The sequence below is a fragment of the Ruegeria arenilitoris genome, from assembly GCF_013031355.1.
GTDB classification, from domain to species: Bacteria; Pseudomonadota; Alphaproteobacteria; order Rhodobacterales; family Rhodobacteraceae; genus Ruegeria; species Ruegeria arenilitoris_C.
In genome coordinates this window covers 516,155-573,825 of the sequence record NZ_WPZO01000002.1, presented here as the reverse complement: position 1 = coordinate 573,825, position 57,671 = coordinate 516,155, and the positions used below count along the sequence as shown (strand labels likewise).

The window sequence follows — 57,671 nt, the reverse complement described above, 5'->3', positions numbered from 1 at the left end:
CGCTCTTCGTGATTGCAGGCTCGTTGATGGGGGCCAGTGGCATTTCGGATCAATTGGTTCGGTTTGTGAACTCGTTTGTTGGCTCCATCAAAGGTGGGCTTGGTGCTGTCACCATCGTAACCTGTGCCTTGTTTGGCGCAATTGCCGGCAGCGGGTCTTCTGCGATTGCGGCCATCGGGTCGATGATGATCCCACGTATGGTCGAGGCGGGGTATCCGCGCTCATACGCCATTTCGCTTGTCGCCTGTTCCTCAGTTCTGGCCATTCTTATCCCTCCGAGCGTTGCGATGATCCTGTTCGCGATTACGAGCGGGCTATCGGTCGCCGCCTGTTTCCTGTCCACCATCATCCCCGGTGTGCTGATCATGGCGATCTATGTGATCATGAATGGATTTCAGGCACGCGGGTTCAAAGATCTTGAGGTCGAGCCCAAGGTTTCACTTCCGCAGCGCGCCGGAAAGATCTTCCGCGCAACCAAAGGTGCATTTTGGGCCTTGCTGATGCCGGGGATCATGCTGGGGGGGATCTATGGTGGGATTTTCACACCAACCGAAGCAGCCGCTGTTGCCCTGATCTACACGCTCCCTGCCGGGTTCATAATCTACAAGGGCCTGAATATTCGCACGACTACGGATGCGCTTGTCGAAGGCTCGCGCAACACTGGGGCCATCATGATGATGCTGTTTTTCCTGTTCATCATGAGCCGCGCAATGGTGCAGGAGAACATCCCGAAAGATATCGCGGACTTCATGCTTTCGATCTCGGACAACAAGATGGTCATTCTGTTGATGATCAACCTGTTGCTGTTGATGTTGGGCATGTTGGTTGACGATACGGCTGGTGCTGTTTTGGCGGCGATTGTTCTACTGCCTGTGACCAATGAGATTGGTATTCATCCGATCCACTTTGCGGCCATTGTCGGCACCAACCTGGGTCTGGGTAACGTCACGCCACCTTGCGCTCCACTCCTCTTTATGTCCGGGGCGATAGGGGGGCAGACAATTGACCAATATATCAAACCCACGCTGAAATTTATGCTGATTGGCCACCTGCCTGTGGTGCTGCTTGTGACTTACATTCCCGACATCGCGCTGTACCTGCCGCGCACCTTGATGGGGATACTGTAATCAGCGAGGCCCCGCGCAGACAGGCGCGGGGCCTTCTTATACGAAATCGACTGCGTAAAGGGGCAAGTCATGCCGCTCAAAGATATTCTCGTTGCATACAGCAATGGCAGCACATCGAAGACCGTACTCAACTTTGGTTTGTCGCTGGCTGATCAGGCCGGCGCAAAGATCACGGCAATTCACGTGACGCCGCCGGTTATGGAAGAAAACCAGATCCTGTCCTGGATGCCCGAGCAGCTTATGAAACAGGTACAGCGTGCCAATGAAGAGGCACCGATCAAAGCCAAAGAGGCACTCGACCTGCAGATCGGGACATTCAGAACTGTCAATTGGCGTGTAGAATCGGGGGACATTTCAGACAAGCTTGCCTCTCATTCCCGCCTGCATGATCTTTTGATTGTTGGCAAATACTCTGAGACAACCGAGGAATCCGGCACCCATGTTCGTTCGGAGCATGTCGTAACACGGTCAGGGCGACCGCTTATTGTCGTTCCACAGACGTGGAATTCGGAAGGGCCACTCAAAAAAGTGGTTGTCGCCTGGGATGGTGGCCTGACCGCGACACGAGCTCTTTGTGATCTGCTGCATCTGCTGCCGTTCATCGAACATTTAGATGTGGTGAGCGTGACCCAGGCAAGCGAAAACGCATCTCCCTTGAAAGAGCTGAAAGAGCATCTTTCGCAACACTGCCAAAACTTCAGTATTACCGCTTTGAAACCCCAAGGGACGACCGCCAGCCAAATATTGAAGTACTGCCGCGAAACGCAGACCGACATCCTGGCGGTCGGTAGCCGTGGAACCGCACGTTTGCGCAGTGGGCTGGTGCACGGTGGAACTGGGCGTACAATCCTTGATCGGTCTGAAATTCCGGTATTGGTTTCTCACTAGGCGTTTCAACCGTTCCGCCACGGAAGGGCGCTTCACCATGTAGGTGGGCATGGTAGTGAACAGTTTCACTGTTGCGATCTACCAGTGCCCGCCTTTCAATTAGTGCCCGAAAGCACGACAAATGATTGTTCGTTTGCGCCGAATGCCGTGGGACTTTGGGAAACAGGGCTACAGACGCACCATCTGCGCATGGCTCAGCCAGAGAAGATCAGACAAGTCAATGCTCGTACTTCGAGCGATGAATCACGCCGAAAAGCGGATATTAATGGGTTCCGAACCTAGTTTTCAAACGCCGCATCAAAACCCCAGATTTGTCGCAGATAACCTAAAGTCGTTTCAGACGCCTTTTTGTTCAAAGGCACACCATTGCGCACGGAGTGATTTAGCCTGAGGTGACGATCGCCCATCAAGTCCACGTCAACAATCTGAATATCGGGATCGTGTTCCGAAACGTCGAAACTGTGCGCCAGGGTGTCGCGCACCTGATGATAGCCGCGCTCGTCATGAATTGCGTCGACTGTGTAGAAAGGTTTCCCCTCGTCATCGGTCAGCGAAAACATGCGGAAACGGCGCATGACATTGGGGCTGAGGAACTGCTGAACGAAACTCTCGTCGCGATAGTTGGCCCATGCATCCTTCAATATTTCCCGCCACGCGCCGCTGCCCGCTATGTCCGGAAACCATTCCCGGTCCTCCTCGGTCGGGTCGGTGCAGATGCGCTGAATATCCTGCATCATCGCGAAACCCAGCGCATAAGGGTTGATCCCCATCGCATTCGGAGCGTCAAAATCGGGCTGCGTCAGCACGTTGGTATGGCTGTGCAAGATTTCGAGCATTGCGCCGTCCGTCAGAAGACCGGCGCTGTGCAACTGATTGGTGATGTAATAGTGGACGAAGCAGGCGCACCCTTCGTTCATCACTTTGGTCTGGCGCTGCGGGTAGAAATACTGCGCGATGTTGCGGACGATACGCAGAACTTCACGCTGCCAGGATTCCAGAACCGGGCTGTGACGTTCAACGAAATAGAGCAGATTTTCTTCCGGCAGCCCCATTTCGCGCTTTCGTTTTTGTGCCTCTTCATCGGTTTTGGATGATTGCGTGGGATGATCGAATGCATCCCACAGGTAATGTACTGCCCGCTCTTCTTCGATGCGCCGCTCACGCTGCCGGGTCCTCTCATCCACGAGCGACGAGTGGGGTGGACGCCGGTGCCGGAAAACGCTCGAGGGCATGAGCGCGTGGGCCGCGTCGAGTAAATGTTCAACCTCACGTTCACCGTGCTGTTCTTCGCATTGGGCAATAAAACCGCGCGCGTAGTCGAGGTAATCGAGAATACCCTGCGCATCACTCCACTGGCGAAACAGGTGATTATTCTTGAAGAAATGATTGTGCCCGAAGGCCGCATGGGCAATCACAAGAACCTGAAGCGCCATCGTGTTGTCTTCGAGACAGTACGAGATACAGGGATCGGAATTGATCACGATCTCATAGGCAAGACCGTTTGCGCCTTTGCTATAGGCTTTTTCTTCGTGAACGAACCGCTTCCCAAAAGACCAGTGGCGATACATGAGCGGCATCCCGGTCGACGAATAGGCGTCCAGCATTTGTTGATACGAGATGATTTCGATTTGGTTCGGATAGACGTCAAGTTCGAGTTCGTCGATCGCCACACGCTCAATCGCGTCATAGCTGCGGTGGATGGTATCAAAATCCCACTCTGCACTTTCAAACAGCGGTCGCTTGTCATTGGCCCAATCAGCCATTGGAAACTCCGTTCGTCTTGCGCGCAAACAGTTCGTGAAGGACCGGGTAGATGTCACTGGCGCGCGCGATCCGTTTCATGGCGAAATTCGGCCAGGCCTCTGCGACCTGCCGATACGAACGCCACAATTCCATGCCGTTATCTTCGCTGTTCATCAAGTTGGCTTCGGTCTCGTCGACGATTTCCGTGTAGGCGAAGTATTGGCAATACTTCATCAGTTCACTGTCCAGCAGGTCGGCGCACAGTTGCGAATCTCCACTGAAATTCTCACCATCTGACGCTTGTGCGGCATAAATATTCCACGATGAGGGCGGATAGCGGGCATCGATAATCTTTTTCATCTCGTTGAGTGCACTGCTCACCACCGTACCGCCGGTTTGGCGAGAGTGAAAAAAGGTATCCTCATCGACTTCCGCCGCGACCTGGGTGTGGCGGATAAAGACAAGTTCGATCTTGTCGTAGCGTTGCTTGAGGAAAAGATGCAGCAGGACGAAGAACTGCTTGGCAAGGCTCTTCTCGCGCTCGCCCATCGAGGCCGAAACGTCCATCAGACAGAACATCACCGCATTCGAGGCCGGCTCGGGACGCATCTCGAAATACTTGTAACGCACATCCAAGGGGTCAATGTAGGGAACGATCTGACGACGCCGTAGCAACTTGTCGAGCTCTTCGCGCAGCAACTTCGTTTCCGCTTTTTGCGCCGCATCTGGCTTTTCAAGTGCCTCCAGTTCTTCAACCTGGTCGGTAAGAGCCTGTATCGCGGCGTTTGTTGGGCGCCGCATTGCAAGCCGCCGACCGAACGCATTGCGCATCGTTCGCGAAACACTGAGATTGGCAGGCGTTCCCGCGGCGGTGTAGCCCATCCGATGCGGCTTGGAGACGGTAACCTCTTTCAGGCTGAGCTTGACCATGTCTGGCAGCTCAAGATCCTCGAAGAACATGGAAAGAAACTCGTCCCGTGACAGAACGAACATGAACTCGTCCTCGCCCTCCCCATCGGGCGCACCCTCACGTCCACCTTGCCCGGCCTGACCGGACGGAGGTTTCTTGAGCCGGTCCCCCGCCTTGAACTTTTTATTTCCGGTCAGAACCTGGTGTCTGGTTCCACCTTTGATGTCATGCTGAAAATGCGGTTCCCCGATCCCGTCTGACGGTACCGAGATGTTTTCCTGCTGGCCGACATCGGCGATCTTCCGGTTCCGGACACTTTCGTCAACCGCCTCTTTGACGGCAGAGCGAACCCGGCGCAGAAATCGCCTGCGGTTCCCAAGATTTTTATCTTTGGGGTTTAGCCTTCGGTCGATGAAATGGGCCATTTGAGCATAGACTCCTCATCCTGCCTTGTTGACCCGCATGTACCATTCAACCAAGCGCCTGACCTGTCGGCGCGTGTAGCCGCGACCGATCATGCGATCGATGAACTCGTTATGCTTGGCTTCAGTTTCCTTATCCCGCTTGGCACCAAAACTGATGACCGGCAGCAGATCCTGAATTTGACCGAACATGCGCTTTTCGATGACCCTTCTCAGCTTTTCATATTTGCGCCAGTCAGGGTTACGACCGCGGTTGTTGGCCCGCGCGCGCAGCACGAATTTGACCACTTCGTTCCGGAAATCCTTGGGGTTTGAAATTCCGGCCGGTTTTTCAATCTTTTCAAGCTCCTGTTCCAGAACGCTGCGGTTGAGGATCTGGCCGGTATCCGGATCCTTGAAGTCCTGATCTTCGATCCAGGCATCAGCAAACGCGATGTATCTGTCGAAAAGGTTCTGACCAAAGTCGGAATAGGATTCCAGATAAGCTTTCTGGATCTCATTACCGATGAATTCCGCGTAGCGTGGCGAAAGATCGTCCTTCATAAAAGACAGGTACCGGCCTTCAACCTCGTCGGGGAATTGTTCGCGTTTCACTGCCTGCTCAAGAACATAGAGCAGATGAACCGGATCAGCGCCGACTTCTTCGGTGTCGTGGTTGAAGGTCTCGGACAGCACCTTGAACGCAAAGCGCGTAGATGTGCCCGTCATCCCTTCGTCCACCCCGGCCGCATCCCGGTATTCCTGTACTGACCGCGCCTTGGGATCGGTATCCTTCAGGGTTTCCCCGTCATAGACGCGGAGCTTGGAGAATGTCGGCGAGTTTTCATGTTCTTTCAACCGTGTCAGAACGCTGAACTGGCTCAGGATGGACAGCGTCTCCGGTGCACATGGGGATTCGCCCAGACTGCTTTCCTCAAGCAACTTCTCGTAAATCCGGGTTTCATCCGAGGCACGTAGGCAATAAGGAACCTTGACCAGACTGATCCGATCCAGGAAGGCCTCGTTGTTCTTGTTGTTTTTGAACTGCTGCCATTCCGCTTCGTTCGAATGCGCTACGATGACACCCTGGAAGGGGAAGGCACCGATGTTCTCTGTGCCCGCGTAAGACCCCTCCTGCGTGGCGGTCAGCAGGGGATGCAGCACCTTGATCGGTGCCTTGAACATCTCGACGAATTCCATCAACCCCTGCGTGGTGCGGTTCAGAGCACCGGAATAGGAGTAAGCGTCCGGGTCGTTCTGGCTGAATTCCTCCAGCTTGCGTATGTCGAGCTTACCGACAAGCGAAGAAATGTCCTGGTTGTTTTCATCGCCCGGTTCAGTCTTCGCAACGCAAATCTGGCGCAGTTTCGACGGGTAGAGTTTGACAACCGAGAACCTTGAAATATCGCCGTCGAACTCTTGTAAACGCTTGACGGCCCAAGGTGAAATTAACCCGTTCAACAGCCGTTTGGGGATGTTGTACTTGTTCTCCAGCAAATCTCCCATCCGCGCGCGGTCAAAGAGGCCAAGCGGCGATTCAAAGATTGGACTGATCTCGTCACCTGCCCGCAGCACATAGATCGGCTGCCGCTCCATCAGGTTTTTGAGGATCTCGGCTAGCGTTGACTTGCCTCCGCCGACCGGACCCAGCAGATAGAGGATTTGCTTGCGTTCCTCGAGACCCTGGCTGGCGTGGCGGAAAAAGCCAACGATACGCTCGATGGTTTCCTCGACACCATATATGTCCTGGAAGGGTTCGTATCGCTTGATTGTTCGATTAAGAAATATGCGACTGAGCCGAGCCTCCTGGCTGGTATCGATAAGCTCTGGCTCGCCAATCGCGGCGACCATCCGCTCGGCTGCGGTAGCCCGCATAGTCGGGTCTTCACGACATTCCAGCAAGTAGTCCTGCAATGTCATTTCGATGAGCTTTGTCCGCCCATACTCTTCTGCAAACTGCTCGAAAATCTCCATCTCAATAATTCCTCTAGGTTTCGTACTCCTTCGTCCCAGCGCGCTAAGTTCATCCTAGTGTACCACAAATTTGGTCCGTAATTGTTTAATTTCTAATCACAATTTGTTTCCCGTCCGTTGCTCTGTTGAAATTAGTATTCTTTAAAGCCTGCAAAACCCGCCACTACGCGGCCTTTTTTGCGGCTTTGAGTGTGTCGACGTTCTACTCTCGATTTGGGTTTGCCCCGACCGATAGGCAGACGCCATATCCAGGCCTCCTGACAGTCCGGAAAACATGGATTGCACGTGAGTTGGCTGTAGACTCAGTCGAGACACATAGCGGTCAAAAGACTGCGATCAAACCGCTCATGCACTCGCATTGGGGGTACACATCAAAGTACGGAAGACACCATATTTTATCTGTAACTCAAGCAATAACCAGACATTCGCTTTAGCAAGTTGAGTGTCTGGTTTGTGCGCGATGTGCGCGTTCAACAGCCGCAAAACGTTGCACATGCGGCGAATGTTCAAAATACGGGCTGCGACCGCAGTAATCAAACGATCTATTCAAGATCGGCTTTGGGTCGTGATACGACCTGCAGAGCTCAGCTGTTGAACCAGATCGGAGCGTCGCGTTCGGACCAAGTTCTGTACTTACTCGTCACCCGCGAACAGCCTTCACTGTCAAGGAATTGATCCAGCCACGCCACTAAATTCGGCCACTCCTGTGTATCAAATCACGCGCAATCTATGTTCGCGAACTGACGAACAAAAGGTAGAAGCGCCAGATCGGCAAGGGTAGGGCGGCATTCAACAATTTGGCGAGACTTGTTGCTGTCTTCAGTTGAGACTTCTGCTTCAGCTCCACCGACCGCTGCGCAAATGGTGGCTGCGCCGAGCGCTGGCGCGGTCGCCTGTTGGGGGGCGTCCGAACTTCTATCGGTAAGCCGCAGAGAACTTTGATGCGCTGGAATAACCGCAGGCGGCGAGAGAAGCTTGCGTGCTGGCAGAGCGTTTCTATACTCAGGGGTGTTTCGATGTTGTCCCGCATCAGTGCAACCGCCGTCTGCAAGGCCATCGGAAGCGATTGCTGTAATTGCTGTTCGCCCAGCGGATCCTGTTGTTTGTTGCTGTCCGGCAGCCCGCCGTGCAGCACGGTGGGGCTACCTCATCCGCGATGCATTGACCCGAAATTGAATCCAAAAGGTCGAGCGCTAGGTCAATAGTCGCCAACCCGCCCGAGCTGGTCAAAAAATTGCCATTGGCTGTATAGCCTGCGGCGGTGACCTGCACTTTGGCGAACCTCTCGGCAAAGGGTGTCAAATAGTCGTAATGAACGGTCGCCTGCTTACCGTCCAGGAGCCCAAGGCCGCCGAGGATTAAGCCGCCTGAACGGATGCTGGCCAATCGGGTGCCACGCGACAGCCACCGGGTCAGCAGCGGACGGGGCCGGTCAGCAGGGTAATGGTGTGGCACCCCTCCGTCCAAAGTGACAATGGGGTCATCGCCGGAAAAGCCCCAGAGCGGCAGAAATCAAAGGATTTGCCCATGGATCGATTCAAGAACTAAGGTCCGAGCTCCAGTCGGAACAGAACATTGAGCTTGATCGGCTATTGCTACGATTCCCGGCAAAGTGGTTTTGAAAACAGGGCGGAAAGTGTGAATTCGCTGCTTCGCAGCGGGGACTTACTGAAACCGCCAAAGCGGACCTTCGACACCGGGATATCTGGTCGGTCCTGTTCCGGGGCAGTTCTTCAGGAACGACCGACACTCAGCGAGAGTTTCAAGCGCCCGCTATTTTTCACTTCCCTAAGTCAGCGCCAAGCCAAGTTGACTGCGTTACATGTATTGCGAACAATCGACAATTTAACAGCATGTCTTTGGCTTCTGAGGAAAGGGTGTTTTCACATGAACTATCGTTCGGTTGTTCATGCCCGCACTTAGACTAAGGTAGCATTGATGAAATCACCATCAATCAGCTATATACGATATCGATTTCCTCCTCAGATCATCGCTTACGAGGTGTGCGATCTGGTTGCTTACAAGATAGTTCACGTCGATTTTGTCGTTGTCGGTGCACTTGACCTTTAGAATTTCGTCGGCGTCGGTTCCCAGCATAGGCGGGACCATCAACAGGCTCGGCACGATACCCAGCGGACGGCCCTTTTGACGGGCATATCTCGTGTCCTTCGTCGTCTGTGAAAAGGGCAAGCCAACGGTCAGGATCAGAATTCGATCCAGACCTTGCCGCGCTCGATGTCGCGAAGGACGCCAGCCTTTGACCGCGCCCCGTCACCATCGGTCTTGATGACCGTTTCACCATCGATCAGATAACTATCTGTACCAATGTCAGCGTCGGCGGAGTCGTTGAACTGGAAGGTTTCGCGACGGACATTAACCTTTGCGTCCCCCATCAACAACTCACTCACTTGACCCAATAATCATTTCACCGACCAATGGCGCATCATACACACTGCGCCCGCTGACATTTGCGAAAACTAAAGAGTTTCCAGTTCCCAGGGGGCATGCCGCTAACTTCATCGCCTCGCTTGCGAGTTGAACATTTTGATAAACGGCACCAACCTCTTTGAGGACCAATGAATACGCCAATGCACCGTAGGCGGTGCGGGTGGTCGCCATGTCAGCAGATAGAAGAAGCAAAATTTGCGTGTGCGAAACACAGTTGGCTGACGCGGCGGCGTCTTTCAAAAACCTCTTGAGAGCAGGATTGAATTTGCTAACCCTTGTGAGGCCGTGACGTTTGCAATCATAGGCATAAAGCCCTGGCACCAAACCGTCGCAATGATTAACAACAAGAAACGCAGTCAATGGGTGTATACCACCACCACTGGGATAGGAGCGGCGACCATTCTCTTGGTAGAAGCATCGGAAAAGCAATTCGTTAAGCTGCGCAAGACTGATCGGAGTGCGACCTTGATCACGGCGACTTCTTCGACGGCGGGAAACCAGCATATGCGGCGGGTCGTTTGCAATAATATCCGCGATATCGGGATGCGGCAGCGCAATGTCCGGAACATGTTTGTCTGGGTGTTCAGAAACATTCGATTTCCCCGTTTTTCCGAGGTTATTTCTTGCGAAACCGAGGCGTGTTTGGCTGTGAAAAAGCGCTTCATGCACAGGCGGTTTAGGTTCCGCAGTGCCTTCCAGCAAATCGCACCACGCAAAGAGCTGCATCAAAGCCTCGAAAGCATGGGGTTCAAGACCCGGCACGCAATTTTGGGCCTGCGCCGCCTCAGCGCCTTCGGACAGCTTGAAAAGCAATGGGCCAAGCTGGGGGTCCAACAGATCCACGGTCGCCCAACTTCCCGGAGCCAGCGCTCTGAGCCCTTTTTGTTGGGGCTGCAAAAGTGTCTGTTGAGAAAGCCGAATAGTCGCATTCGGTTCGAATTTCGGAAGAGCGCTAACGGGGGCGCGTTGTGGCGCACAAACAGCGATAGGCTTAGCGTTCTGCATGACGAAACGACAGAGAAAGCCGCGCTGATCCAGACGCAACAAGAACGACGCACAGTTAACCTCTGCATCTGGACTTGGGCCGAGGCAAGCCGTCAGTTCCTCCTCACTCAAACAGCCTTGGGCGAGTTTCTTGGCAAGCGATATATGGGCATCATCGGTAACAGATATCGATTCAGTAGCGCTGTGCAATTTCGCAACTTCGTATGTCTCGTCGAGCATGACGTCAGGAGCCAACCCATATGCCCAAATATTTGGCTGGTTCATCACGAAAACCCTTGCAGGACGTTGAATTGACTTTGCCGCCCGGACCGGTCGGCACCCAACATGCGCGGCTCAATGCGAAGTTTTTTCACCGCAGCCCGTTCGACTTTCTTAGTCAGCTGGCGGATACGTATGGAAGCGTTTCGAGCTTTGATCTGGGCACCGGACCGATCATATTTGTAAATGATGCTGACCTTGCCCGGAACCTTTTTCGCTTCCACGAAGCAGATCTGCGCAAGCCTGATTTTTTGCGGGCCTCGAACACCGGGTATTGGTGCGACGGGCTGACAACGCTGGACGATCCTGAAATCTGGCGCCAGCGCCGCCAAATCTTGCTGCCACTCTTTCGTGCTGTGTTGCGTGAACCTCGACTTTTTCTGACGGGAGAACTCACGGAGTCGATCACTGCCCATTGGGCAAACAGAGAACCGATTGATCTTGCACATGAGGTTCGGTTGTTGACTGCCCGCATCGCGTTGCGCACAGTTTTGGATGCCGATCTTGAGGGTTGGGGAACTGCTCAGGAGCGCAGTGCCCTTGTGCCTTACCTTGAGGGCTATGGAGAGGACTTCACTGCGACCGCGGGCGGTACCGAAGGAGCGGTGCAAATGACGCGCCCTCGGGCACCCAGAAACATGGATGGGGTCCTGGCCATCATCCACGCTCGTTTTGAGGAATTTGTTGATCGAGGTGACGTTCTCTCGGCCTTGGTGAGGGCGCATCACATGGCTCCAGACGTTCTTTCCAAACAAGACGTCGTGGGGGAAATTGTTCAGATGCTTTTTGCGGGCCATCTAACTATGCCATTCGCTTTGACGCAGTTCTGGACCGACATTGCCGACTATGATCTGGACTGGCAACTGGTCGATGAGGCAGCACCCCTTGATGATTCCGAACGTTTCAGTAATGCGGCGCTTGGCACAAGCCGAACAATGGCGATTTTGCGAGAGTCGATGCGCATGACGCCCCCGGCACCAATTCTTTATCGTGAAGTGGCGCGCGGCTTTCGGATGGGTGACTACCAACTGGCTGAAGGGCAGGGAGTTTGGGTCTGCCCGGGTCTGCTGCATCGAGATCCTCGCTACTTTTCGCAGCCTTCTGAGTTTCAACCTGACCGCTTTGCCGCGGGTCGAATTCCGCCGCTTTCGGCCAAAGCGTATATGCCTTTCGGGGCCGGTCCAAGAGTTTGTATTGCAGCTGCTCAATCCTTGTCACAAATGGTAGTCATCATCCAAACAATAGCGCGCAGCTTTAGGTTGGAACCCGTTTCAGGAACACCCAATAGGTTCGAAGTCCGACGTCGGCCTGCCGCCCGAAACCAAACAAGTCCGTAATGTATGTGCTTTATTTGGGTTAACTCTTAGCAGAAAGGTCTCGTCACAACTTGATCGTGTCTTTTGCTTGTGTGACAAGGTTAACAAAAAGCAGCAAATCGTTACAAATGTGCAGACGGCAATCAACCAACGGAGGAAAATTCGATGACAGCACCGACGAATGAAGACTGGGGCAAAATGCATGCAAAAGCCTGGAAAGATCCGGAATTTCGGACGCTGCTCGAGCAAGACCCAACAGCCGCAGTAAAGGCATATGGCGAAGAAATCGGCAAGACTTTTTCAAAGATCGTGAATGTCGGAGACAAACCCGACGACGTGCACGATGATGATCTCCACGAGCATGATACTGCTGTTGCACCACCAGCCTGCTGCTGAAGGCAAGCGCTCTTATGTATGACAGTGCCATTGCGGCACCACGGTTCAAATCCAGCATCAAGGCAATCGTAGTTCCCGAAGAAGGCTTGTACTTGTTCAACGAGCAAGGTCACGACTGCCTGAAGTCTACTATTTTTTCCGATCTGGCACCTTTTCTGGACGGAAAGCAGTTGGTCGAGGATATCTTCGACCAACTGTGTCAGAGCTATGCTAGCGCCGACATTCTCTCTGCTCTGGACCTGCTCAAAAAGCGTGGATTTCTAGCCGAAGACAGTTCGGTGATGCCGCGCGACCAGCAGGCCTTTTGGGAGTTGGCGGGGGTGAACCCTGTTGAAGCGGCAGAGCGTGTGAAAAACACGCCGGTAGATGTTGTCTGCATCGGCCGAAATGGCGACAGTCTGCGCGTGCTTCTCGAAAAAAACGGGGTGCGCGTTGTTGATCGCGGCGAGCTGAGCGTTGTTGTAACCAATAACTATCTTGCCGCTGAATTGGACGCGTTGAACAAGCGGTTTGTTGCAGAAGGTCGGCCGTGGATATTGGTCAACCCAGGCGGTATTCAAAGCTGGCTAGGCCCTGCATTTCTTCCCGGTGAAACAGCGTGCTGGGAATGCCTTGCACATCGTCTGAGATGGCACCGCCGCGTCGAAACCCATATCGGCACACTTTCAGGTTTGACCGGCACCCGGCTCGCCCCAGAAGCCAATAATGACACTTCGCAGACCGCAGCCCTGGCAGAACTCGCTACTGAGTTGACACGTTGGATCGGTGTCGGCGGCCCGTCGGTGTTGGCTAACCGAGTAATCAGCACGGAACATCTGTCGATGGAACGGCAGGAGCACATTCTAACACGCCGGCCGCAATGCCCGGTATGCGGTGACAATTCCACCATGCTCGAAACACCACCTAAACCAAATCTAGAGCCGCGACCCAAAGTTCGTGGCTCGGATGGTGGGCATCGGTCCTGCCACACCAATGATGTGCAGGCTATTCTGGACCGAAATGTAAGCCCGATCACCGGTATTGTTGGCTCACTCGACCCGGGTGCTCGGGGTGGTTTTTCCGGCCAAGGGTCTTGGATCACGCCAACCTATTCCGCCGATCACAACTTTTCTGACGTGCATGACACCCGGTTTTTCCTGCGCGAAGGACTTCGGCGGCGATCAGGCGGAAAAGGTCGCAGCCCAGAGCAGGCTCGTATCAGTGCGGTGGCTGAATCCCTGGAACGCTACTGTGGCGTTTTTGACGGCACCGAGCCTCGGCGCCTTGCCCCGCTCAAGGACCTAGAAGCACCGGTCATTTTACCGAACGAATGCCAGGGCTACAGCGCTCAACAATATGCGGATCGTGCTGCGCTTAATTGCAAAGACCACAAAGCATACTGGGTGCCGGAGCCATTTGACCGGGAAGCCGAAATCGAATGGACACCGCTTTGGTCGCTGAGTGATGACACCATGCGATACCTGCCGACATCAATGTGCTATTTCGGCTATCAAGGCACCGGCTCCACCTATGGACGTGCGGATTCCAACGGCTGCGCCGCTGGCGGCACACTGGAAGAAGCTATTCTGCAGGGTTTGCTGGAGCTGATTGAAAGAGATGCGGTCGCGATTTGGTGGTACAACCGGCTAATCCGCCCTGGTGTCGATATAGCAAGTTCCAGCGACACATATGGGCGCGATTTATCGTTGCATTACAAGAAACTAAACAGAAGCCTGCGGGTGATAGACGTAACAAGCGACATTGGCATACCTACCTTTGCGGCCATTTCGGGCAGAATAGACAAGTCTGAAGAAGACATTATTTACGGGTTTGGCTGTCATCTCGATCCCGAGGTGGCTCTGTCGCGGGCACTTACGGAAATTAATCAATCTCTGGAAGCCGTTCCAAAAACAGGCGGTACGGCCGTCGACACGACTCATCTTGGCAGTTCCGAAGCGATAAGTTGGTGGCGAACAACACGCCTTTCCAAAGCCGATTATCTTGTGCCCGACACCAGGCAACCGATGCTAAAGCTGGATGAAAGCGAAAGTCTGGCAAGTGGCGACATTCTCTCGGATATCGAAGCCTGCGTATCGCGCTTAAAAGACAATGGCATTGATGTCTTTGTTCTCGACCAGACTCGGCCAGATGTGAATTTTCCAGTGGTGCGCGTTGTGGCTCCGGGCTTGCGCCATTTCTGGGCCCGGTTTGGCCCAGGGCGCCTTTATGACGTACCCGTGCGTCAGGGATGGCTTTCTACGCCAACCCGTGAGCAAGACCTGAACCCCCACGTGATACAATTTTGACTCATTGAGTGAGGAACCCCCAGATGACTAGCAGCTATTTCGACTATGCCCGTCCATTCGACATCATGATTGGAATGTGGACTGGTCATTCAATCGTTTATGACAACAAGGGGAAGTACCTCTACACCGGACCCAGTATCCTAACGATCGATTGGAAAGAAACCGGGAAAGTAATGCACTACAGGCAGGAAGACCTTGGAAGCCTGGACGAACTGATACAAGAGCACGAACATGGTAAGGCGCTTAAAGATCTGTTTGTGCTGCGTGAGTTTGAACTGCAAGTCGACGGCAAGTCCTGCGAGTCGATCACCGGTGACATCAAAGTCCACGGTGTCGAGAGTTCCCCCGGAACCTACCTGTTTCATTTGAACTTCCCGACCGGGGACTACTACAACAATCAGTATTTCCTCAATCCCAATCAGCGCCGGATAATCGGTCCATTCGTTCCCCGCGATGCAGAAGGAAGGACAGACGGTTTCCAATTTGTCGTCTCGCAAACCTTTGAGCGAATTTCCTACGACGTCCCCGAAAACGCGTTCTGACCCCCGTGCAAATGCCAGCCGTTCCACAGCCAGCTAAGCCACGAATGAAAGGCGCCCAAGCGCTTGTCATTGGTGGGGGTATTGCGGGACTGCTTTGTGCAAACATGCTAAAGGACCGTTTTGTCAAAGTTACGGTTCTGGAACGGTCAAATTACGTGGAACCTTCGGATGGCGCACCCGCAATCCGCCCCGAAGTGCCGCAAAGCCACTGCCTGCACATGTTGATGGGAGCTGGCGCCCAAGCTTTTGACGAACTGGTTCCGGGTTGGCGCGACGAAATGATTGCACGAGGCGCGGTGGCTTATGACGCGGGTGCAGATGTTGCAATGCGGGTGGCCTCAGGGTGGTTGCCGAAGGTTGAAACTGGCATAACCCTTTATGGCGCTTCTCGCGGGCTCATCGAAAACGCGCTGCTAGCAGTGTTACGCGAAGCCCGCAATGTGACGATTCAAACGGTCCAGCGCGTCGTCGGGCTTGAGGTCTCGCGGGATGGCGAAAGCGTATGTGGTGTAAGGTTTCAGTCGACCAACGGCGCTTTACAAGTTTTGAACAATGCTGATGTGGTCGTGGATGCCAGCGGTGCCGCCTCGCGTCTGCCACGCTGGCTTGCCCAAGTTTATGGTGAGCGGCAGCAGATCGCCCGGACCGAAATCGCACCGGGTCGGCAATATGTTTCACGTTGGGTGCGGCTGGCACCAGATCAAACTCCGAAATGGCAAGGCCTTGCGTTGGCGCCGATCCATGGACGTGCAGGAATGATGATGCGGGCAGAGAACGATCTGTGGGGGGTTGTGCTGCAATCTCCCGAAGATGTCCCATTGCCGACCAATGACGAGACCTTTCTTGCGTCGGCGGCGATGCTACCAGCCGCAGAATTTTATGACGTACTTAAACGCGCAGTGCCGGTGACGCCCCCGCATCTGTTTGGTCGCACCGCAAATCGCCGTCGACACTACGAACAATACTCTTTCTGGCCAGACAATCTGTTTGCAATTGGTGACAGCGTCTGTGCGCTTGACCCCTATGCCGGGCTGGGTATGACGGCGGCAGCCCGAGGTGTTCAGTTGCTGCAAGGTTATCTGGATCAGCCAGACCGTATCACAACCAACACGGCAAGCCGCTTCCAGTCCCAACTTGCCCAGCATAACCAGTTGCCCTGGATGATCGCAACGAACGATTGGACAACGGCCGCGTCGCAACCCGGTTTGGCGGATCAAATCAACAGCCTTACACGGGCTGCCCCTTTTGATCCTTCTTTGGCCATAATGTTGTTGGAACTCCAGCATATGCTGCGCACACCGGAAACCTTAACAAATGAGGCTGTTTCATGAAAATTGCTGTATTGGGCGGCGGAACGGCCGGTTTCATTGCTGCAGCCCACATGACTCGCTATTTCCCGAAGGCTGAGCTGTGGCACATTTACGATTCCCGCATCCCGACAATCGGTGTCGGAGAAGGAACAACACCACGCTTTCCTTTGTGGCTGGACGAGGTCACAGGCATCGGACCAGACGAACTGCGCGCGCGTTGTGGCGCGACAGTAAAGCTTGGATCACACTATGAAGGATGGGGATCACATAGCACGGATTTCGTGAACAGGTTTCAGCCACCGCGTCTTTTCGGATACCACTTTGACGCCGGTCGTGTGACAGGGATTATCAGTGATCATGTGCGGGCAAAGCAGCTTGATGCCCGCGTTGTGTCCCTAGAGGCTCTGCCCGGTGGCGTAACCATCGGTTTTGAGGACGGCAGTCAACTGGACTGCGACTATGTGTTGGACGCGAGGGGATTTCCTGCGGGGGCTTGGACGCAAGCACCAGAAGATCCCGAGATCATTCGCATGGATTGGATACCTACGGGCCGCGCGATGGTGCGCCGTCTGCCCCCCAGTACCGAAACCAGCATGTCCCGTTTAGTCGCCCGACCACATGGGTGGATATTCCAAATCCCACTGCGGGACTGGACCTCCTGCGGGTATGTCTTCAATCCTTCACTCAGCAGCGACGAAGACGTTCTGGCGGATTTCGATGTTTTTCTCAAAGAAGAGCAGGTCGAACCAACGGAAATCCGTGTTCGCGTGAGTTTTCCGAACTTCATGCGCCGCAACTGGTTTGATGGTCGTATTTTCACCATTGGCAATGCCGCGTCATTCGTCGAACCACTTGAGGCCACGGCCATCGGTGCCACGATCATGCAAGTCCGCATCGCGCAGCGCTGGATGACGGATCACCACCCGCAAAGCGCGCCGGACGTGGGTGCCGTGGAACACGCAAACCGGACTATGCGCTCTTATGTCCTGCGTAACTCACTGTTTATTACCTGGCACTACGCGCGTGGATCGCGATGGGACAGTCCGTTCTGGAACTTGGCGTCCCGCAGTCTTGAGCGCGCGCGCGGGCATGACTACTTGGCGGGCCATATGAATGCGATGACCGATTTTCTGGATGTTGGGCGCGACTTGCCCGGCACAGAAATCGGGACCTGTACAGAACAGGAAAAGTGGGAACGGGAAATACTGCCGAAGCTGACGAAATTCATCCCGTTTGGCAACTTTTCGGAACTCAATTTTGCACAAGTCGGCCATGGTATAGGATACTATAGTGCAAACAAAATGTCGGTGGGTGACAGCGCAAATGGCTAACGTACAGACGTCTTTTGTTCCTGGCTTCCAATTGTCCGAGACTCTCTATGAAAGCACCAATTCGTTCGTGTTCCGCGCAACGCGCAACTCTGATGGTGAACGCGTTGTCATAAAAATCCTCAAAAGCGATTTTCCCAGTGCCAGCAGGCTTGCGCGCTTCCGCAGCGAGTTCGAGATTACCAGCGGCCTGAACCTACCGGGCGTGATCAAAGCTCTGGACTTACAGCGCCATGACAAGTCGCTCATGATAGTTCTGGAGGACTTCGAGGGAATCTCTGTTGCGGATCTGTTGTCGTCCCGAGCGCTCTCACACGAAGAATTCCTTGAGACTGCTATTCAGATTGCCCGCTCTGTTGACGGCATTCATCAGGCGCGCGTGATCCACAAGGATATTTCGCCTCAAAACGTTCTCATCAATCCGGGAACTGGCGAGGTGAAACTAATTGACTTCGGGATCGCAACGCAGTTTTCGACCGAGCACCCGATTCTGAAAAGTCCCGAGGTTCTGGAAGGCAGTTTGCCCTATATTTCGCCCGAACAAACCGGGCGCATGAATCGAACGCTTGACCATCGCACTGACTTCTATTCGATGGGCGCGACCTTCTACGAGATGCTCACAGGTGTGCCGCCTTTCGAGGTTGACGACAAACTGGAGCTTGTACACTGCCACGTCGCTCGCGAACCTGTTCCGGCCCATAGGCGAAACCCGGACGTATCGCCAGCGCTGTCCAGGATTGTCCAGCGAATGATGGCCAAAAAGGCTGAAGATCGCTATCAAAGCGCTCTTGGCATCATTGCAGACCTTGAAGCCGTACGGCTTGGCGTCGATCTCGACCGGTTTGTACCGGGTCTCAAGGATCGTGCTGAGCGTTTTACGGTCCCTGAACGGCTGTATGGTCGCGATCACGAAGTGCACATATTGCTCGAAGCATTTGAAAGGGTACGTCATGGACCAGCCGAGATGATGCTGGTGTCCGGCACTTCAGGTGTCGGAAAGACTGCTCTGGTGAACGAAGTTCATAAACCGATCACCCGGGCGCGTGGCTATTTCATCAAAGGTAAGTTCGAGCAGTTCAAGAAAAACGACCCATATTCGGGCCTTACGGTCGCCCTGCAGGACCTGGTACGGCAATTGCTTACTGAAAGCCAGACGCGTCACGCGACCTGGCGCAAGGAACTCAATGACGCTTTGACGCCGAACGCATCGGTCCTTCTGGATGTTGTGCCGGAACTTGAGTTGATCATCGGGCCGCAGCCTGCTGCACCAGAGCTGGACGCCACAGAGGCCATGAACAGGTTCAACCAAACCGTTCGCCGTTTTTTGCGCGCGCTTTGTGCGCACGACCGTGTTGTCGTCCTGTTTCTGGATGATCTACAATGGGCCGACGGCGCGACGTTGGGGCTTTTGAAGGTTGTTTTGACCGACGATCAGATTGGGCGGCTGCTTTTGATCGGATCGTATCGCAGCAACGAAGTGGACGCGATGCATCCCATGTCGCGGGCACTTGAAACGGTGCGGGAGGCTGGGGGGCGTCTGTCCAATTTATCGCTCGCCCCGCTGGGTGTGCCCGATATCGTAAATTTGATTGCGGACACGTTTCATTCGGACGCTTCACAGGTGGTCGAGCTGGCGCAACTCGTGGTGCAAAAGACCCAAGGCAACCCGCTTTTTACACGGCAGTTTCTGATGGACCTGCATCGCGAAAAGCTGATTGTACAAAAGACAATAGACTCCAACATATCCACGAAATGGACATGGGATATTCAGGCGATCCGCGCGGTACAGATCACCGACAATGTGGTCGACCTTTTGTTGGAAAAACTGCGCAGGTTGGAGCAGGGCACACAATCCGTCCTGCAAACTGCGTCCTGTATGGGCAACCGTTTTGACATCGACACACTCGCGCTGATCTTGAAAATCGAACCTGAGGAAGCGTTCGAATGCCTGCTGCCGGCCATTCAGCAAGAGATGATCCAGCCGCTCTCTGATCTGGTCGTGACAGAGACGGATAACGTCTTGTCCCCGCTTGTCGTGCGGGACTTTGAGTTCCAACATGACCGTATTCAGCAGGCGGCCTATGATCTAATCGACACTGATCGTCACAGCGTCCATCTTGCCATTGGGCGCCAGCTCAGAGCCCGGTTGACAAGGGAAGAGTTGAATGACCGAATTTTTGAAGTTGTCGACCAACTCAACATCGGGCGGGACAGAATGGAAGACCGTGCCGAGCAGCTCGATCTTGCGCATCTTGACCTGATTGCCGCACGCAGGGCTTTTGACTCGGCTGCCTATGAGGCCGCGCTGTCTTTCGTTAACGTCGCGTCAGAGCTTTTGGGTCCGGACGGCTGGGACGAAAACTATGAGCTGATGTTTGAAGCTCAGCGCCTGTCCGCAGCGCTCGAATACTTGACCGGCAATTTCGAGCGATGCACCGAAATTGTGGCCACAACGTTGGCACACGCACGAACTGACCTTGAAAGGGCGGAAATCTACTTCACGCGTATTGCGCAGCATACTTTGCTGATGGAATTCGACGAAGCCATTGATGCTGGTATCAAGGCCCTGGAGCTTGTCGGCGTCCAGATGAGCCTCGACAATCTGGAGGAAGCCGGCCAAAACGCGATCGGCCAGGCTGCGGCGATGCTTGGGGCCACAAACCCGGCGGCGCTTTTTGACAATGCAGACGTCGACAGCCCTGAAATCGCGCTGGCGCAACGCTGCTTGCGGCATCTGACCATCGCAGCGTTCCTGAACAACCAAGAGCTTTTCCCGCTGATTGTCGGCACCTCGGTACAATTGTCTTTGAAGCACGGTAACGCGCCGGAATCTGCACTGTTTTTCGCCAATTTCGGCCTGATCATCGGCGCGTTCATGGGCAAGTACCGCGAGGGTGCGGCTTTCGGTGAGCTGTCCTTGCGGCTGTGCGACAAGTTTGGTGCACGTGCCCCGACAGCAACTGTGTGCCTGGTAACCGGGGTGGAGCTTATCCCGTGGGTGCAACATGTACGTAATGCGATACCCGTGATCGAACGGGGTTACCGCGAGGGGATGGATTCAGGCGACATTCTATGGGCGGGTTATCTGGTAATGTATCGCGTCGTGATTGACAGCTTCGCGGGCAAACCGCTTGAAGACGTACTGGATGCGATGCCAGCCCAGTTGGACACTATCCAACGCGCTCAAAACCATGGTGCTGCTGCTGGTATTAACGCGTATCGGCTGGTGCTTTCAACGCTGGCGGGACGAACGCAATCCAGCACTGATTTTTCCACCGAAGATCTGGACGAAGCAACATTTCTGGCCGGGTGTGAAGAGAACCAGATGTCCATGGCCATCTGTTTCCATAGAATTCTAAAAGCCCAAGCCCTTTATGTGTTCGGACGACCGCAAGAAGCACTTGCTGAGACGCGTTTGGTGGAGCCGATCCTCAGCTTTGTCGTCAACCATCCCTGCCTTGCCGACCACCTTCTCTATCAATCGCTTTCGATCGCCGCGCTTCTTCGGGATGGCGAGCCCGATCCCGATATGCAAAGCCGTCTGGAAGCAAATCACGAAAGGCTGAACCAATGGGCGGAGTCCGGTCCGGACAACTTCCTGGCTAAAACCCTTATGGTAAGGGCGGAAATTGCGCGCCTGAACGGCAATGATGCGGATGTGCTGGACCTGTTGGACGCGGCCATTGATGCAGCACAGAAGGGTCGGTTTCTACAGGATGAGGCTCTGGCGTGTGAACTGGCCGCGCGACACGTGATTGAGCGGCGCCCCAGTGCTCGGATCGGTTCGATGTACCTACGCGATGCGCGGCATGCCTACCGTTTGTGGGGCGCGCATCGCAAAGTGGAGGAGTTGGAACTGGAGTTCCCGCAACTCCTCACCGAACATCGTGATCGTCGCGCAACCACGCAACAGATCACTGAAAGCCTGACCTCAACTACCGAAAAAACGACCAATCTATTTCTGGGACAGGACCTTGACCTGAATACGCTGCTGAAAGCGGCTCAGGCGATCTCAGCGGAAGTGGTACAGGGTCGGCTTCTGGATCGGTTGCTTGGAATTCTGATCGAAAACGCCGGTGCTCAACGCGGCGTGCTTTTGCTTGCACATGGCGACGAACTGATGATCGAGACAGAGGTCAGCGTTACATCCGAGGTTGGTACATTCCAGCATCCCGTTCCTCTCGATTCCGACCAAGGATCGAGAATTCTCCCGACCAGCGTAATCAATTTCACAGCGCGAACGCACGAGGTCGTTCTGGTGGACGACGCTCAGCTTGACGAGCGCTTCATGGTTGACCCCTACGTTCAGCAAAACGAAACGCGTGCCGTTCTGTGTCAGCCTATCCTCCACCTGAACGAATTGATTGGCCTGGTCTATCTGGAAAACAACCTGGTGAGTTCGGCCTTCAAACCGGAACGAGCGCAACTGCTGTCGCTGCTGTCAGGACAGATTGCCGTTTCAATGCGCAATGCTGAGATCGTTGAACATCTGGAAGAAAAAGTTCGCGAGCGAACCGAGCAGCTTGAGGTTCACGCAAAATTTCTTGAACAGACGTTCGGTCAGTTTCTTGCCACGGAAGTTGTGGACCAGTTGTTGAAATCGGCGGATGGAGTGGACTTCAGCGGGAAGAAAACCACGGTTACCATGTTGATGTCAGATCTGCGGGGGTTCTCGACCCTCTCTGACGAGTTGCCGCCGGAAAGCATCGTGGCAATGCTGAATACATATCTCAGCGAAATGACCAACGTCATCCAGAAATACAATGGCACAATTGATGCCTTCATTGGCGACGCGATCTTGGTGGTGTTTGGCGCACCCTTGCAACGGCCCGACGATGCTGACCGCGCTTTGGCCTGTGCGCTGGAAATGCAGCAACGGATGGGTTGGGTTAACGAATGGAATACCAGAAACGGCTTCCCGGAAATCGAGATGGGCATCGGTCTGAACACGGGTGAAGTCGTCGTTGGCAATATCGGTTCTGATAAACGCGCCAAGTATAGCGTTGTGGGTAGAACAACCAACCTGGCTGCAAGGATCGAAAGCTACACTGTCGGTGGCCAGATACTGATCGCAGATAGTACGCGCGAAGCCGTCAAAACGCCTATTGAACTAGGAGCGATGCGCACGGTTGAACCCAAAGGTTCTGGCGATCCTTTGAAGATTTATGAATTGCTTGGCATGGGGGGCACCTATGCGATCACCCTTTCATCGCAATCTGTGGAGATGGCAGACATAAATTTGCCCGTTGCGCTCTCGTACAGAGCGGTTGTCGGTAAACAGGTTGTGGGTATGGCGCAGCACGGCCAGCTTCTGAAGCTTTCCCCCGTCGCAGCGTGCATACAATCCGAGACAGCACCAAAGCCTTTCAGTGATCTTCAGCTCCAGATCAAGTGGCAAGGCGGGTCTGACAGCAATCTGACGCTTTATGCTAAAGTAATGGACCAGCATCACGACGATGGTTGTTTTATGGTGCGCTTCACTGCGGTGTTGCCGGATGCGCGCGCGGCACTTGACGAGATAATTGAGAAAAACAGAATGTTTCGCAAAAGTTCCTGAACTCTTGAGATAGGTTCGACGACTGGATCCGTGGCAAAGGTTTAACCGTTTGCGTTTGCACGGTTATGCGGACTGAAGATGCAGCATTGCAACATCCAATCGAGTTTCCGGTTTGGGTCGCCAATCTGTTCGAATTCGCATTGAAGCTGCGGGCTCTAAGAACGACATCGCGGTCTCACAGATTAATGCGCATTGTGCCGTTTAGAACGAGAATGAACTCATCAGAATCTTCATGGTTATGCCAGTTGAACTCGCCTTTTGCCACCCATCGAACTGCGATACGGTTTTCATACTTTAATATTCGGAAAAGTAGAGAGCTTCTCTTCTAAGCTTACTGCATCACCGGTCTTTTTTGTCTCCTTTTCGTCAATCACCGCCAAAAGCGGTGTTTCGATTGATGCGTTTCTGTTGAAGTAGAGCCATTCTAGCGAGAGTGCTGCTCACGCCGTCTTCTCGGCAATCTATTGCTCTGCGCCATACATTTGCATCAGCAATAGGGTCTTGTAAGAAGAAGTTGGGTTTAGGCGGGCGAGGGGCTGTCGTACCTCTACCCATGATCAAAAAAGTCGCTGTTCAAATACTTCAATGCCTGTCCCGAAATCTTCCATTTGCCGGTGACGCTGTGCATTCGGTTTCCTCTGTCTCTTCGAAATGTAGAAGGCCTGCTGCATGAATGTGGCATCGAAGTTACCCAAGTTGGTAAACAGGATGCACTTGAACCACGCTGCCGCCGAAAGCCGGATCTGACTGTTCTATCAACATTGAGGTAATGGACAGAGCGAGGGGCTGGACGAGGGGGTAAAGCCAGCCCCTCAACCTCGGGGGTCTCGGAGTTGTGTGTGGTAGCTCCGTTAACTCAAACCTAACAAACGAGGTGTGGCCACGATATTGGGGATTCCCCGTAGCGGTTCGATTTGATCTTTTGACACAACTCAAACAGGACAGGCGTATAGTATTCGCTTTTCCAGGTCCCTACCCCCCCACGTGCGCCATGCTTCCAGCTTACGGACTAGCAGCGAACTGCAGAGCGAGTTCAAGAGACTCCGGGCCTAGCTCGCGCAGCGAATGGCGGGTTCGGTGAGCCACACCGCAGCATCGTAGGCTACAGGTCAATGACAGTTTTGGGCCGTCTTTGTCGGCGCCGGATGGTTCCTAGGACATGGATGCTGCAACGCCTCCGAAGTCCGGAAAGAGCCCATACAAACCGTTCATTCTTGACCGCCGGCACCCTTTTTCGCCAGTCTCGAACGAATGATATTTGTTGGGAGCGTTGTCATGAAGCGGTTTTCGCGAACATTTCTACTGTTGCTATCTCTTCTAATAGGCACTGTCGCCTCAGCTCAGGACAAGCCCAATATTGTCTTCATATTTCTCGATAATTTTGGATGGGGTGAGCCAGGGTTCAATGGCGGTGGAATAATTCGTGGCGCGGCCACTCCGGAAATGGACGCACTGGCCGCTGAGGGCTTAAGGCTTACGAACTTCAACGTTGAAAGCCAGTGCACTCCCTCCCGTGCGGCGACTATGACCGGTCGTTACGGCATTCGGAGTGGCAACCATACAGTCCCACTTGGAGGTGGCGTCTACGGTCTGACCCAGTGGGAGATCACAATGGCCGAGATGCTCAAGGAAGTAGGGTATAACACGGCCATGTACGGCAAGTGGCACCTTGGTTGGACCGAGGGGCGCTATCCAACCAGCCAAGGCTTCGACGAGTTCTACGGTGTTGAGACCACTGATGTCACAGTCTGGCGCTCGCTTCCAGGCTTTGCCGAAGCCGACATGGAAGAACCGGTTGTGATGCAGGGTGTTGCGGGCGAACCGGCGACAGTAGCACGCGACTATGATCTGGATTATCGCGGTGAGATAGATGGCGACCTAACAAAGAAAGCCATCGATTTCATCGAAGCCAAGAGTGGGGAAGATGCACCATTCTTCATCTATCTTGCATACACGCAGACCCACTATCCAAACATCGTGTCCGAAGAATTTGATGGCGCTACTGGAAACGGCGTCTGGGCCGACATTCTACTTCAAACAGATAGCTATATCGGACGCATCGTTGATGCGATTGAGGCGGCAGGCGTTTCCGACGACACCGTGGTGATATTTACTGCTGACAACGGCCCCGAAGCTCTTCCGGTTGGAAACGCCAACGTCTCGCCGGTTCCTGCGGTACATGGTACAGCCGGGCCTTGGCGCGGCACTCTGTTCACCAGCCTCGAAGGAAGCATGCGCGTGCCCTTCGCCATCAAGTGGCCGGGGAAGATTCCCGCGGGTTTAGAAAGCAATGACGTTGTTCACTCGATGGACCTTTATCCAACACTGGCGGCATTCGCAGGCGGCAAAGTGCCGGAAGACCGGGCTTTTGATGGCATTGACCAGTCCGAGTTCTTTCTGGGCGTCCAACCGACATCGAACCGAGAAGGCGTGATCGTTTATATGGGCGAACAGATATTCGGTGTAAAATGGAAGGACTGGAAAGTTCTGTTCAAAGAGAACACAACGGCTTTTGGTGCGACGGAATCTTTCGACACACCAAGGGTCTACAACCTTCTGAACGATCCCCATGAGCGCGAAAGCGTGCTCTTCCCACATACTTGGGCGGCCGAAAAGGCGTTGCCGCAGTTACAGGAGCATCTCGCTACATTCGAGGAGTTTCCTCCGATCCCCCCGGGAACGCCTGATCCCTACGAACCACCCAATGACTGAGTGGCGGCTTTCGTCCGCAGGGCAGACATTCGACCAAACTCGACGAACAACCGCTTCGAACCCAAACCCACAGGATGCTGCATGCTGCTCGAATGACAGTGAGCGCAGAAAGCGGACTTTGCAAAGTTCAAGTCGTTTCACGAGAGCAGACCATCATTCACTGAACGGCATTGGCAAAACTCGTCCCGATCTACAGTTGCCTTGAGAGCTGGATGGAGCGAGTGCATTCGGAATTTCCGAGGTCATACTTCCGAATGCTGCGCCTTCACCAATTCAAAATGTCAGTCGCGCTCGTAACCCAAGAACTGTCACTGCACCGTCGCTTGAGTTGAATGCAGGATTATCCAAGTACTGTATACTTGGCGTAATTGCGAAGTTCTGAGCGACCTGCCAGCGATAGAATGCTTCGATAGCGACTTGGTCTTCATCTGATTTGGGCGGGCGACCCCAACTAGCTCCAAGTCCCACTTCACTCGCGCGGAAAACACCCTTCGTAATACCAGCGGCTGCGTATCTTTGGTACGGCGTGCTGGCATCTTCGTTTGCCCATGCGAGTCGGGCAAAAGTTCCAATGCGCGAATTTTCGAACGTATAGCTGCCGGTTAGGCCGGCACCGAAATTGTCATCGTCGGTGTGCCAAAGAGCTACGTGAACGTTGTTGAACAAAAACGAAGCATCGGACACGCGTTGATCGGTCCAACCGAACTCAAGAGCTTTGAAGTAGTCGCCATCACCAAGAGTATCAAAGCTCAAGCTATCGTATTGCCCATTGGCATCCATAACCATGCCCAAAACATAGAAGTTGGTGCGAGGAATGCCCATGTACCCTGAGATTCCAAACGAACCGGCTGACGGATACCCAATAGTAGGGTTTAAGATAATGCTGTTGTTCTGAAACGACGTAAGGTTGTCGGAGTATGGCGTAATGTCGAACTGCGAGAACGCACTCATGTAGCCGACATTGACCTCAATTGGGGCATCGCCAACGTCTAATCGCTGACGCCATTTCAAGACTGTGATCCCCCATTGTTGATTAGACCAATCCGGTGCGCTCGTTCCGACCCAACCAAAGTTGGCTGCCAGCGCTTCGGGATATTGTAGGCCAGTACTAAGCTTATTAGTCGTTCGGAACTGTGACGGTTTCCAGTTACCTTTCTTTCATTGACGCGAGGCCGTTGAACGGCAGCATTGAGCTCATTGTACGAGTTGTCGGGGGGATGAAAATGTCTGCCGGAATCCATGCTCGCGCTGCCCGCTTACTTGAACCGGATTGAAAACTTTGCCCGACCAGATTTAGTTGGCAGAAATCGCGCATTTCGCCGACTGAAACAGAGGACAAACACGTGAACGGGATAGAACCGATCAATCTGCAAGAAGGCATTCGCTCCCGTCTGGTGCAAGGCGTGAATGGCCTGACCATGCACATCCTCGAAGCCGGGTATTCCGACCCGTCTCGTCCATGTGTTTTGCTGCTGCACGGCTTCCCCGAACTCGCCTACAGTTGGCGAGGCGTCATGAAAGGGCTGGCCGAACAAGGCTACCATGTCGTCGCACCAGACCAACGGGGTTATGGGCGCACATCTAATTCAACCACGGAATATGGCTCGGACCTCCGTCCGTTCTACATGCTTAATTTGGTTCGCGATGCATTGGCGCTTGTTTATGCAATCGGAAGAAAATCCGTCTGTGCGGTGGTCGGCCACGACTTCGGTTCGCCAGTCGCCGCATATTGCGCCTTAGTAAGACCGGATGTTTTCCGATCCGTTGCTCTGATGAGCGCGCCTTTCGACGGCCCGCCGCCGATTTCCGAAACCGATGAAGTCGATATGGCTGCGGGCCTTGCGGGGCTTTCTCCACCCAAGAAGCACTACCAGCACTACAACTGCACGCCAGACGCAAACGCCGAAATGCTTGAACCAGAAACGGGATTATCGGGCTTTTTGCGCACCTATTTCCATGTCAAAAGCGCCGACTGGGCCAGCAACAAACCATTTGTGCTGAACGGTTGGACACCTGACGAATTGGCCCGGATGCCGTCGTACTACATCATGGGGATGGACGACAGCATGCCAGAGGCTATCCGTCACCATGCACCGACGAGGAGCGAGATCGATGCTTGCCGCTGGCTCACGCAAAACGACCTTGAGGTCTATGTTGAGGAGTTCGGAAGAACTGGGTTTCAGGGAGGACTCAACTGGTATCGATGCAGCTTTTTGCCGGATCATCAAAACGAGCTACGGCTTTTCGCCGGTCGAACAATTGATGTTCCCTCTTGTTTCATCGGCGGAGCAAATGACTGGGGTGTCTATCAATCGCCCGGTGCACTTGAGAGAATGCAAAGGAGCGCTTGTACCGACATGCGGCTTGTCGAACTCGTGGACGGTGCAGGGCATTGGGTTCAGCAGGAAAAGACATGCGAGGTTGTCCAACTGCTGATAACTTTCCTCAAAGGCTAGTGCGCCTTCGAGAAATGAAGCAGAGTAACCGCCAAAAATTACCGCTTGGTCCGCAAACTGGAGCTGCAAAGTCTATTTGGAAGGTCTGGTTCGGGCTGCCGTCAGTCAATCACGCATACCACAGAGAATGACTATTTCGAGCGTCGATGCAACAATCGCGTCAGGCCGTGCAAATGAAGCGGTATGTCAATAACCGACGTTCATCCAGAGCAAGAAGTTGGTTCTGAACCATATCGCGGGCGATGTCCCCAAATAGAATCTGTGTCGTAACCGGCATGGTGCTCTTAGACTTGGGCTTCGAAATTCTCGCCTTAAGCCATTCAAAACTTTCAGTCGTCGAGTCGTCTTCATCCAATACCTTAAAACCCGCATCTTGCAGAAAGCCGACCATTTCTTTCGGGGTTGCGAGATAACTGATCGAGGCGTCCATAGCCCACGGCATCGGATAAACGACGTCACCACCTTCGCCCTGTAGTATGTCGTAAATTCCAAATCGTGCTCCCGGCTTCAGAACACGATGCGCCTCTTTGTACACCGAAAGTTTGTCCGGGATGTTCATCGCGACATGAACCGTTACCGCGCCGTCAAAACTGCTGTCCGAAAATGGGAGCTTTGTGGCATCTCCCTGAGTAAACGTGGTTTGTTCATTGAGACCGACCCAATCTGAAATGGTTTTGGCTGCGTCGCAAAACTCTTGCGTCAGATCGATGCCGGTAACCTTAGCGCTTGCTTCTTCGGCAATTGTTCTGGCCACCCCGCCCAGGCCACTACCAATATCAAGCACATTCGAACCTGGCGCTAGCTCCAGTTTCTCCAATAGCTGTAAAGTCGCCTGTCTGCCTCGAAAATGGAACTCATCAACTGGTTCAAAGTCAGCAGCGCGCAATTTCTCCGGGTCAATGCCCTCGGCCTTCAGGCTATCAGCTATCTGGTCGATCAGTCTGCGGCTGCGACCATAGTGGTCGGAAACTTGCTCTCTCATTCTCAGCCCCTGTTGCCAATCATGTTGAATGCTACTGAATGCCCATCAGATCAAAATTCGCGGAGGGTCGGCGGGCACTCAAGTGCTCAAGGTAGAGCTTCGAACCAGTCGAGCACCGCGTCCCGCCAGCCCTCTGGCACACCGTGCCCGCCTTTGGTGACTTTCAACCGTATGGAGCCTGCGTCACAGTCCACCCAATCCTTCTGCATCGAGTCATCGTCGCCAAAGCTGTTTTCCGCGCTACCGAAGCAGGCGTTCTCGCGGCGCCAGACATCCACGCCCTTCATGACGTTACCTTGGTGAAAATCGACACCCTCCCATGTCAGCTGTCGGCCTTCGAACGGCACCATTCGGTCTTTGAAGCCATGTACGTGAAATAGGTGAACTGGCGCAACGCACTCAGTGGTCATGGGCTCCCAGAATGCTCCAGCCGCAGCGGCAAAACCTTTCGCCAGCTCAGGCGCTTGGCACGCAGTATCCCAGACCATCGAGCCGCCGCGGGAGAAGCCGGCGATCAGTATCTGCGACGGGTCAATACCGAAGCGCTCCACCGCATCGGCGCGCACGGCGCTGAGAAAGGCGACATCATCGCGCGCCAGGTCATATCCGTCAGCCACACCCCAATCGAGGTCTTTGTCATTAATACTGGGCTGCCCGCTCGGCATTATCACAGCGTAGCCGCGCCGGATGAAAGGGTCGACATAAGCGGCATTCTGGATCATCGCCTTGCCAGACCGTCCATAACCGTGCAACCAAATGACGGCAGGCGGTTCATCCGGAACCTCTGGCAGGGCCACGTAGTACTCACCGCCTTCCAGTGTGCAAGGTGCATCTGGCGCGCCACACTCTCCATCAGAAGCGAGGACAGCGTTCGGCTTCGCAGCAGTAAGAACAATGGCAATACCGAGCGTCAAAATGCGGCTGCGCGTTTCCGGTCGCATCATAAGTGTACCTCTGTCGCTAGATCACAGAAATCATAGCACAGCGTTGCGCATCTCCGAATGTACCGGCCCGGATGTCTGGGAACACCTCTACTGTTTACTTCAGTGGCAACGAGTGATCACTCTGAACCCTTAACACCCGAATTCGCGCCGTGATATGTTGAGCATATCATCGATGCCGGGAAAACTTCATGACGCTGTCTGATCTTATTAAGCGATTTTATCACGAAGTATGGAACGCGGCGGACATCGACTGCGCCCGAGAAATCCTACACCCAGAGTTCGATTTTCGTGGGAGCCTCGGACCGAAACGCTCAGGGCCGGATGAGTTCATTCGTTACATGGAAGAAGTTCGAGCGGCTCTTCCGGATTTTCAATGCAATATCGTTGAAATCGTGGATGTAGGCGAAAAAGCAGCGGCACGAATGTCCTTCGTCGGCACGCACCATGGTAAATTCTTCGGGGTAGACGGAACGCAGCAACGGATCGAATGGTCCGGGGCGGCATTCTTTACATTGCGGGAACAAAAAATCGGGAGTCTCTGGGTTTTGGGTGACATTGATTCAATCAAGAGACAATTGAATGCCCACCCAAAAGTTGCGTTTCTTGATCCATAGGCATAGCGGCGGCTTTGGTTGCGAAGGCAGACCTCGACGTGACGCGCGCTGTTTGGTGTGTAATTTTGATAAATAAAAGTGACTATCCTGCGCAGGAAAGGACACGCTATGAAACTGAATAGTAAGTCCCGCCGTAACCTACTAGGCGGCATCACAGGACTAATTGGCGTCAGTTCGCTGGGTGCAAGAGCCGCTGCGGCTGTACTCACACCAGACGCCGCAGAAGGGCCATATTATCCGACGCCAGCCATGCGTAGGCCCGATATAGACAATGATCTCGTGAAGATCAAAGGACGTGTTGAAGAAGCCGGCGGCGAAGTCTTTATACTGCGTGGGAGGCTCACGGGGGCCAATGGACAACCCCTTGCCAGACATCGCATCGAAATCTGGCAATGCGACATGAACGGCAACTATATGCACCCGCGCGACCGTCGCAGTGCTGACTTTGACCAAGCTTTCCAAGGCTTTGGCCATGACGTAACTGACAATGGCGGGAACTACGTTTTTCGTACGATTAAACCCACGATCTACCCAGGGCGTACACCCCATATTCATGTAAAGGTGTTTGACGGAAATCGCGAACTGTTGACGACGCAGTTTTACATTAAAGGCCATCCGAACAATTCTCGCGATGGGTTGTTCAACCGTATGTCCAAGGCAGAGGCCAATGCAGTGTCAATGGAATTTACGCAGGGCGCGACTGGGCTTGAAGCGACCATCAATGTTGTCGTCTAGAGAGGAAGTTTCAGTTCGCTAAGTTTTAGTTGCAAAGCCTGATCATCAATGTCCGCTTTGGGCTGCACGCAGCCAACCATGCTGCATCGGTAAATGGCAACTTTGTCCGCGAGACAACCATTCGCAATCATTCCACTGAATGGCCACTACTCAACCAGAGATCGCTTCACATAACACACATTACATGCAATGTGCATTGGAAAGATAAGTCGTGTCGGAGTACGTAAATAATGGGACTGAATTATTGAGACTCGCCTACCATTGAATTCAACACCTTAAAATTTTTGCGCTTTTTGAATGTTTCGACGGTTCAAGCACTTCAAGCCTTCCTCAGACGGAAAGCCAGTGAGCCTCTTCGCAACCTGGAAACCGGCGCAGTGTGTCTTACTTGAGTTTAGTTGATCAGCAGAATGCCCTACCCCTGCACTCGGCCCAAAGCGGCCGTTGCCACTGGAACAAGTACGACGACGCGTCATTCACCAGCCCGGACATTCGTTTCATTTGCCAAATCGGGCAGCGGGCCCACGCGCGCTATTCGCCTGCATCCCGGGTCGAAAGCAACGAAAGACAACCGTGAAGTACGACAAACACCGAAACGAACGGCGTAACCGGGATGAGATCATGTTCGACAGGCTCAAGGACTGGCGGCGTGCGGCCACACGCTACGACAGACGCCTAAAAGGTCTTTCTATCAGCTATCGCTCTCGCCGCGACCGCCATCTATTGGTTATGAATCCTGATCCTAAGAGCCCCGTTGAAATCCCAGGCGACAATGGTGTTTGGATCACGTGCGATAACCGATCTACTCATGTGTTCATCTTATCCCTTCTGCCCTGACTGATACCCTCGCAAGTACTGGGAAACGAACTCCGTCAACTCCGCCCGGACCAAATCCGGTTCCAAGGCGACAAACCGCCCCTCCAACGAGAGCTTGACGATGCCGTGCACAGCAGAAAACACGGTTCGCGCACGCGAAGCCAATGTGTCTTCATCTAAGTTGGGGCTCAATTGCGACAACGGGCCGATAATCTCGGCAATGAGCACCGCGTGTTCTTCAAGGTGCCATTGCGGGACAGGTACTCCCGGTTGCATACGGTGATCAAACAATGCGGCCCACAGGTTCGGGTTCGCAGTACCGAAATCCAGATAAGATAACGCCAGCGCAAGAAGCTTGTCCTGGGGCGCGTTTTGTAACGCAGAGGCGGTCTGCAATGACGCATGCAAGCGTGCGAGTGTGCGAGAGTTGACCGCCAGGATCAGAAGGTCCAGATCCTCGAAGGCGTTATAAAGACTGCCGAGAGCACATCCGGCATCTTTTGTGACATCACGGGCGCGCAAAGCAGCCAAACCTTGCGTTTCAATGCGCTTTTCCGCAGCGATCAGGATATTTTTCTTTAGAATTTCTCTTTTACTTTTAGCCACTTAATCCTCTTGACTCCAAATTTAATGAACGACGTTCATTTTGTAATTGAACAATGTTCAGATTCGTTTCATAGTCACTTCATGAACAATGTTCATAAATGAGGAGCCAACGATGTTCAAACAGTTTGCCACTTTAATAAGAGGCCGGGCCTTTGAGGCGGCATCCGTCGTAACCGACCGCAATGCTCTGCCTATTTTGCGCCAGCAGATCCGGGACTGCGCCCATGCTGTTCAGATGTCCCGCAAGGCTGTTGCTGTCGCGATGGCCCAGAACAAACAGGAGGTTAAGCAGCACGAACGACTGACCCAACAGATCGTAGACCTCGAAGCCCGCACTTTGGATGCGCTGCAGAAAGACCGTGAGGATTTGGCAAGGGATGCGGCCGAGACAATCGCCGATCTCGAAGCAGAGCGTGATGTATCAACCCAGGCGCAGGCCCGGTTCGATACTGAGATCGCCCGCTTACGCACCGTCCTGCGCGAGGCTGAAACCCGGTTGCGGCAGCTGCAGCGTGGTCAGCGCCTTGCCACGGCCACCGACAAAACGCAGCGCCTGCAACAAGTGGCACCCGACAGCGGATTATCCACTTTGCGCGAGGCTGAGAGCACCCTTCAGCGTTTGCAAGAACGTCAAAGCGAAATGGATGCCACAGCGCGCGCCATGACCGAGTTGGAAGCGACTGGCTCGGCCGAGAACATGCGCGACAGGTTGGCCGAAGCAGGGTGCGGTAAGCCTTTGCGATCAAGCACTGATGACGTGCTCGATCGCCTGAAGAAAAAGGTGAAGAAATCTGACAAATCGAAATCGAACTGACGACCAAACTGAATTTAACCGACAAAAAGCTGAAAGGAATTGATCCATGAATACCGAAGAAAACCTGAACCTGCCGCAGTCCAACGCCTGGAACATGTTCACTATTGGTTCGTTCATTGTCGCGGCAGCGATGATGGCCGGCGGCATCTACTTCCTCGAAGCCAGTTTTGCTGCAAAAGGGTTTTACTCCATGTCTGCGCTGATGTTGGTGCACACCACCGTTTCGATCACAAAAACCCTGCGCGACCGTGAAGAATCGCAACGTCTGCACAACCGGATCGAAGACGCAAAAACCGAAAAACTGCTGAAAGAAGTCGGCGAGAATATCGCTGCTTAAACAATGACCTCGCGCACAGACAGGCGCGTTCGGCTGGGGGTGGCACCATTTGCTGCCCCCAGTCTTAACGCGTTGAACAGGACCCTGTCAGTCGGCACGGAAAAACGATCCGAGACGGCTGCGCATGTACCCGGATCATCTGCCAGCGCTGCTGCAGGCCATCCCACCAAGCCACGTGCAGTAGCTTGCAACCAGGATCGATAAAACGCCCGGCCTGCCTCAATCATCGACCCGTTTTCAGGCCAGTGGAATAGTGCGATTGCCCCTGCTTCACGGCTGCGCGCAGCCTCTCCCGACAGGTGTGGACCAAGGCCCAGAACCGACAACAGGTCATAAAGCCTGCCACCCAGAACGAATGGCGCTAACCTTGCGGTTGTTGCATCCACGACAAGCACCTCTCGGTTCAAACCATCGGTGTGGTAGTTCGGATCGCCATCACGCAAACGCATCCAACTCAGCAACTCCGAACGAAAGGCTCTGGATCGCATAACGCGGGCTGATGCGATGTCGATTTGCTTGGCAAGCCAATCGATCTGGGCCGCATCTTCAACCAATGTCATGTGAGCGCTGCTCCAGTTCTCAAAAGCACCTTGAGGAGGAGGTGCAAAGCCCCCACGATGTGTCAGACGTTTCGACGTTTCCACGGCCAGCTCTGCATCCTCTGCGTCAGCGGTCGCCTTAGGAGTAATGCAGGCAATCTTGCGCAAACCTCCCTCCTCCGGCTCGTCTGATACGGTTACTTCTGCACCAACCCCGCGCGCAGCCAGGGCCAACACGGTGCCTTCCACCGCCGCACCACATGAGACTTCCAAATCGCGATCATTCGGATCACCAACAGGCAGGCGTCGAGACAGATCGGCGTAGACCTCTATGCACTCCGCAACCAGTCGCCATCGCGCTGGCTGTGAGTTATGCGCCGAAGGGGCAAGCATCGCCTGCGACACAATTTCTTCGAATTCCGTGCGGTCCACTACACCAACTCCTTGGAAAACAGATGCAGCCTGTGAAGCGGCGCAGCGCCGGCTTTTTCGGTTTGTCGCAGGCTGGCTGCATTTTCGTCAGCGATCCAAGTGCCACCAACGGTTTTGTATCCGGCGGCAATCATGTCTCGCGTCATCTCGCTCAGCATCAATGGGTTGACCGAACGACCTTGAAACTCTGGCATTACGCCCTGAAAAATGACCACTGCACGATCACGGCGAGCTTTGTAGCGGAGGTATTGAAACGGCAGGGACAAACATAATCGCGAACCGATCCGACGGAGCAATGGGTTGAGATCCGGAATAGCGATTACGGCACCCGCTGGAGCGCCGCGATAGTGCACAACCTTTGAAATTCGCGGGTCCATGATCCATTTCATGTCTTTGGCCTGAAAGTGGAATTCTTCGGCGGTTACCGGAACAAACATGGGATTGTTTTTGAAGCTGCGGTTCAGGATGGCACGCGCATCCTCAAGCCTTTCAGCAATGGTCGCGTGGGTGACGCGTACGAAAGAGAACCCTTGATCCAGTAACTGCGAGCGTTGCGCGTTGGGCAAGACTTCCGGGATCGGATTGGTATCCAGGCGACGCTCGAAGGTCGTCATGGGAAAGTGCGGCTGAAACCCATTTGCCTCAAGCAGCCCCGGCAAGTGCGGAGGCCCCCAAATCTGGTCGGTAAACGGTTGCTGATCGAAACCGCCCGTCATGATTCCAGCTTGTTGCATCGCAGTCAGGTTGAAGTTGCCAACCAGCCGGGTCATGCCTTTGGCACGAGACCAATTTTCTGCTGCTTGCAGTAAAACTGTGGCGACCTCGGGGTCATTTGCGCAATCAAAGTATCCAAAACACCCTCGCGCCTCATGGTGCAGGTCGTTCGACCCCCGATGAAGGTGAGCCGTGATCCGGCCCACGGGCTTGCCGTACCGTTTCACCGAGAAAAAAGTGAAATCCGATGCGTTGGAGAACAATGGGTTCTCGATTGACAAAAAGCGTTTCAAGTCCGCCATCATCGGCGAAACATATGGGGTGTCCGCGCCATAGGCGTGAAACGGAGCGGTGAAGAAACTTGAAAAATCCCGTTCCAGCAACTCAATCATGCTGGCCCCTCACTCACCAGAACCTGCGCCATCCTCTGGACCGCGCGCAAGGCGGTACCGGTGCTGTCCAAAGCCGCGATTTCGGGACTGTTGAGCATGACCAATTGCAGAGGGGTGCCAGACAAGAAAACCGCATGGGTTGCATCGAAACGCGAAAACAGCCAATTGACTTGTTCGTCATCCGTGGCCCCTAACTGTTGAACAGGTGTGGCCGTGAAGCTGGCGCGCAGTTCATTCAGGTTCATATCCGCCAAGTCCGCCTCGTCCACCAATATCGCGTCCGGAGACCCGGCAGCCCGTCGAAGCAACTCCAGGCTAACCTTTGGGCCGTGCCCCTCCGCATCGGCAATCTCACGAAGGGCGATCAACTGGCGATCCTCGATCCGCAAGGCAATCGCTGCTTGCCATATCGCCAACAGCATGAGCGAGGCCAAAACAATCGCCATAACCTGCAGACCGGACCGAATATCCATTGGCACAATTCCCGAGACGATCAGCGAAAGCAGAGCGGCCACTACAAATAGGATGCCAAAACCACGCAGAGTATCCCACGGTCGCAAACCGGATCGGTTCATCGCAATCGACAACCAGCACAGCCCCAGTACCGCCACTCCACCCAGCCTGACCGGCAGGTCAAGCGATGTCCCACGCATGAAATCCGTTGCCAGAAACGGCAGGATCAATAGAAATGACAGGCTTATCCAATTGATGGTTCTGTTTTCCGCATGTGACAGGCTGTCCCTATCGCGCCGCAAAACGAACAAAGCGACGCCACCTAATCCAAACAGTTGGAACAGCATCAGCCCCGCAAGTCTTCCAAATTCGATATTGCCAAACTGTAAAAGACCCAACAGCCCGAACGTCACAGCCCCCCACGCACAGAATTGTTTCAGCATCGGAGGCGCGTGGCGGCGCACAAGCCCCTCGGACAAAACAAGTGCCGTCAAGGGGATCAATGCCGCGCAGATGCTTGTGATCGCCGAAAAAAGCCACCCCCAGCCACCCCAGTGGCCAATCCGCGCCAGCATCAGGACGATCAGCACCCACAGGCAGAATTGAAACCGTCTGGCAATTTCCGGCCTCTGCACAAGGTTCTGAAGCCGCAACAACACGGTTGCTGCACCAAATGCCGCACATAGTGAAACCCAGGCATCCGCCAGAAAGGTCGCCGTATCTGTCATCGAGCCAGCAACCTTTCCATCTGTCGTCGAACCAACGGACGCATCAGCGCGGCAATAAAGCTTGGCAAGGGCCACTCGACCCTACCGGTGTGAGGGTTCAGGAACCAACCTCGGTAATCCGCGCCATGCGACCGCCCCAGAACAGCCTGAAGCGCCTCTCCTCCCATCAGTGTCCCTGCCATGATCACCATCGGCGCAAAGGACATACGGCTGCGGGTTCCGGCAATCACCTCACCTGCCAGAGCCTGATCAACGTGGTGCCGGGAGGACGAATGGGTCAGTACGTATTCCGCCTCGGCCATTGCTGCCGCATCTCGCATCACCGCGGTCAGCTCATTCCAGTTGGTGCCGCGTGTAGTGTAATCCATACGCTCCTCGGGCATCGGATCGCCCGGTGCTGTGACATAAACTGACGGCAACGGAGACGCATACGCGTCAATTACTGCGCGGCCCTTGGCCCGCGCAGTCCGATACAGCAGCAAGCTGGCGCCAAGATCGTCCGTGCCATTGACCACCACATCCGCGCTTTGAACCAGACGCTCCACATGGTCGGTCCAATCCGCCCCAAACACTTCTATATCAGCCTCAGGGTTGATTTGCAGACACTGATCACGGGTTGCCTGAGCTTTATCTTGATCGACGGTTTTCAGCGTCGCAAAAAGCTGACGGTTCAGATTGGACACTTCGAACGCGTCCAGATCAGCCAAGATCAACCGACCCACTCCGGCACGGATCAGGGTCATAATTGCACTACCCCCCATTCCTCCGGTTCCACAGACGAACACGCTGGCGTTGCGCAAATGGGTTTGTTCATCTTCGGAAACAAATCCGAGATTGCGGGTGGTGAACTCCTGATAGGTAAAGACCGTCATTTTTTTTGCTCAAGTGGTCTGAGGATGCCGAATTCGTGTCGCGTATCGGCCCATTGCCAGAGTGGCATCGCCAATCGCTGCAATACCGCCGCGAAGACAGCAAAGGTGAGGGCAGCTACTGATCCACGCGGAACCTCGCGACCGACATAGGACAGCGCTGTTGGCATATCCATTTGCCCCAACTGCAGGACGTCATCGCCCCGGTCATAGTCAAGCTGGTTCTCGCAGAATTCATTAACGACCTGATCGCGATGTTTCGGCGCATCTTCGTAGGTTTTCTTTAAATGATCCGACCCGCCCGTGTAGGCGTTGGTGATCACAAAGCGATCTTCGTCAAACCCCGCGTCAGGACCGACGCCAAATACATGACGGTGATGCCGCATGATGCTCCGCGCCAAATGCAGATGCAGAAGGCTACGCCGGTTCTGAGGTTCGGGCGGTGCCGCTGGAAAAACCCGTGCAAACCCCTGCCCGACCAGCCCCACCACCGCCGGGACTTGCGTCACATTCGAAACCCAGAGCGGACGCATACCGTTTCGAAGCAGGATCAACACACAGGTCAGACCATAGAGAACCCAACTGAAGCCCTGGCTGCGAAGGTCTGGATCAACCATCACCAATCCCAGGTGCAAGACCTCTTCGGATCGATGGCCCAAGTTTACATCCATCAACGCCAAGGCATTAAAGGCAACAGGGGTAATGTCATCCTTGCGCGAAATCAGAGTAATCACCGAATGTGCAAGCCGATCGCGATCTCCAGCAAACACGCCGTATTTCAGTTCCCCGGCCGGTAGCGTTTTTGACGCCACGCTCCGCAGATCCGCGACCAGAATGTCCAGCTCATCGCTTGGCATCCACAGGCCCGGACGTTCGAGAATGCGTACGCTATAGCCGCCCGGGATACCTAAACGAATATCCATGTAACGCTGCGAAGCCGCGTTGATAATTGCGCTAAACAATTCCTGTTCCCGTTAATTTCTGCTCATCGACGGATCCGAACGAAGTTTCTGCGAGGACACTACTTGAGATCATTTTTTCCTGAAGTCGCATAGCTTCGCCATCAACAGGTTTTTTTCTTTTCAGCGCAAGTCGTGAATTCCAGCAGCATTTAACTTTGCTGTCGCTCGCAATTTTTTTCCGCTGCCCCGAGGTCTTTCTGTCCGCAATCGCCCTCGCCACATCCGCCATGTTTTGGCTATGAAACAAGTACGAGTCCTGACTCTAGCTTCTGTATACTTCAAGATTTGCCAAAAATGTGTAGTCCACGACGGTCAGGAAAGTCCGCAGTTTGTGAGTTTAAAGCTTCAAAATCGTTGCACTATGCATGAATGGCCGGAAACCACGCTGCGCCGCGCCATGGACCTTCGTGCTTACCTAGGAAACTTGGTACTGCGAGCGCACGCAGCTAGATTTCGACACTTCCGCCCAGGGTTCTTCGCGATGATCAGCGAAAGTGCAGAATGCAAACCTGTGACGTGAGATTAAGCATCGAGGACGGCCCTAACCGGCCGTTAATCATAGAATGGCGATGCCGCGGTGCAACCAACCGAAGCTGCCGTTCTCTGCGCGTGTGAAACTTGTAGGCCGTATAAGATCAGAGATGTGTAGCTTTGCCGCCAAGGCGACGGCCGAACAACACAGCAAACCATAGATGCGCAGTTAGCGACAACTTCGCCAGTGGATTAACCTGACAAGTAGCAGCCGGAACCGTATTGTTATGACATTTGATGGCCCGGTTCGAATTGAGGACCAGAACAATGAAGAACAAGAAAAAGCAATCGGGAAAACCAACCGAAGGTATGTTGGATTACAACAAAAACTCCTCTGCACAACTGCAGTTGGTGCGTCTGCTGTCCCCACTTGTTCGAGAACTGGTGCACTCAATGGATCCGCAGGGAATTGAGTTTAAAATAGTGGACTATGGGTGCGGGCCGGGCATTAACTCTATCGAAATGGTCAAACCGGTAATCGAGGCTTGTCTGGAGAAATTCAGTGATACCCCCATTGTCGTTTGCCATTCCGATCAAGTTGGCAACGACTGGAACACATTGTTCGAATTGGTCTCAGGCCCTGATGGTTATGTACAAATTGCCAAGGGTATCCGCACTGAAGCCGCCATCGGTTCTTTTTATGATCAGGTCACATCACCCGAGTCGGTTTCCCTTGGGACCTGCATTTTCGCAAGCCATTGGTTGAGCCAAGCTATTCAACTGGACTCTGCCGGAACCGTCTGGTTCGCCGACCTGCAAAGTGATGCGCGACGCATTGTCGACCGGATTGCGCAAAGAGACTGGACACAATTTCTACTTCAGCGCGCCCTGGAAATTCGCGCTGGGGGATATCTTGTTGTTGGCACACTTGGCTCTGTCCCTGACACATCCGAGAAGAACGGAATTGCCGCTTCCGGGAGAGGCATATATCGCGCAATCTATGTAGTCGCCCAAACAATGGCAGATGAAGGACTCATCAGCTCCGAAAGTCTGGAGACCTTTTTGTTTTCGCTTTGGTTCATGACTGCAGACGAAGCGCGCCATGCCATCGTGAAAAACACAAAGTTGGCAGCAGCTTATGAGATTTGCCGCATTAGCGTCGAACCTGCCCCAATTAAAACCAACGACATTTTCGAAGACTATATCGAAGTGCCTGGCACTTATGCCCAAAAATACGTTGGGTATATCCGGGCCTTTGGTGACTCCACTTTAAGAACGCATCTGTTCGGCCCCAACTGCGGCAGTTCTGAGTTGCTCGATACGCTTATGGCAGAGTTCTACAACCGCCTCACACATCTCTATGAGGTTGAAACGAACAAATATGCCTGCGAGGTCTGGCACCTCGTTGTCGTTCTCCGCAGAAAGTAGGGAGAAGCTCAATTCCACAAAAGACCGGCTGAGCCACCGAAAATCCCGTTTGATCACGGGCCAATAATGCACCGACAATCAACTAGGATCAGTCAGATGGATTTAAATCGTCGACGGTCCCAATCCGATCAGTGTCATCAAAATTGGTGCCGTGACGCGGCCCTTCAAAGACGACATTCGCTGCAACCGCGTAATCAGAGGTCACGGCAGGTTCAGCACAGCAAGATTGCCTATTTCCCGCCCCAACAGGAGTAGGCGGCAGTAACCGTGCCACCGCCTACTCCAACTCAAGTGTTTCTGGCTCTTCCCGAATCCCCGCGCTATGCAGCCGCCCCAGCCAGACACCGCTGCGCGTCCGCCATGAGTTTCGCAAGAATATCGCCGGCAGGTGCCGCAGAGCTGATCAGACCGATGCCCTCGCCTGCAAAGGCGGTTGCAACATCAATTCCCCGGCTTCCTGAGCTGCCGCCCATTTTGCCGCTTCAACGCCCGCTTCCAGCTTCAAAGCGTCTTCTGAGCCGTGCCATTCCTGAATGAACGGGTTGCGCAGAACGCGGCCGTTGTACCGGCTGGGCCAGTCGTAACCACGAACCACGTCCACCACCCGCGTGCGGATCGTGTCATCACCTGTTGCGTCCAGCGCGCGATCAAGAATGCGCGGATGTACCAACGCCTCGTGCGAGGCCCAGAACCGCGTACCGATCACCGCCCCATCTGCCCCAAGCATCAGGGCCGCCGCCAGGCCACGCCCGTCCGCAATGCCACCAGCGGCACATAGCAGCGCCGAGTTATTCTGGCGCGCAATCTCATCAGCGATCTCGGGAACCAGGGCAAAGGCCCCGCGCGCCTCGCCATGGCCGCCGGCATCCGCGCCTTGGGCGACAATGATGTCCGCGCCGCAATCCAGCGCCTGCCGCGCATCGCGCAGGGTCTGTACCTGGCAGATCAGTGGCACACCGGCTTCCTTGATCGCTGGAGCGAACGGTGCCGGATTGCCAAAAGACAGGAACAGCGCAGCTGGATTACGCGCCAGCACCCGGTCGAGCAGGTGCGGCCGCTCCGCAAGCTTCCATGTGATCAGCCCGCAGCCTACGCGTGCACCCGCAGAGATATCGAACTGTTGGCCGATCCAGCGGGTATCACCGTAGGCGCCCCCGATCATGCCAAGCCCGCCAGCGCGGGAGACGGCGCTGGCCAATGCGCCGCCCGCAGCAAATGCCATTGGTGCCTGGATCACCGGACAGGTGATCCCCAGCGCCTCAGTCAGCCGCGTCTTCATTGCGTCTGCTTTCGATACTCTTGCACTGGCAGGCCGCCAACGCCCCAGTCCTCCAACGGGACTTCGTCAATTACCACAAAGGTTGTGGCTGGGTTCTTGTCCAGTACGTCATGCAGAAGATCTGTGACCCCGATAATCAGCCGCGCTTTTTGATCTGCACTCGGGCCGGCGCCGTCAGGACCACCTTCGCGGGTGACTTTGATATTTACATATGGCATCGGTCAGTCCTTTCGCGGAAAATAGGAAAACACTTTTGTCACGATGCGCCATTCTGTGCCGTGGCGGACAAGGGTCAGCAGGTCCTGGAAATCTCGCCCCATCATGGTCATCCGGGCGCTGACACGGGCTAATCTGTCGCTGGCAAATGCGATCTCCAGAACCTCCTCCTCGCGCGGGTCACCGCGCCTGGCTGGTGGTTCACGCCCGTCCACGCGGCTCATGTAGGTCTCGAGATCCAGATACAGTTCATCACCTTCAGTGGCACAGACGTATGCCAGCTGTGGATGAAACACTCTGCGCAGCATCGTGCTGTCGGCTTGATGGAGGCCCTCGAAATAGACCTCCATCAGTTCGCCGACCTTTTTGTGGTCGGCGGGCGTCATTGGATCAACCCTTCAGCGCGCATCGCAGCCTGAGCAGACGGACGGGCGGCACTGCGGCTTACAAACGCCGCCAGCCGGGGCCAACGAGATAGATCGATGCCGGTGAAATTCGCCCAGTTCGCGACCACGAAAAGGTATGCGTCAGCTACCGAGAACTGGTTCGAAACCAGCCACTCTCGGCCATCCTCCAGCTGCGCTTCGATCAGATCGAACTTGCCGGCAACAGCAGTGCGCGCCGCGTCTTTGTCAGCCTCAGACGTGCCGTCGCGGAACAGCGGACCGAAGGCCTTGTGCAGTTCAGTTCCGATCCAGTTGAGCTGTTCCTGCATCCGGGCCCGAGCCAACGTGCCGACCGCCGGGGCAAGACCCGCTTCGGGATACCTGTCCGCAATATATTGCAGAACAGCCGCTCCTTCGGTGAGGACACTACCGTCGTCCAAACCCAGAGCCGGAACGTATCCCTTGGGGTTGATCGTGTGATAGTCAGCTCCGCTTTCGGTCCGGCCCACCGCAGTATCTACGGCTTCGATTTCAAATGGACGGCCGGTTTCATGCAGCGCGATGTGGCTGGCCAGCGGACAAGCGCCGGGTTTGTAGTAGAGTTTCATGGCATTCTCCTGTGTTGAGCGATGCCATCTGACTACCCGGCAATATGATTGATTGATAATATTGTCTTTTCACAATTATGATTAGAAAAACAGATCATGTTGAAAGCCCATGAAACACGACCAGCTCATTGCCATTGAGGCAATTGTCTCAACCGGTACCTTTCGCGGTGCGGCTGAGCGACTAAACAAATCACAATCTGCCATAAGCCACACCATCCGCCAATTGGAAGAGGAGTTGGAGCTGGAACTGTTCAGCCGCGAATCCTACCGGCCCACGCTCACACCGGCCGGCGAGATCTTCTATCGAGAAGCCTCTCGTGTGTTGCGGCAGATGCAAGGGCTCAGAACCACGGCCGCCCGGCTGCGCGCCCGGGAAGAGCCAGAACTGAATATTGCCGTCAGTGCCACTATGGATCTGGATACTTTTCTGCCTGCCCTTGCCGACACCGGTCGGTGTCACCCCGCAACTCATCTTCGGCTGCGTATGGAGATGATGGGTGGCCCAATCGCACGGCTAATGGAGGGTAAAGCGGATATCGCACTTGCGTCGCTTGACGGGGTGCCTCTGGACGACGTGGAGGCGGAACCGGTTGCTGAGGTGACAATCCGGCCTGTGGCCAGCCCCGATCTGAATCTGCCAACTGGTTCCCGCGCGATATCGACAACTGAGATGCAAAGCCATGTGCAGGTGATTACGGCGGGCACAGGCGGCACCGCGCATGAACAGAGCCGCGATCTACTCCCAGGGGGCCTGAAATGGACCGTCTCCGATCTCACTGCCAAGAAAAAAGTGATCCTCGCCGGTCTTGGCTGGGGCGGATTGCCCGATCATATGACGGATGTGGAGCGGCGTTCCGGAGCTTTGATACCCCTCAATCTGGAAGGGTTCCCACTGCGCCGGACTTTGATATTCAAGATGAGGCGCAGGGACCAGGCAATAGGCGTTGTTGCCGATGAGCTTTGGAACAAAATCGGGCTGCCAAGTCGACCTGAGGAGTGAGTTGCCGAGGACAGCTGATCCTCTTCAATTGAGGTGATCCGCGATCATATTGAGGCAAAAGACGCTTCCCAAGAAGACTCGGTCGGCCCAAAGCCGCCATTGAGCGCTGTTTTGAAATGCTGCGCTGGCAACCCGCGTTGCTGCCGTTCGCGACGGTTGCAGCACTTTTTACTTCGAACGGCAACAACGCGCAGGAAGCTGACTTTGCGTCGACAACCATGCGACGCGTTTCATCAGTATCTACTCAGAGTATCCAGTGTCGCTTGCCGCGTTTCGTCATCATTGTGGAAAACCCTGCCGGCAAGAAACTCAGATGGAAACTCCGGCCATGTCTTTCGCATTTCGGTGACTAGCCGTTGAGCTTCTTCGGTATGTCCCAACTGATCGTGCGCAACGGCTTGGAATAGGAGCGAAGGAGCACTAACAGGCGCACCGGCAGCGGGCGCTCCTTTAAAAGCTTCGACAACCTTTTCGTAATTCCCGAGCATAAGCTGCGATACCCCCCAAATATTTCGTGCGCCAAAGCGGCCCGATCCTGACCTTGATCTTTCTGGATCGCTCACCTCAGCCGCAAGATCTGGGGCGCCCGCCATAATGGCGGTGATGCCGACAAGATCCAGAATATGACCATCATTCGGCGCAAGCTCGACCGACAGTCTTGCGTATTTCATAGCCTCGACTGGTTTATTTTGAGTGGCCAATACCCAACCATTTGCACCGTTTGCCCAGGCATCGGTGGGAGATAGATCAAGCGCCCTTCCCGACATCTCTGAAGCTTGGCTAAAGAGGTCGTCTCTTTGTGCATTATCAGGGGACAGCATGGCCAAAGTCGCCAGGACCTGTGCCGATCCGGCATAACCATCGGAAAGCGTTGGGTCGAGCTCGGTGGCATGCTTGAACATACCCAGTGCTATTTGCTGGCGCTTGACATCAAATACAGGAAAAAACATGCCTCTGGCTTGATCCGCAAGGTTCGCCGCTTGAAGTCTCGTCAATGACTGCTTTCCAAGGGCTACCCTCTCAGCCTGTTCTTTGGATCTAGTTGTGGGCAAAACCACCTCGTTATCCTGAGCAAACCAAAAGCCAATGCCAGCAATCAATACAAGGCAACCCAATCCTCCTGTCAGCAGTTGCAGTAAACGCGGATGCCCTGCAAACGCATCTCTGCTTTGTATCTTAGAGTTGTCGTCTCCCGTCGTCCTTTCTTGCGAAAACCGCGGCCTGTATCCGCCCGGATCAACAAAAATCCGAACTTCCTCACCGTTTCCTTGATCTTGGTAGAACTCATGCAGCAGCCGACGCAGCCGTCTGGCTTCGACGCGAACGAGATTCCGACCACCGGTGCCATCAATGCTCCGACCGTAGACTTCAACCGCGATTGCTTTGCCACGGATCTGGGCGCCGCGACCCGCGATAGTTTCTTCGACCACGTAAGTAAGAAATTGCTGGAGTCGAGGCGAAGCCTGGAACGCGACGCTTGAAACAACACTCTGAAGTGCCTGTCGGACAAGCTCTGGAGATGGCGGCGTAACATCTTGATCTATAGGCAATTCATTAGCTTGGTTCAAAGCAAACTTACCCCCAACTCACGGTGACTCACTTGGCCTGTGCCGTCAACCGCACTCATCTTGATGTGGAATAGATAGTGGGAACCAGGGATTATCCAGTGACTTGGGAACTGAGTGATGAGCTTCCAGAGCTTTCCGATGCGCTTTCAGGTCATATCGAAACGGATGCGTTTCTCAGCGAGGCAATCGAAGACCTAAAGAAAGTTACTGCGCTGTTGGATGACACATCAATCACAGCCTCAGAGCGCGCGGAATGGGCCCACATCAGATCCGAACTCGTGAACGAGCTTCGCCGGATGGTGAAGCGCAATCCTCGTAGCATTTCCAACTAAGGGCATAGCCATGACAAAAGAAGACAACGGCAAAGAACTTAAGAACGAACAGATCCAGAAATCTGACGACATCGAAAACCCTTCCCGGCGACACGTTATGCAGGGACTAGCAGCAGGTGCGGTCGCAACCGGTGCTGTTAGCTACGGTGCGGGAACTGCACAGGCGCACCCCGGTGATGGACCACTAGGCGAAAGCTTAAAGAACCCGTACGGCGGCAGACCTGCCGGGGGCATCACATTGCCGGAGTACTTCCGTCCTACCAAATACATGACGGGCTCGAACGCGAACTATTTCCCGCTATCTGAGGAGCTCGGGCCGGACGAAATGCGGATTTCGTTCTGTGGCTCGACGCCATTTCCGCCCCGCGAAGATCAGGCTGGAACTTGCATCATGGTCGAATTGGGTAATGGAAAGAGGTTCTTCTTCGACTTCGGCTCGGGCTGCGTCCGTAACATTATCGGGATGCAGGTTCCGGGTCAGTTGATCAACGACATCTTCATCACGCACCTGCATGTCGATCACTATGCCGACATCCCTTACATCTACCCGTTCCGGGCTTGGTCTGGTGGATACACGCCGCTGCGCATTCACGGCCCTTCTGGTCGGACACCCGAGCTTGGCACAGCCGGAATGGTGAAAGGCATGCAGCAGATGCTTAAATGGCATCTGGAAGCTTTCGACGTGTTCCCAATCGGGGACGGGTACGAGATCGAAGTTAACGAATTCGATTTTCGTCAAGAAGGCGGCATTGTTTATGACCAAGATGGCGTGACTGTTCGGTCCTGGCCTCGTAGCCACGCCAAAGACGGAGCTGTGGGGTATCGGCTGGATTGGAATGGCCTGAGCTTTGTTTGGACCGGCGATGGCCGCCCTGATGAACTGAGTCTTGAATACGGAAAAGGCGTCGATGTGTTTGTGACCGAAATGTCTGGGCAGGATATCGGTCAGTTGATGACCTACAAATACGGTCTGCCGCAAGAGCTATTCAACTACACAATCGATACGCATCATACATCGCACTATGCGGTCGGTAAGATGATGGCTGAGGCGCGCCCACGGCTTGCAATGGTAACCCACTATACGCAAGACGAGGACATCGATGCCGAAATGCTGGCGGGAATCCGTGCCCACTATGATGGGCTGTTCGCTTGGGGTTTGGATGTCGCCGTCGTCAACGTCACCAAAGATGCAATCTGGTATCGGAAGGCGACACTTCCCGGGAAATCTGGTTCGGTCGCGCCATTCCGCGAATTGGGCAAGATGGAAGCAGAAGGCAAGATCACGTTGCCGGATGAAATCAAGCCGCCAGCACCGCGGTCATCACGTGCCGAACAGCAAGACCAGAAATACCGCGATATGGAGATCGATCCTAAAGAATATTATCCAGCTGATGTATTCCGTGCTCCCGATCCCGAGTGGCCCAGCGATTTCGTAATCAAGGTCGATGACGTCATTCCAAACCGCAAGAAGAAGGCGGAGTAACGACATGATTGAATTTGGGTCGTCATCCGCAATCCCTGTAACGATCCTTACCGGCTTTCTTGGAGCCGGTAAGACAACACTTTTGAACCGCATCCTGACAGGCAATCACGGGTTGCGGGTTGCGGTTCTGGTGAATGACTTTGGATCAATAAACGTTGACGCCGACTTGGTCGTCGGTCTCGAAGATGATGTGATGAGTTTGGCAAATGGCTGCGTCTGCTGCTCGATCCGAGATGACTTGATCGAAACGGTAGAAGCTGTTCTCGCCCGGCCTGAGAAACCGGAATACATCGTCCTTGAAGCGAGCGGAGTGTCGGACCCGTCATCAATTGCGATGACATTCACCGATCAGAAGTTTCGGGACATGATCCGCTTGGACAGCCTTATGTGTCTTGTTGATGCGGAACAGCTATTTGCTGCGCCGGAACAAATGGAACTGAAGCTCCGTCAAATTGCGTTCTCGGACATGGTTATTTTGAACAAGGTCGACCTCGTCGATGGGGCGGCTGTTCAAAGGGTGCACGATTGGCTCAGGTCTCGCTTCCGTCGATACCGCCTGGTCGAAGCTGTCAACGCAGACGTCCCACTGGATATACTTCTTTCAGTTGGTCGCTTTGCCGCCGAACAGCTCGAAACAGAAATACCCGATCATCACGAACATGGACCGGATTGTGGTTGCCATCACTCTGATCACTCGAAAAGCTTCTCAACAACTATGATGAAAGCTGAACGCCCGATAAGCTTGTCTTCTCTTCGGAGTGCAATTCGAAAGCTTCCTGGCGACGTTTATCGCCTCAAGGGCTTTGTTTTTAGCGAGGAGGATCCAGATCATCGCATTCTTGTGCAGGTTGTTGGAAAACGCATGGACATCGCAAGGGATGGAGTCTGGGGCCACCGAAAACCCGAAACAAGGCTTGTTGCAATAGGTGCACCGGGGGCACTTTCGGAATACGAGCTTTCCGATGCGTTGTTGGCAAACGCATAGCGGCAAGTTCGACAAAACTTGTTTGCCTGTTTTTCTTATTTTCCAGCCCGTTACAGCTCGAAAGCCCGCAGCGCCGAGGACCAAATGTGGATAAATACCCTATTGCTGAAGCAGTTTAGGAAATGGAGTCAAGCGATCAGATTGCTCGCACCTGCCACAGCGTTTGTATTGTTAGGCACAGCTTTATTCGCGCAGGACGTCTCAAGTCGAGAACTTGAAGATACAACCCCAGAACTCGGATTGCCGAGTTCAGCCGGAGGACAAGATGCCGAGTTGCTTTACGCTTTCCACGGGCTCGAGTCGTTACCTCGAGTAGCTAATCTCATTTGCAGAGGTTCCAGGGGCAGACACGGGATGCCTGTAATTTTTTCAACCGAGATAGATCTGGAAACTATGCAGGCAGGTGACTTCAGAGTTGTAACAAAGTCAGGCCAGATCGGAACAATGCACTGCGTGTCAGTGTTGCCCGCTACCGATCCCGGTGAAATGCGCACGGTGCTTCTCATCGGGGATTTTGGGAACGCTTCCGAGGATCCACCGGTTGAAGTCGACGTTATTGGACACCTTCATTCCATCGATGGAAGGCTTGATTTTCGAGGTGCCACTGTAGCCGTGACTCCGCTGGAAGACGGGCCGTCATTGATCTTTGCCGAGGTTGTTGAGGATTGGACTTTGGTTGGAAACTTGGGGCCACGTCGCACCAGAGGAAGCCTTTGTCCAAGTGACAACATCGTACAAGCCATTAGAGTAACTTGGGCGGGTGGCGTTACGCTGGCGAACGGCAAGGAATCTGGCGATGTGGAACGTGACCTGTACAGTATCATTGTAGAGGCCGAAAATGGATCTCAACGCACAGTTACACCCCGCAGCGCTTGCCGACCTGGGTGACGGGGACAATAACCACATGTTCTGCCTTGATACAAAGGATCGACCTATCTTGGTTTCCTTTCCAGCTGGCGTTTTGACGGATCCGAATGATGATCTGAACCCTGAAACCAGCGTATTTCTCACAAAACCCAATTAAGAAACTGCTTTAAATTTGTTCTAATGGACTCTTAGCCGAATATGCTCGGCCGGGCCGGTTACGGGCATTCCAGTGGTGAATGCGAATGAATGGGCATACCCGCAAAGTTGGCATTGCAAAGTTCAGTTTTGAAGGTCTGCTTCGGGCTGTCACCCGTCACAGATGGGAGCAGTAGCGAACGGTCACTTCGACCCCAAACTAACCAATGCTGCACTAAGAACGAAACTCCGCTTTCGCGAGAGCTAGGTTTGACTTTGGCTTAAAAGGAAATTTGCCGATTGGCATGACGCAAGGCGTACCTGCTTCGCAAGTCCTGAATCGGGTAGAGCTCTGGAAATCACCATCCCACCAATGCAAAGCGCGCTGATGGCTTGCGCCCATTGGCGGTTGGTCGTCTCGTCATGGTTCATGTTGGTTTCGAACAATGAAACCATTGCTTCCAGCAGGATTTGAAATGACTTCTGTGCTTCAACCCCGCCTCTGGAAATATCAGACGGCAAAGCGATCATTGGGCATTGGCCATCCAGATCTCCAAGATGTTCTGGAGACAGATAGGCGTTGATCATTTGATGGACCATCTCGGGTTTCAGGTTGGAAACGTCGACACCGGCCTCTTCTCGCCACTCAGCTCCCCGTCCCATCAGAAAGCTCTTAATCGCTTCGCTGAATAGCTCTTCCTTATTTTTGAAGTGGTTGTAAAAGCCGCCGCGTGTCAGCCCGGCTTCCTTCATCACCATATCAATTGATACACCGTTAAAACCGTGCCTATTGAACAGAATACGGGCGGCCTCAACAATCTTCTTGCGTGTTTTCTGTTTATGTTCAGCGCTGTATGGCATCACTCTCTCCGAGTTTAGCTTACCTTAGCATCGTACCAAAAAATGTTCTTTATCATATTTAGATTTATGTCATTCGTCATATCGTTGAAGAAAACAGGAGATTACAACATGCCCGAAAATCTACTCGCACATCACGGCAGCGCGGCATCATGTCAGTAATGCTCCTTCCCGTGACCTTCACCTTCGTCAGTGTGCTGGCAATAATACTCATTCCTATGACTGGTTGGGTCGGTTTGCGCCGGGACAAGATCGGTGGCGTTTTGCGAGGAGATGGAGATGACCTGGTGCTCTTTAAGCGCATTCGCATACACGGCAACTTAATGGAGAATGCGCCACTTTTTGCTCTAGTTCTTGGCGCCTCGGAATATGCGGGCCTCGACACGCGCTGGCTCTGGCTCGCGGTTGCGGTATTTCTAGCTGGACGAATACTGCATTACGCGCTCTACGACAGCGCCAAGCGTGGTTTGGCGATGCTTGTCACCTTGTTACCCGGCCTAATGATGGGCTTCTGGCTGTTGGGGCAAATATGGTTTTGAGCAGAGACATAGGAAGAATGGCAAAAGTGTCCGCACAGCCGGAATCACAAAGCTCTAACTTCAATGTCTGGATTGGGCTGCTAGCTGCCTAAGTCCCTGACAGCATCCTAGTTTGACGGCAACGGCGGCTCAGGGCCCAAACCGGACAATCGATGTTTACAAAAAGGGAGCCAAGGTCGGCTCTGTGGACTTTGCTGCCGTTGGTCGTTTGCATTTGAAAGCGACTCGATATCAAAACGGAATTTTGGGAAATCTACCGGCCCCAATAAAGCGACCTAATATGGCCAGTAGATGTTTCAGTTTGAGGCCTCTCTATGCCTCCCGCCACCGATCACGCCCGATACTTGGCAAGCTCATTCCAAAAACGTTCAACCGCGGTAGACGTGTTCTGCGACTTGCGCGCGCCGCAAATGTTCCACGTCAGGTTCTGTTTCATGGACACCGGTTTGACTTTCTTTGCGCGGATCAGCTCTGCGAATGTGTCCGGCATCCCTCCCACGATGAAGTCAGGCTCGGCCAGTAGTTCGGTCAGGAAATTGTAGTCGTCGCATTCGATTTGCGGCTGTGCATTGACTTTTTCGACGGCCTCAGCGCCGCCGCCAAGTGCTTTCGTCAATGCGGTTTTCCAATGTTTGTGGAGATGCGGTGATGCAAAGGGAAAATCAAAAATACCTACCATAGTTTGCGGGCCGCGCTGGTGAATCTCATGATCTCGATGAGCAACAAACTGGATGGGTTGTTTCTCCATCACCATGATCTCGACATCTTCGGCTTCAGGTGTGTAGGTCAGATCGCCAAGGAACACGTCGAATTCCCCCGCCTGCAATAAGTCGAGCGGACGTGCGTAGGCACTCACCAGAATTCGGAAGCGGAGGTCAGGCATTGCCTTTCGTACGGCGCGCAAGACGGGCAGGATCAAAGTTCTTGTGGTTAACGGCCCGCAACCAATCAGCAAAGTACCCGGCCCGGTTTCACGCAAACCGGCCACACGGGTCGTATAGCGGTTCAGGTCTTCGCGCAGTGCCTGAGCGATTGGCAAAAACTCCTGCCCCGCGCGTGTCAACGTGCTGCTGTTTCGGCTGCGATGGAACAAAACAAGTCCCGTGTGTTCTTCAGCCTGCCCGACATAGCGGGACAAGGACGCGTTGGATACACCCATCGCACGAGCGGCGTTTTGGAAGCTGCCGATTTCAGCCAGTGCGAGAAAGGCGGTCAAAGCGTTTTCGTTCATCATACGGCCAATTTAATTTCAGATTTCGCGTTTTAGTTTTCACACTATGAAATCATGGTAAAGCTCTGTTGCGACGAGAAAGTCTCAATCGCTATCCCTGATGGACCCTTCGATATCGTCTTCTACGTCCACAGAGGTTACAATGTTCATACTTCGACCTATTGCGATTTCCGCCACGCTTGCCACGGCGACAGTCTGTGCAATGCCGGTTTTGGCCGAAACCGACCAACCCAATATCCTTGTCATCATGGCCGACGATGTCGGCTGGGCCAGCCTTGGCAGCTATCATCAGGGCGTGAAAAGCATCAAAACCCCTAATCTTGATCAGCTGGCCGCCGATGGCATGCGTTTGACGGATTACTATGCTCAGCCAAGCTGTACGGCTGGGCGATCCGCCTTTATCACCGGACAATTGCCGGTTCGAACGGGGATGCACACTGTTGGTCTGCCTGGAGATCCTGAAAAAGGCCTTAGCGAGGATGATCCCACTTTGGCCAATATGTTGAAATCTCTGGGCTACACGACCGGGCAATTTGGCAAGAACCACTTGGGGGATATGAACAAATTCCTGCCGACGGTGAAGGGTTTTGATGAATATTGGGGCTGGCTATATCATCTGAACGCGATGGAATACACATCCGATCCGGACTGGCCGAAAGATCAGAAATTCAACGACACATTTGGCCCGCGGAATATCATTCACGCGTACGCCACGGATACAGTCGATGAAACTGTAGATCCGCGCTGGGGTCTCGTTGGCAAGCAACGCATCATCGACGATGGCCCGGCTCCGCCTGAACGGCAAAAGACACTGGACGACGAGGTGACTGCCCATACACTGGATTTCATCAATCGCGCGGTCGACAGCGACACGCCATTCTTTGTCTGGATGGCGCCGGCGCGGGCGCATGTCTGGACACATTTGAGCCCCGAATTCGAAGCCATGTTAGGGGATGGCCGCGGTTTGCAGGACGTCGTCATGAAAGAGCTCGACGACAACGTGGGCAAAGTCATGGCCCGGCTGGACGAACTGGGCGTCTCGGACAACACGATTGTTGTCTTTACGTCTGACAATGGTCCCGAAACCATGACCTGGCCCGACGGTGGAACAACACCATTCCATGGCGAAAAAGGCACAACCTGGGAAGGCGGCTTCCGCGTCCCTGCCATCATTCGCTGGCCCGGAAAAGTCCCGGCCGGAACCGTGAGCAACGGAATTTTTGCCGGGCTTGACTGGATGCCGACCCTTGTTGCTGCCGCCGGAGGGCCTGACGATCTGGCCGGATCATTGCTGGAGGGCTACGAGGGTTATCAGGTGCATCTGGATGGATACAATCAACTGTCATTCCTGACTGGTGAGGGCGAGAGTAACCGGGACGAGATCATCTACTACGAGGGTCCAGACTTGCAGGCTGTGCGCCACGGTGACTGGAAAGCACATTTCACGATCCAAACCGAAGGTTGGGCTGGCCCCAAGGAGGAACTGAACGCTCCCTTGCTGTTCAATCTGCGTCGCGATCCCTACGAAAAAGCGGCCGAAGAATCGGGGATGTATACGCGCTGGATGGGCAACAAGATGTGGGCGTTTGGTCCTGCTGCCAAAATCGTCCAAAACCACCTGTCTACGTTTAAGGACTATCCTCCACGGGGATCAGACGTCACCAATCAGTCTCACGTCGAAGAACAGATTTCGACCGAAGGCGGGATGTCACAGTAGAAATCAATTCTCGGGAGGCATCAATCCTTGCCTCCCGATCCTTACAAGAACTTGCGGGAAAACACCTGCTCACGAGGGCGCGCTTTCCACACCAAAACTGTCATTTGGACCCAGAGCAGCATCGGTCAAAGTGGGCTCGCAACCGACATTTGGTCATTTCACTCACACTATTGACCGACACCTAGGGGGCAAGGTCGGCAAAGTGTTGGTAAGCAGCCTTGCGCACTCGCAGCTAGCGGATCGCTCGGCTATATCCGGTAAGGGCTCGAAGTCGGCTCGCGGCGGCGTAGAGATGCTCCCCGTTCCGGGCCCATATGAATGTCAGCTTCCAATGTTGAAATGTGATCGGCTCGCACCTGCAGAGAAGGTCCGGAATCCGCCCTGGCGTCCCAAAGTTGTAAACGCCCCAGAGCCGCTGTTGAAGTTTATCCCAAATGCTGTGCCGCGGCTTCCCCGAAGCGGACATTCTTCAAAGAAAACTAAGAGCCTCATCGCTTAAAAAATGACAATGGGTCTCGTTACCGTACCCCAGAGACAGATCCACGGCTGAGACTGTATTTTTTCGGGCGGCGACCGATGATCGCGCTTAAGGTGTGAACGCAAAATCTTGTCAACTCAGACAAAGTAAGTTAGCACGACCCAGGGTGGTATAAACATAAGTTCTTGCAACCTCTGTGTATTCACAGAGTTGGGTTCAAAGGACGTCTGACAAGAATTGAATGAATGTTAGCGGAAACTGAGAGTTTTGAACCGGTCACCGTAAAACCGATACAAAGAAATGCGTCAGCCTTTTCAGTACTCAGAAAGGTAATGCAAAACCCCGTCGAGGGCTGGCCGGACTCCTTGTACGAAGACTTTATCTTCGAAAAACAAATCCTTGGTAACCGTGTTGTCCTGACCAGCGATCCGGAAATCGTAAAGGGCGTTTTGCTAAGTCAGCAGCCGGTTTTTCCAAAGCCGGAAATCGCACAATCGATAATGTCACGATCCATAGGAAGGGGCTTGCTGACGGCAGAGGGTGCAGAATGGAAGTTTCTACGCAAGGCCACGGCTCCGGTCTTTCAACACAAGAGCCTGTCAAACCTGCTTCCGCATATGATTGCGGTGGGCGAAGAGGTTGCGCAGCAGTTTAGATCCAATCCCGGCGAAATTGATGTCTTGCCCTCTATTTCAAAGGCGACCTTTGAAACGATTGCAAACACGTTGCTCTCGGGTGAAGAAGGTAATCTGGACTATGAACGCATCTCTGACGATGTTCACAAGCTTCTGGCTTTTGTTGCAAAAGTCGACCCATTGGATTTGTTCGAAGCGACAAGAAATCTTCCCAAACCGTGGGCGCGCGCGGGGGTGAAAGCGGCAGAGCGGCTTAGAGGCGATGCCATGAATGCACTGTCCAACCGTAGAAAATCCAGCAACGCAACCGATGATCTGCTTTCTCTTTTGTTGGCTGCGCAAGATCCGGAAACCGGAAAGAAACTGTCTGAAATTGAGTTGAGGGATAATATCGTGACGTTTATCGGCGCAGGCCGGGAGACTACGTCACACGCGATCGCATGGACGTTCTATCTGTTGGCGAACAGCCCCTATTGGCAAGAGCAATTGGTGGATGAACTTTCAGAAGTCTTGGGTGAAGCCCCATTGACTGCCGATAACTTAGGGCAATTAAATAAGCATGAGATGGTTCTGAAAGAGGCGATGCGGCTGTACCCTCCGTGCCAGGGCATGCACCGCGTTGCCGCAGCAAATGTCGAGATTAATGGGTTGAAACTCAGAAAAGGCGATATGGTCTTTCTGGCCACATATCCCATGCACAGACACAAGAAGCTCTGGGAACGGCCCAACCACTTTGAACCGTGCCGGTTTGATGTGAAAAGGATGTCGTCATACCATCGGTTTCAGTATATCCCGTTTTCGGCTGGGCCGCGTATTTGCAGTGGCTTGAAATACGCGATGTTCGAAGCCACAGCCATCCTCGCCAGCGTCGTCCGCACGGTAAGGCTGGCACCGGTCGAAGGCTTTGTCCCATATCCCAATTCACGCATAACCCTTCACGCAGAAGGTGGTATGAAACTGCGCGTTTCGCCACGTCGTTGACGCTTCGGGCTCGGAAGCGATCAGATCAGGACACGTAATGAACATCGATCACAAGCCTTTTGAACCAGTCACAGTGGACACCCTGCCTGAAGGCGCATCGAACTTTGCCCTTCTCAGGAGAATGTTCAGAAATCCAGTCGAGATATGGCCTCGCAAGCTGTACGAAGAGTTCACGCATGAAGTGAATTTCTTCGGCAAGCGCTATGTGCACGTAACCGATCCAGACATTGTTCAGGACGTGCTACTAAAGAACTACACCCTGTTTCCACGTTCAGAAATCTGGCAGTCAATTCTCAAACGTGCGGGTGGCGAGGGGTTGCTTACAATCGAAGGGGAACGCTGGAAGTTTCAGCGCAAGGCCACGTCTCCGATTTTCCGCTCGATTCATCTGAACAAGCTCTTGCCCGGCATTATCCGCATCGCGGACGAGACAGCCGACTTGCTTTCATTGGAACAAGGACCTGTCGATGTATTCGAAAAGATGGACAGGGCATCGCTCAAGATTATCGTGCAAACGCTGCTGTCGGGTGAAGGGTCTGATTTGAACGCCGAAGCGATATCCAAAGATATCGACCTGTATCTTGAGTATAACGGCCGGATTGATTTCTTTGATCTCTTCAAAATTACGCGCGACTTGCCGAAACCCTGGGCACGAAAAGGCAGGGACGCGGTTGAGCGTCTGCGGGAGGAGTGCACAAGGATTATCAGGCACCGCCGTCGTTCCGGTGTGGAAAGCGAAGACCTGTTGAGTATGCTGATTTCAGCTAGCGACCAAGACACAGGGACTGGCTTGTCCGACATCGAGGTCCGAGACAACCTTATTACTTTCATTAGCGCAGGCCATGAAACTGTAGCTTTGACCCTTTCGTGGGCAATGTATC

The 57,671-nt window shown here is 54.0% G+C and carries 49 protein-coding genes and 3 pseudogenes (2 of these 52 running past the window's edge); 28 read left to right on the top strand and 24 right to left on the bottom strand.

The annotated features are described in order from the left end of the window. Positions 1-1,127, top strand: partial view of a TRAP transporter large permease gene (locus tag GOX63_RS08270; protein WP_170327498.1) — the 3' portion only. The gene continues 178 nt to the left of window position 1, outside the view; only the last 1,127 of its 1,305 coding nucleotides appear in the window; the start codon falls outside the window, past its left edge; the stop codon is at positions 1,125-1,127. A gap of 69 nt (positions 1,128-1,196) precedes the next feature. Continuing rightward, the gene (locus GOX63_RS08265) at positions 1,197-2,015 is read left to right on the top strand and encodes a universal stress protein (RefSeq protein WP_170327497.1); all 819 of its coding nucleotides are present in this window, start codon (positions 1,197-1,199) and stop codon (positions 2,013-2,015) included. 278 nt (positions 2,016-2,293) lie between these two features. On the opposite strand, the gene GOX63_RS08260 is transcribed toward GOX63_RS08265, so the two are convergent. The 7 genes from GOX63_RS08260 to GOX63_RS08230 form a co-directional block, all read right to left on the bottom strand. Beyond that, entirely contained in the window at positions 2,294-3,778 is a 1,485-nt protein-coding gene (locus tag GOX63_RS08260; protein WP_170545468.1) for a SpoVR family protein, read from the bottom strand. After that, positions 3,771-5,093 carry a YeaH/YhbH family protein gene (locus GOX63_RS08255; protein WP_170327495.1) on the bottom strand — a complete coding sequence of 441 codons (1,323 nt, stop codon included), beginning with the start codon at positions 5,091-5,093 and terminating at the stop codon, positions 3,771-3,773. The genes GOX63_RS08260 and GOX63_RS08255 overlap by 8 nt, the downstream gene beginning before the upstream one ends. Positions 5,094-5,108: 15 nt before the next feature. After that, positions 5,109-7,043, bottom strand: coding sequence for a PrkA family serine protein kinase (locus GOX63_RS08250; protein WP_170545465.1), 1,935 nt, complete (start codon positions 7,041-7,043; stop codon positions 5,109-5,111). A 727-nt stretch (positions 7,044-7,770) separates the two neighbouring features. Next, positions 7,771-8,178, bottom strand: coding sequence for a hypothetical protein (locus tag GOX63_RS08245; protein WP_170327493.1), 408 nt, complete (start codon positions 8,176-8,178; stop codon positions 7,771-7,773). Between the two features lie 815 nt (positions 8,179-8,993). Beyond that, a complete protein-coding gene (locus GOX63_RS24095; RefSeq protein ID WP_170327492.1) occupies positions 8,994-9,233 on the bottom strand; it encodes a Mu-like prophage major head subunit gpT family protein in 240 nt (79 codons plus the stop codon). A 14-nt stretch (positions 9,234-9,247) separates the two neighbouring features. Next, complete coding sequence (locus GOX63_RS08235) at positions 9,248-9,436, bottom strand: hypothetical protein (protein ID WP_170327491.1); 189 nt, start codon at positions 9,434-9,436, stop codon at positions 9,248-9,250. 7 nt (positions 9,437-9,443) lie between these two features. Then, a complete protein-coding gene (locus tag GOX63_RS08230) occupies positions 9,444-10,760 on the bottom strand; it encodes a SagB family peptide dehydrogenase (protein WP_170327490.1) in 1,317 nt (438 codons plus the stop codon). On the opposite strand from GOX63_RS08230, the gene GOX63_RS08225 reads away from it, so the two are divergent. The 10 genes and pseudogenes from GOX63_RS08225 to GOX63_RS08190 all read left to right on the top strand — a co-directional run bounded on the left by GOX63_RS08225 (position 10,736) and on the right by GOX63_RS08190 (position 26,200). Beyond that, positions 10,736-12,091, top strand: a complete 1,356-nt coding sequence (locus GOX63_RS08225) for a cytochrome P450 (protein WP_170327489.1) — start codon at positions 10,736-10,738, stop codon at positions 12,089-12,091. The genes GOX63_RS08230 and GOX63_RS08225 overlap by 25 nt on opposite strands. Positions 12,092-12,235: 144 nt before the next feature. Beyond that, positions 12,236-12,466 carry a hypothetical protein gene (locus GOX63_RS08220; RefSeq protein ID WP_170518819.1) on the top strand — a complete coding sequence of 77 codons (231 nt, stop codon included), beginning with the start codon at positions 12,236-12,238 and terminating at the stop codon, positions 12,464-12,466. 14 nt (positions 12,467-12,480) lie between these two features. Then, positions 12,481-14,751, top strand: a complete 2,271-nt coding sequence (locus GOX63_RS08215) for a TOMM precursor leader peptide-binding protein (protein WP_170545462.1) — start codon at positions 12,481-12,483, stop codon at positions 14,749-14,751. A 23-nt stretch (positions 14,752-14,774) separates the two neighbouring features. Continuing rightward, positions 14,775-15,293: a hypothetical protein gene (locus GOX63_RS08210; RefSeq protein WP_170545460.1), complete on the top strand. Its 519-nt coding sequence runs from the start codon at positions 14,775-14,777 to the stop codon at positions 15,291-15,293. A gap of 11 nt (positions 15,294-15,304) precedes the next feature. Further along, a pseudogene (locus tag GOX63_RS24090) lies at positions 15,305-15,436 on the top strand (NAD(P)-binding protein); the annotation flags it as partial. Between the two features lie 204 nt (positions 15,437-15,640). Then, complete coding sequence (locus GOX63_RS08205) at positions 15,641-16,624, top strand: hypothetical protein (RefSeq protein WP_254435892.1); 984 nt, start codon at positions 15,641-15,643, stop codon at positions 16,622-16,624. Continuing rightward, entirely contained in the window at positions 16,621-17,934 is a 1,314-nt protein-coding gene (locus tag GOX63_RS08200; protein ID WP_170545457.1) for a tryptophan 7-halogenase, read from the top strand. Before GOX63_RS08205 ends, GOX63_RS08200 begins: the two co-directional genes overlap by 4 nt. Then, the gene (locus GOX63_RS08195; RefSeq protein ID WP_170545455.1) at positions 17,927-23,488 is read left to right on the top strand and encodes a protein kinase domain-containing protein; all 5,562 of its coding nucleotides are present in this window, start codon (positions 17,927-17,929) and stop codon (positions 23,486-23,488) included. Before GOX63_RS08200 ends, GOX63_RS08195 begins: the two co-directional genes overlap by 8 nt. Before the next feature lie 569 nt (positions 23,489-24,057). Further along, positions 24,058-24,180 (top strand): annotated as a pseudogene (locus tag GOX63_RS24220) (IS6 family transposase); the annotation flags it as partial. Positions 24,181-24,763: 583 nt separating this feature from the next. Further along, complete coding sequence (locus tag GOX63_RS08190; protein WP_170327482.1) at positions 24,764-26,200, top strand: arylsulfatase; 1,437 nt, start codon at positions 24,764-24,766, stop codon at positions 26,198-26,200. Positions 26,201-26,473: 273 nt separating this feature from the next. Here the strand turns inward: GOX63_RS08190 and GOX63_RS08185 are convergent, their stop codons facing one another. After that, positions 26,474-27,283, bottom strand: coding sequence for a carbohydrate porin (locus tag GOX63_RS08185; RefSeq protein ID WP_302477147.1), 810 nt, complete (start codon positions 27,281-27,283; stop codon positions 26,474-26,476). A gap of 260 nt (positions 27,284-27,543) precedes the next feature. Here GOX63_RS08185 and GOX63_RS08180 point away from each other — a divergent pair, with 260 nt between their 5' ends. After that, a complete protein-coding gene (locus tag GOX63_RS08180; protein WP_217356190.1) occupies positions 27,544-28,656 on the top strand; it encodes an alpha/beta hydrolase in 1,113 nt (370 codons plus the stop codon). A gap of 160 nt (positions 28,657-28,816) precedes the next feature. Here the strand turns inward: GOX63_RS08180 and GOX63_RS08175 are convergent, their stop codons facing one another. Further along, positions 28,817-29,638: a class I SAM-dependent methyltransferase gene (locus GOX63_RS08175; protein WP_170327480.1), complete on the bottom strand. Its 822-nt coding sequence runs from the start codon at positions 29,636-29,638 to the stop codon at positions 28,817-28,819. Positions 29,639-29,724: 86 nt separating this feature from the next. Continuing rightward, the gene (locus tag GOX63_RS08170; protein ID WP_170327479.1) at positions 29,725-30,582 is read right to left on the bottom strand and encodes an alpha/beta hydrolase family esterase; all 858 of its coding nucleotides are present in this window, start codon (positions 30,580-30,582) and stop codon (positions 29,725-29,727) included. Positions 30,583-30,770: 188 nt separating this feature from the next. Between GOX63_RS08170 and GOX63_RS08165 the strand changes: the two genes are divergently transcribed. The 3 genes and pseudogenes from GOX63_RS08165 to GOX63_RS08155 form a co-directional block, all read left to right on the top strand. Continuing rightward, complete coding sequence (locus tag GOX63_RS08165) at positions 30,771-31,196, top strand: ester cyclase (protein WP_170327478.1); 426 nt, start codon at positions 30,771-30,773, stop codon at positions 31,194-31,196. 108 nt (positions 31,197-31,304) lie between these two features. Further along, entirely contained in the window at positions 31,305-31,931 is a 627-nt protein-coding gene (locus GOX63_RS08160) for a protocatechuate 3,4-dioxygenase (protein WP_170327477.1), read from the top strand. Between the two features lie 537 nt (positions 31,932-32,468). After that, positions 32,469-32,664: pseudogene (locus tag GOX63_RS08155) on the top strand (IS5/IS1182 family transposase); the annotation flags it as partial. An 86-nt stretch (positions 32,665-32,750) separates the two neighbouring features. Here the strand turns inward: GOX63_RS08155 and GOX63_RS08150 are convergent. After that, positions 32,751-33,353 carry a TetR/AcrR family transcriptional regulator gene (locus GOX63_RS08150; RefSeq protein ID WP_170327326.1) on the bottom strand — a complete coding sequence of 201 codons (603 nt, stop codon included), beginning with the start codon at positions 33,351-33,353 and terminating at the stop codon, positions 32,751-32,753. A 112-nt stretch (positions 33,354-33,465) separates the two neighbouring features. Here GOX63_RS08150 and GOX63_RS08145 point away from each other — a divergent pair, with 112 nt between their 5' ends. Then, positions 33,466-34,167: a PspA/IM30 family protein gene (locus GOX63_RS08145; protein ID WP_170327327.1), complete on the top strand. Its 702-nt coding sequence runs from the start codon at positions 33,466-33,468 to the stop codon at positions 34,165-34,167. Positions 34,168-34,213: 46 nt separating this feature from the next. Next, positions 34,214-34,504 carry a YiaA/YiaB family inner membrane protein gene (locus GOX63_RS08140; protein ID WP_170327328.1) on the top strand — a complete coding sequence of 97 codons (291 nt, stop codon included), beginning with the start codon at positions 34,214-34,216 and terminating at the stop codon, positions 34,502-34,504. Here GOX63_RS08140 and GOX63_RS08135 read toward each other — a convergent pair. The 6 genes from GOX63_RS08135 to GOX63_RS08110 are packed head-to-tail and all read right to left on the bottom strand — an operon-like array spanning position 34,501 to position 39,840. Beyond that, the gene (locus GOX63_RS08135) at positions 34,501-35,475 is read right to left on the bottom strand and encodes a hypothetical protein (RefSeq protein WP_170545454.1); all 975 of its coding nucleotides are present in this window, start codon (positions 35,473-35,475) and stop codon (positions 34,501-34,503) included. The genes GOX63_RS08140 and GOX63_RS08135 overlap by 4 nt on opposite strands. Next, the gene (locus GOX63_RS08130; protein WP_170327330.1) at positions 35,475-36,581 is read right to left on the bottom strand and encodes a GNAT family N-acetyltransferase; all 1,107 of its coding nucleotides are present in this window, start codon (positions 36,579-36,581) and stop codon (positions 35,475-35,477) included. Before GOX63_RS08130 ends, GOX63_RS08135 begins: the two co-directional genes overlap by 1 nt. Beyond that, complete coding sequence (locus GOX63_RS08125) at positions 36,578-37,762, bottom strand: hypothetical protein (protein WP_170327331.1); 1,185 nt, start codon at positions 37,760-37,762, stop codon at positions 36,578-36,580. Before GOX63_RS08125 ends, GOX63_RS08130 begins: the two co-directional genes overlap by 4 nt. After that, entirely contained in the window at positions 37,759-38,634 is an 876-nt protein-coding gene (locus tag GOX63_RS08120) for a HesA/MoeB/ThiF family protein (RefSeq protein ID WP_170327332.1), read from the bottom strand. Before GOX63_RS08120 ends, GOX63_RS08125 begins: the two co-directional genes overlap by 4 nt. After that, on the bottom strand, positions 38,631-39,554 hold the full coding sequence (locus GOX63_RS08115) for a hypothetical protein (RefSeq protein ID WP_170545451.1): 924 nt from the start codon (positions 39,552-39,554) through the stop codon (positions 38,631-38,633). The genes GOX63_RS08120 and GOX63_RS08115 overlap by 4 nt, the downstream gene beginning before the upstream one ends. Before the next feature lie 31 nt (positions 39,555-39,585). Then, positions 39,586-39,840 carry a hypothetical protein gene (locus GOX63_RS08110; protein WP_170545449.1) on the bottom strand — a complete coding sequence of 85 codons (255 nt, stop codon included), beginning with the start codon at positions 39,838-39,840 and terminating at the stop codon, positions 39,586-39,588. A gap of 551 nt (positions 39,841-40,391) precedes the next feature. Here GOX63_RS08110 and GOX63_RS08105 point away from each other — a divergent pair. Then, the gene (locus GOX63_RS08105) at positions 40,392-41,492 is read left to right on the top strand and encodes a hypothetical protein (RefSeq protein ID WP_170545446.1); all 1,101 of its coding nucleotides are present in this window, start codon (positions 40,392-40,394) and stop codon (positions 41,490-41,492) included. A gap of 403 nt (positions 41,493-41,895) precedes the next feature. Here GOX63_RS08105 and GOX63_RS08100 read toward each other — a convergent pair whose 3' ends face one another. From GOX63_RS08100 to gstA, 4 genes are read right to left on the bottom strand one after another with little or no spacing between them, the layout of a single operon-like run. Then, on the bottom strand, positions 41,896-42,771 hold the full coding sequence (locus tag GOX63_RS08100) for an NAD(P)H-dependent flavin oxidoreductase (RefSeq protein WP_367647199.1): 876 nt from the start codon (positions 42,769-42,771) through the stop codon (positions 41,896-41,898). Next, positions 42,768-42,989 (bottom strand): tautomerase family protein, encoded by a 222-nt coding sequence (locus GOX63_RS08095; protein WP_170327337.1) that lies wholly within the window; start codon positions 42,987-42,989, stop codon positions 42,768-42,770. Before GOX63_RS08095 ends, GOX63_RS08100 begins: the two co-directional genes overlap by 4 nt. Positions 42,990-42,992: 3 nt before the next feature. Next, entirely contained in the window at positions 42,993-43,373 is a 381-nt protein-coding gene (locus GOX63_RS08090; RefSeq protein ID WP_170327338.1) for a nuclear transport factor 2 family protein, read from the bottom strand. After that, positions 43,370-43,981 carry a glutathione transferase GstA gene (gene gstA / locus GOX63_RS08085; RefSeq protein ID WP_170327339.1) on the bottom strand — a complete coding sequence of 204 codons (612 nt, stop codon included), beginning with the start codon at positions 43,979-43,981 and terminating at the stop codon, positions 43,370-43,372. The genes GOX63_RS08090 and gstA overlap by 4 nt, the downstream gene beginning before the upstream one ends. A 109-nt stretch (positions 43,982-44,090) precedes the next feature. Between gstA and GOX63_RS08080 the strand changes: the two genes are divergently transcribed. After that, positions 44,091-44,981, top strand: coding sequence for a LysR family transcriptional regulator (locus GOX63_RS08080; RefSeq protein ID WP_170327341.1), 891 nt, complete (start codon positions 44,091-44,093; stop codon positions 44,979-44,981). Positions 44,982-45,214: 233 nt separating this feature from the next. Here GOX63_RS08080 and GOX63_RS08075 read toward each other — a convergent pair whose 3' ends face one another. Continuing rightward, a complete protein-coding gene (locus GOX63_RS08075) occupies positions 45,215-46,549 on the bottom strand; it encodes a tetratricopeptide repeat protein (protein ID WP_170327343.1) in 1,335 nt (444 codons plus the stop codon). A gap of 98 nt (positions 46,550-46,647) precedes the next feature. Between GOX63_RS08075 and GOX63_RS08070 the strand changes: the two genes are divergently transcribed. The 4 genes from GOX63_RS08070 to GOX63_RS08055 all read left to right on the top strand — a co-directional run bounded on the left by GOX63_RS08070 (position 46,648) and on the right by GOX63_RS08055 (position 50,237). After that, complete coding sequence (locus GOX63_RS08070) at positions 46,648-46,881, top strand: hypothetical protein (protein WP_170327344.1); 234 nt, start codon at positions 46,648-46,650, stop codon at positions 46,879-46,881. Positions 46,882-46,891: 10 nt separating this feature from the next. Then, positions 46,892-48,364, top strand: a complete 1,473-nt coding sequence (gntH, locus tag GOX63_RS08065) for a guanitoxin biosynthesis MBL fold metallo-hydrolase GntH (protein WP_170545443.1) — start codon at positions 46,892-46,894, stop codon at positions 48,362-48,364. 4 nt (positions 48,365-48,368) lie between these two features. Further along, complete coding sequence (locus GOX63_RS08060) at positions 48,369-49,349, top strand: CobW family GTP-binding protein (RefSeq protein WP_170327347.1); 981 nt, start codon at positions 48,369-48,371, stop codon at positions 49,347-49,349. Between the two features lie 354 nt (positions 49,350-49,703). Continuing rightward, positions 49,704-50,237 (top strand): hypothetical protein, encoded by a 534-nt coding sequence (locus GOX63_RS08055; RefSeq protein ID WP_170327349.1) that lies wholly within the window; start codon positions 49,704-49,706, stop codon positions 50,235-50,237. Positions 50,238-50,615: 378 nt separating this feature from the next. Here the strand turns inward: GOX63_RS08055 and GOX63_RS08050 are convergent, their stop codons facing one another. Further along, complete coding sequence (locus GOX63_RS08050; protein ID WP_170327351.1) at positions 50,616-51,212, bottom strand: TetR/AcrR family transcriptional regulator; 597 nt, start codon at positions 51,210-51,212, stop codon at positions 50,616-50,618. A gap of 149 nt (positions 51,213-51,361) precedes the next feature. On the opposite strand from GOX63_RS08050, the gene GOX63_RS08045 reads away from it, so the two are divergent. Continuing rightward, positions 51,362-51,748 carry an MAPEG family protein gene (locus GOX63_RS08045; RefSeq protein WP_170327353.1) on the top strand — a complete coding sequence of 129 codons (387 nt, stop codon included), beginning with the start codon at positions 51,362-51,364 and terminating at the stop codon, positions 51,746-51,748. Between the two features lie 331 nt (positions 51,749-52,079). Here the strand turns inward: GOX63_RS08045 and GOX63_RS08040 are convergent, their stop codons facing one another. Further along, the gene (locus GOX63_RS08040; RefSeq protein ID WP_170327356.1) at positions 52,080-52,964 is read right to left on the bottom strand and encodes a LysR family transcriptional regulator; all 885 of its coding nucleotides are present in this window, start codon (positions 52,962-52,964) and stop codon (positions 52,080-52,082) included. Positions 52,965-53,121: 157 nt separating this feature from the next. On the opposite strand from GOX63_RS08040, the gene GOX63_RS08035 reads away from it, so the two are divergent. From GOX63_RS08035 to GOX63_RS08025, 3 genes are all read left to right on the top strand, one after another. After that, a complete protein-coding gene (locus GOX63_RS08035) occupies positions 53,122-54,696 on the top strand; it encodes an arylsulfatase (RefSeq protein ID WP_217356189.1) in 1,575 nt (524 codons plus the stop codon). 723 nt (positions 54,697-55,419) lie between these two features. Next, positions 55,420-56,790 (top strand): cytochrome P450, encoded by a 1,371-nt coding sequence (locus GOX63_RS08030; protein ID WP_170327357.1) that lies wholly within the window; start codon positions 55,420-55,422, stop codon positions 56,788-56,790. Between the two features lie 37 nt (positions 56,791-56,827). Further along, positions 56,828-57,671 carry the 5' portion of a cytochrome P450 gene (locus GOX63_RS08025; RefSeq protein ID WP_170327359.1) on the top strand. Its footprint extends 530 nt past the window's final position, so 844 of the gene's 1,374 nt are visible here — the first part of the coding sequence; its start codon is at positions 56,828-56,830; its stop codon lies off the right edge, out of view.

Coding starts and splice junctions, on each gene's coding strand:
- GOX63_RS08035 (WP_217356189.1), top strand. CDS start 53,122: ATGTTCATACTTCGACCTATTGCGATTTCCGCCACGCTTGCCACGGCG.
- GOX63_RS08140 (WP_170327328.1), top strand. CDS start 34,214: ATGAATACCGAAGAAAACCTGAACCTGCCGCAGTCCAACGCCTGGAAC.
- GOX63_RS08175 (WP_170327480.1), bottom strand. CDS start 29,638: ATGAGAGAGCAAGTTTCCGACCACTATGGTCGCAGCCGCAGACTGATC.
- GOX63_RS08255 (WP_170327495.1), bottom strand. CDS start 5,093: ATGGCCCATTTCATCGACCGAAGGCTAAACCCCAAAGATAAAAATCTT.
- GOX63_RS08170 (WP_170327479.1), bottom strand. CDS start 30,582: ATGATGCGACCGGAAACGCGCAGCCGCATTTTGACGCTCGGTATTGCC.
- GOX63_RS08090 (WP_170327338.1), bottom strand. CDS start 43,373: ATGACGCCCGCCGACCACAAAAAGGTCGGCGAACTGATGGAGGTCTAT.
- GOX63_RS08030 (WP_170327357.1), top strand. CDS start 55,420: ATGTTAGCGGAAACTGAGAGTTTTGAACCGGTCACCGTAAAACCGATA.
- GOX63_RS08095 (WP_170327337.1), bottom strand. CDS start 42,989: ATGCCATATGTAAATATCAAAGTCACCCGCGAAGGTGGTCCTGACGGC.
- gstA (WP_170327339.1), bottom strand. CDS start 43,981: ATGAAACTCTACTACAAACCCGGCGCTTGTCCGCTGGCCAGCCACATC.
- GOX63_RS08100 (WP_367647199.1), bottom strand. CDS start 42,771: ATGAAGACGCGGCTGACTGAGGCGCTGGGGATCACCTGTCCGGTGATC.
- GOX63_RS08080 (WP_170327341.1), top strand. CDS start 44,091: ATGAAACACGACCAGCTCATTGCCATTGAGGCAATTGTCTCAACCGGT.
- GOX63_RS08215 (WP_170545462.1), top strand. CDS start 12,481: ATGTATGACAGTGCCATTGCGGCACCACGGTTCAAATCCAGCATCAAG.
- GOX63_RS08045 (WP_170327353.1), top strand. CDS start 51,362: ATGTCAGTAATGCTCCTTCCCGTGACCTTCACCTTCGTCAGTGTGCTG.
- GOX63_RS08230 (WP_170327490.1), bottom strand. CDS start 10,760: ATGAACCAGCCAAATATTTGGGCATATGGGTTGGCTCCTGACGTCATG.
- GOX63_RS08190 (WP_170327482.1), top strand. CDS start 24,764: ATGAAGCGGTTTTCGCGAACATTTCTACTGTTGCTATCTCTTCTAATA.
- GOX63_RS08235 (WP_170327491.1), bottom strand. CDS start 9,436: ATGGGGGACGCAAAGGTTAATGTCCGTCGCGAAACCTTCCAGTTCAAC.
- GOX63_RS08105 (WP_170545446.1), top strand. CDS start 40,392: ATGAAGAACAAGAAAAAGCAATCGGGAAAACCAACCGAAGGTATGTTG.
- GOX63_RS08265 (WP_170327497.1), top strand. CDS start 1,197: ATGCCGCTCAAAGATATTCTCGTTGCATACAGCAATGGCAGCACATCG.
- GOX63_RS08225 (WP_170327489.1), top strand. CDS start 10,736: ATGCCCAAATATTTGGCTGGTTCATCACGAAAACCCTTGCAGGACGTT.
- GOX63_RS08125 (WP_170327331.1), bottom strand. CDS start 37,762: ATGACAGATACGGCGACCTTTCTGGCGGATGCCTGGGTTTCACTATGT.
- GOX63_RS08050 (WP_170327351.1), bottom strand. CDS start 51,212: ATGCCATACAGCGCTGAACATAAACAGAAAACACGCAAGAAGATTGTT.
- GOX63_RS08200 (WP_170545457.1), top strand. CDS start 16,621: ATGAAAATTGCTGTATTGGGCGGCGGAACGGCCGGTTTCATTGCTGCA.
- GOX63_RS08195 (WP_170545455.1), top strand. CDS start 17,927: ATGGCTAACGTACAGACGTCTTTTGTTCCTGGCTTCCAATTGTCCGAG.
- GOX63_RS08250 (WP_170545465.1), bottom strand. CDS start 7,043: ATGGAGATTTTCGAGCAGTTTGCAGAAGAGTATGGGCGGACAAAGCTC.
- GOX63_RS08055 (WP_170327349.1), top strand. CDS start 49,704: ATGCCTGTAATTTTTTCAACCGAGATAGATCTGGAAACTATGCAGGCA.
- GOX63_RS08120 (WP_170327332.1), bottom strand. CDS start 38,634: ATGACGGTCTTTACCTATCAGGAGTTCACCACCCGCAATCTCGGATTT.
- GOX63_RS08060 (WP_170327347.1), top strand. CDS start 48,369: ATGATTGAATTTGGGTCGTCATCCGCAATCCCTGTAACGATCCTTACC.
- GOX63_RS08220 (WP_170518819.1), top strand. CDS start 12,236: ATGACAGCACCGACGAATGAAGACTGGGGCAAAATGCATGCAAAAGCC.
- GOX63_RS08130 (WP_170327330.1), bottom strand. CDS start 36,581: ATGATTGAGTTGCTGGAACGGGATTTTTCAAGTTTCTTCACCGCTCCG.
- GOX63_RS08115 (WP_170545451.1), bottom strand. CDS start 39,554: ATGGATATTCGTTTAGGTATCCCGGGCGGCTATAGCGTACGCATTCTC.
- GOX63_RS08260 (WP_170545468.1), bottom strand. CDS start 3,778: ATGGCTGATTGGGCCAATGACAAGCGACCGCTGTTTGAAAGTGCAGAG.
- GOX63_RS08160 (WP_170327477.1), top strand. CDS start 31,305: ATGAAACTGAATAGTAAGTCCCGCCGTAACCTACTAGGCGGCATCACA.
- gntH (WP_170545443.1), top strand. CDS start 46,892: ATGACAAAAGAAGACAACGGCAAAGAACTTAAGAACGAACAGATCCAG.
- GOX63_RS08210 (WP_170545460.1), top strand. CDS start 14,775: ATGACTAGCAGCTATTTCGACTATGCCCGTCCATTCGACATCATGATT.
- GOX63_RS08165 (WP_170327478.1), top strand. CDS start 30,771: ATGACGCTGTCTGATCTTATTAAGCGATTTTATCACGAAGTATGGAAC.
- GOX63_RS08145 (WP_170327327.1), top strand. CDS start 33,466: ATGTTCAAACAGTTTGCCACTTTAATAAGAGGCCGGGCCTTTGAGGCG.